Genomic DNA, 56,174 nt, shown 5'->3' with positions numbered 1-56,174 from the left:
GAAGTGCGCCGCCTCGGGGCGCGGATCGAGGCGGTCCGCGATCCAGGAGGCACGGTCGCGCAGCCACCACAGGGCGAGGGCCAGGGTGGGCGCCCGGTAGGTTCCCAGAGGGACGCCGATACGCCGGCCGTCGCAGGTGCCGTACGCCGTGACATGGCACAGGAATTCGTCGTGCACGTTCCACTCCCCGTCGCTCCGCTCGCCTGCCCGCTGGGCCTCTCCTTCGCTGCGGCTCGTGACTTTCGGTGCGGTTCGTGTGCTGTACGTGTTCGTGGCTTCGCTCGATGTGAGGTCCTTCAACTGTTGAGTATGTTCACTGCCGAAACACTGTCACCACGACTTTCCGGCCAGTCTCCTGGCATATGCACACCACGGCGTGACCGAAAGCCGGCGGACCTGCGGCGGTCGGCATCACCCGCGGGGTAAATCGACCGGGTCCGTGCTCGGCTTCCTGGACAGGGTGCCGGCCGGGGCGGCGTGAGCCGTGCCGCGTCCGCGATGAGTTTTCCCGCTCCCGGTGGTCTCTTGGGTACGGGTCTCCTGAGTACGGGGACACGGGAGCGGAGGACGCGATGGGCACGACCGGGAAACTGGACGAGGAATTCACCGCGGTGCTGCGCAAGAGCCCGAGCGAAGGCGGCTGGACCTATCTGGTGTGGCCCGGGGCCGCCGAGTTCTTCGGCACCCGCGGACTGGTCAAGGTGCGCGGCACGATCGACGGGCACCCCTTCCGCAGCTCCTTCATGGCCCTGGGCGACGGCACCCACAAGCTGCCCGTCAAGGCCGAGCTGCGCAAGGCGATCGGTAAGGAGGCGGGTGAGAGGGTGACCGTACGGCTGGAGGAACGGCTCAGTACGTAGCCGCGTCCCGATACGTCACTGCGGCCCGCCCCGGATCACCGTGCGTCACCCTCCTCGGTGAGCGCCTCACGGCCTGACGACCGCGTCGATCCGAGCCAGCTCGTCGGCGTCGAAGTCCAGGTTGCGGACGGCCTCGACACTGTCCGCCAGTTGCTGCGGGCTGCTCGCACCGACCAGCGCGGAGGTGATCCGGCCACCGCGCAGCACCCAGGCCAGGGCCATCTGGGCCAGGGACTGGCCGCGGGACCCGGCGATGTCGTCGAGGGCCCGCAGCCGCCCGACGAGTTCCCCGGTGACCGCGTCGGAGTCGAGGAACGGGCTGTCGCTCGCGGCCCGCGAGTTCTCGGGGATGCCGTCGAGATAGCGGGCCGTCAGCAGGCCCTGCTCCAGCGGGGAGTAGGCGATGGAGCCGACCTGGAGCTCGTCCAGCGCGTCCAGGAGCCCGTCCTCGGGGCGCCGGTCGAGCATCGAGTAGCGCGGCTGGTGGATCAGGAGAGGCGTGCCCAGCTCGCCGAGGACGCGCGCCGCTTCGCGGGTCTGCTCCGGTGAGTAGTTGGAGACGCCGACGTAGAGCGCCTTGCCCTGCTGGACCGCCGAATGCAGGGCGCCCATCGTCTCCTCCAGGGGAGTCTCCGGGTCGGGGCGGTGCGAGTAGAAGATGTCGACGTGGTCCACGCCCAGGCGCACGAGGCTCTGGTCGAGCGAGGACAGCAGGTACTTGCGCGAACCCCACTCGCCGTACGGGCCGGGCCACATCAGGTACCCGGCCTTGGTGGAGATGAGGAGTTCGTCGCGGTACGGCGCGAAGTCCGCCTTGAGCGCCTCGCCCAGGGCGGACTCGGCGGCGCCGGGCGGCGGGCCGTAGTTGTTCGCCAGGTCGAAGTGGGTGACACCGAGGTCGAAGGCGCGGCGCAGAATGGCGCGCTGCGTCTCGACCGGGCGGTCCGGGCCGAAGTTGTGCCACAGACCGAGCGAGAGCGCGGGAAGCTTCAGGCCGCTGCGTCCGGTGCGCCGGTAGGGCATGTCCGCGTAGCGGTCGGGGTGTGCGGTGTACAACGCGACTCCAGAGGGGGTTGGGGAGCACCTGGAATTGGATCCACCCTTTCGCAAGCCGTGGGCAGCGGTCCAACAGAAGAATCGGATGGAATTCAGCGGATACGCTTCTCAATCATGGAACTGCGCCATCTCCGGCACTTCGTCGCGGTCGCCGAGGACCAGCATTTCACCCGGGCCGCCGAACGGCTCATGGTGTCCCAGTCCGGCCTCTCCGCCTCGATCCGGGCGCTGGAGCGGGAGCTGCAGACCCCGCTGTTCGTACGGACGACCCGCCGGGTCACCCTCACCGAGGCCGGGCGTGCGCTGCTGGGCGAGGCCGAGCGGATCCTGGCCCAGGTCCGGGCTGCCCATGAGGCGGTCGCCGCCGTACAGGGCGTGCTGCGCGGCACGCTCGCGCTGGGCACCGAGCAGTGCATCGCGGGCGTTCATGTGGCGAGGCTGCTCGCCGCGTTCCGGCGGCAGCACCCGGACGTGGAGATCCGGCTGCGGCAGGCCGGCTCGGGGGCACTGGCGGAGGAGGTGACGGCCGGCCGTCTCGACCTGGCCTTCGCGGTGCGTACCCGGGCGGACACGGAGCAGCTGCGCTCCGTATCGCTGACCAGCGAGCCGATGACCCTGCTGTGCCACCCCACCCACCGGCTCGCGAGAGCGGGTGCCGCCGTCACGCCGGACGACCTGGGCGGCGAGGTCTTCGTCGACTTCCACCCGGACTGGGGCCCGCGGCGCACCACGGACGCCGCCTTCGCCGCCGCGGGCGTCGGGCGCACCGTCGCGCTCGAGGTGAACGACGTGCACGGCCTGCTCGACCTGGTGGACGAGAACCTCGGTATCGCCGTCGTTCCGCGGCACTTCCGGCACAAGCGCACCTCGCTCGCCGCCGTCCCGCTCAAGGGCACCGGCGACTCTGTGTACGAGACGGTCGCCCTGCTGCCGCCTGCTCAGGCCACCAGTCCGGCGGCGCGGGCGCTGATGACGCTGCTCGAAACCCTGGAAACCCTGGAAACCCTGGAAACCCTCAGAACCCTCGAAACCTGAGGACCCGGGGGCGTGACGGACCGCCGTGCGCGATGGTGGACGTATGCATGCGAAGGACATCCTCATCGACGGGTACAACCGCATCCGGGAAGAAGTCCATGCCGCGGTGGAGGGCCTGACACCGGACGTGCTCAACGCCCGGCCCGCCGCCGACGCCAACTCCGTCTCATGGTTGGTCTGGCACCTCACCCGCGTCCAGGACGACCACATGGCGGACGCCTCCGGGCTCGACCAGGTCTGGCTGACGCAGGGCTGGGAGAAACGCTTCGGCCTCGACCTGCCCCGCAAGGCCACGGGCTACGGCCACAGCGGCGCCCAGGTCGCCAAGGTGCGGGTCGACTCCGGTGACCTGCTGACCGGCTACTACGACGCCGTCCACGAGCAGAGCCTGGAGTTCCTGCGCGGGCTGACCGCCAAGGACTTCGAGCGCATCGTGGACGAGCGCTGGGACCCGCCGGTCAGCCTGGGCGTACGGCTGGTCAGCGTCCTGTCCGACGATCTGCAGCACGTCGGACAGGCCGCCTACGTTCGGGGTCTGCTTCAGAGCGCGGCCGCGTAACCCGGCAGGACGACGTCCTCGATGAGGGCGCCCCGCTCGTCGAACGGGATGAACGCGCTCTTGAGGGCGTTCACCGTGACCGTGCGCAGGTCCTCGACGGTCCAGCCCGCCTCCTCGACCAGCAGCGACATCTCGCGGGTCATCGTCGTGCCCGACACCAGGCGGTTGTCGGTGTTGAGGGTGACGCGGAAGCCGAGGTCCTTCAGCGCGGTGATCGGGTGCTCGGCGATCGAGGTGGCGGCGCCGGTCTGCAGGTTGGAGGTCGGGCACATCTCCAAGGCGATGCGGCGGTCGCGGACCCAGCCGGCCAGACGGCCGAGCTTGCCGTCGACGATGTCGTCGGTGATGCGCACACCGTGCCCGATGCGCTGGGCGCCGCACACCTGGAGGGCCTGGTGGATGCTGGGCAGGCCGTGCGCCTCGCCCGCGTGGATGGTGAACGGGACGCTCTCGCGGCGCAGGTGCTCGAAGGCGGCGAGGTGGTCGGCGGGCGGGAAGCCGTCCTCGGCGCCCGCGATGTCGAAGCCGACGACACCCGCGTCACGGAAGGCCACCGCGAGGTCGGCGGTCTCCCGGGTCCGGTCGAACATCCGCATGCCGCACAGCAGGGTGCCCACCCGGACCGGGGTGCCCGCGGCCGCAGCCTTGGCCATGCCCGCCGCCAGGCCCTCCTGAACGGTCTCGACGACCTCGGGCAGTACCAGCCCGCCGTTCACCATCAGCTCGGGCGCGTACCGCACCTCGCCGTAGACGACACCGTCCGCGGCGAGGTCGAGGACGTACTCCTCGGCGGTGCGCAGGAGGCCCTCGCGGGACTGCATCACCGCGAGGGTGTGCTCGAAGGTGGCTATGTAGCGGACCAGGTCGCCGGAGTTCGCGGCCTCGAAGTACCAGGCGGCCAGCTCGTCCGGGTCGGTGGTGGGCAGGGTGTGGCCGACCGCCTCCGCGAGCTCCACGACGGTGGCGGGGCGCAGGCCGCCGTCGAGGTGGTCGTGCAGCACCGCCTTGGGCAGGCGGCGGAGGGTCTCGGTGTCGATGCGGTGCGCGGTCATGCGTGTCGTGTCTTTCCTCGGGTCGGGCCGGACGGCCCTCAGGCGGTGGCAGGCTGGAGCAGGTCCCAGCGGTTTCCGTACAGGTCCTGGAAGACGGCGACGGAGCCGTACGGCTCGTGCCGCGGTTCCTCCAGGAAGATCACGCCCGCGGCGAGCATCCGGGCGTGGTCGCGGGCGAAGTCGTCGGTGTGCAGGAAGAAGCCGACGCGTCCGCCGGTCTGGTCGCCGACGCGGCCGCGCTGGGCGTCGCCCTTGGCCCGGGCCAGCAGCAGCGCGGTCCCGTCCCCCTGCGGGCCCGGCCGCACGACGACCCAGCGGGAGCCGTCGGGACGCGGGGTGTCCTCGACGAGCCGGAATCCGAGGGCCTCGGTGTAGAAGCGGATCGCCTCGTCGTAGTCGTCGACGACGAGGGTGACCAGGGCGATACGACTCATCGGGTCCTCTCCGGGGGTGGGATTGACGGGAGAGGTTATACGTAAAACTCAACCGACGCCAGTCAGCACCTTCCGGCCTGTGCGGCCCGGCGGCGATGACGGCGGCGCGGCGCGGAGAAGCGGCGGGCGCGTGCGGTCCGGGGCGGGCGTACACACCCCGGACCGGGGGCCGCGAAGACGCTTAGACCTTGCGCCGGCGTCTACGCAGGCCCCCCGGTCCGGTCCGGGTGTGTACGTCGGCCCCCGGCCCGGGTTGTGTACACCCAACCGAAGTGCCCCACTCCCCGGCATAGTTGCGGTAGGGGCCGGCCTTGGTGGCGACGAGCAGGTCGCCAGGGCAGCGGGCCGTGCGGCGCTGCCCGCCAGCCGCATCGCTCGGAAGCCGATGTGGTGGACGGGCGGGTCGCCGATTCTTCCAGGTGCCCGAGCAGTCCGCGGGGAACTCCCTGGAGGTCACCGGCGGAGTCTGGTCCACGGCCGGTGCGCCGCCGTACCGACTGTGCGAACCGCCGTACGCCCCTCAGCAGTAGAGGTTGCCGCCCGGTGTCGTCCCGAGGATCCGGGTGAACCGCTGGTAGGCGTCGACGCGGCTCTGCACCTGGGCCGGGTTCTTGCCGTCGCACTCGAGGGAGCCGTTGATGCTCCGGATCGTCTGGCCGAAGCCGGCTCCGTTGACCATCGCGTTGTGCGGGGTCATGGTGCCCGGTCCGGTCTGGGTGTTCCAGTACCACAGTGCCGTCTTCCAGGCCACGGCCGCGTCGTTCTGCACCAGCCAGGGGTTGCCCAGGAGATCGATGCCGAGCGCGTCGCCCGCGGCCTTGTAGTTGAAGTTCCAGCTGAGCTGGATGGGGCCGCGCCCGTAGTAGGCCGCCTGGCCGGCCGGGCAGCCGTAGGGCCTGCTCCAGTCGCAGTAGTGCGGGTGGTTGGCGGTGTTCTGCTCGACCACGTGCACGAGACCGCCGGTCTCGTGACTGACGTTGGCGAGGAAGGCCGCGGCCTCCTGCTTCCTCACCGTGTCGCTTCCGGTGTTCGCGAAGCCGGGGTACGCGCCGAGGGCGGCGGTGAGCCCGCTGTACGCGTAGAAGGAATTCCGGTTCGGGAACATCTGGTTGAACTGGGCCTCGCTCACCACGAAGGTGCCGGCCGGGGTCCCGGGCCGTTGTCGCAGGCGTAGGGCTCCCAGTACCAGGTGCTGATGGTCGGGTCGTAGCCCGGATTGTCGTGCTCGGCGATGTAGGCCTTGCCGTCGGTGTAGCGCACGATGTCTCCGGTGGTATACGACCGTCCGGCCACCCAGTTCGGGTAGCTCGAACACGTGGCGGCGGACGCCTGGGAGGCGGGCAGCAGGACCGGCACGGCGCTTGCCAGGACGAGTGCGGTGACCACGGCGGAGATGCGGCGTTTCGGCACAGGATCAACTCCTTTGCGGAGCACGGCCGCACCCGGACAAGGGCAGGGCGATGCCGGCCTTGTGCGCACGTCCCGGTCGGACCGGGCACGGCGTGGGCGCGGCCGTGGTGGGGGGTGTGGAGGCACACTCCCACCGCTTTGGTCTGTACCAGTCAAGGGTATAGACCAGTCAACTTCCCTCCTGCCACCGGAACTTAGGGGAGGGCACCACCGATTCGGCGCTCGCACTGCAGCCCGCGGACACCCCGGTGGCCCGCGGGGGCCCCATCGGGGAAGGTGGTGGGGTGACCGAGCAGCGCTTCGACGTGTGGGCGGCCGGCACGGCCTACGAGCGGTACATGGGCCGGTGGAGCCGGCTGATCGCGGACGGTTTCGTCACATGGCTCGGCTGCGGGAGAGGTCTGCGGTGGCTGGACGTCGGCTGCGGTTCGGGGGCCTTGACCAGCACGGTCGCCGACCGGTGCCGGCCGCTGACCCTGCTGGGGGTGGAGCGGTCCCCGGGGTTCGCGGCCACGGCTCGCGCTTCGGCTTCCGCGCCAGCGCACTTCGCCGTGGCGGACGCCCTGGCGCTGCCCGTGCGCGGCGCCGTCTTCGACGTGGCTGTCAGCGGACTGGTGCTGAACTTCCTGCCCGCGCCGGACGCCTCGGTGGCCGAGGCGGCACGCGCGGTACGGCCGGGCGGACTGGTCGCCGCGTATGTGTGGGACTACGGCGACGGCATGGGGTTCCTGCGCCGCTTCTGGGATGCCGCGATCACGGTGGACCCGTCGGCGGCCGCGTTCGACGAGGGACGCCGGTTCCCGCTGTGCCGGCCGGAGCCTTTGCGGGCGCTGTGGACCGGGGCGGGACTGGTCGACGTGGCCGTCGCCCCGGTCGAGGCACCGACCCGCTTCGCCGGGTTCGCCGACCTGTGGGAGCCGTTCCTGGCCGGTCAGGGTCCGGCCCCCGGCTATGTCGCCGCCCTGGCACCCGCGGCCCGGGCCCGGCTTCGGGAGGCGCTGCGTGAGGTCATACCCGAGCGTGCCGACGGAACGATCCTCCTTGAGGCCCGCGCGTGGGCGGTGCGGGGCCGCAGACCGGAGAACGGAAGTCGCTCAGCGATCGGAGAACGGAAGTCGCTCAGCGTGTGAGTGACCCGACACGCCGCTGGAGGAAGGCCCTCTCCGCCGGGCTCTCGGTGAGCGCGAGGGCTGCCTCGTACGCACGTACTGCCTCGGCGCCCCTCCCCAGGCGGCGCAGCAGATCGGCGCGGACCGCGTGGAAGACGTGGTAGCCGCCGAGGTCCAGCGTGTCGACGAGGTCGAGGGCCCGGCGAGGACCCTCGACCTCGGCCACGGCGACCGCCCGGTTCAGGGCCACGACCGGGCTCGGGGCGAGAGCCATGAGCTGGTCGTACAGCTGAATGATCTGCCCCCAGTCCGTGGCGTCCGCGGTGGGCGCGTCGCTGTGGACGGCCTGGATCGCGGCCTGGATCTGGTACGGCCCCGGCTGGTCGCGCCGCAGGCAGCGGCGGACGAGCCCCTGCCCCTCGGCGATCAGAGCCCGGTCCCACCGGCCACGGTCCTGCTCGGACAGCGGCACCAGCCCGCCGCTGCCGTCCTGCCGCGCCGGCCGGCGCGACTCGGCGAGGAGCATCAGCGCGAGCAGGCCGGTGACCTCGGGTTCGTCCGGCATGAGCTCGGCCAGGAGGCGGCCGAGACGCACGGCTTCGCCGCACAGGCCGGGAGAACCGGTGTACCCCTCGTTGAAGATGAGGTAGACCACGGCCAGCACGCCCCTCAGCCGGTCAGGGAGGTCCGCGTCGCGGGGCACGCGGTACGGGATCCGCGCATCGCGGATCTTGGCCTTGGCCCGGACGAGCCGCTGGGCCATCGTCGGTTCGGGCACCAGGAAGGCGCGGGCGATCTGTGCCGTCGTGAGGCCGCCGAGGAGCCGCAGGGTGAGAGCCACCCGCGCCTGCGTGGCGAGGGCGGGGTGGCAGCAGGTGAAGATCAGGCGGAGCCGGTCGTCGCGCACGGGGCCCTCCTCGGGCGGCGCGTCAGGGGTGTTCAGCAGCGCGGCCTCGGCATGGCGGGTGTCGCGCTTCGCCTCCCGGCGCAGCCGGTCGATCGACCGGTTGCGGGCGGTGGTGATGATCCAGCCTGCCGGGCTCGGCGGTACACCGGTCTCCGGCCAGCGTTCCAGGGCCGCGGTGAAGGCGTCCTGGACCGCTTCCTCGGCGAGGTCGATGTCACCGAGGAAGCGGACGAGAACGGCGACCGCGCGGCCGTACTCCCTGCGGAAGACGGCCTCGACGTCCGCGGATGTGGCGGGCATCAGTCCTCGGCCTGGTGCATGAAGGGGCGCACCTCGATCGGCAGGGTGGTCGCCAGCGCGGCCTTGCGGCCCCACTCAAGCGCCGCGTCCAGGTCGGGCGCCTTGACGATGCAGATGCCGCCGAGCATCTCCTTGCCCTCTGCGTACGGCCCGTCGGTGACCAGGACGTCCTCGTCACGGGGCCGCAGCACGGTCGAGGATTCCGGGCCGTGCAGTCCCCCGGCGAACACCCAGGCGTCCGCCTCCCGCAGCTCCTGGTGGAAGGCGTCGAGCTGCTTGCCGATCTCCGCGAGGACCTCGGGCGGGGGCGGCTCCCCCACCGGCTGCATCACGCTGAGCAGGTAGTACTTCATGACGGCCTCCTTGGCTTCGTGTCGTTCCCTCACCTCCTACACGAACGGCAGAGCCCCGGATCGACACCTCGCCCCACCGCAACGGAAGAATTCCTCCCATGACCACCACACTCCACCCCCTCGTCGCCCGCGCCCGGCGGCTCGCCGACGATCTGCTGGCCCCGCACGCCGGACGCGTCGACCAGGAGGGCGTGCCCGCGAGCCACATCAAGGCGGTGAAACGGTCGGGGCTGCTCGGCGTGAGCGCGCCGAAGGAGTACGGCGGAGCGGCCGCCCCGGCCGCGGTGGCGCGGGAGACCGCGGAGATCCTGGCCGGGGCGTGCTGCTCGACATGGTTCGTACAGACACAGCACCACACGCCGGTGATGACGCTGGCCAAGGGCGCGTCGCCGGTACGGGAACGCCTGCTGGGCCGGCTGGCGCGCGGCGAGCTGCTGTCGGGGGTGGCCTACGCGCACCTGCGCGCGTACCCGCGGACCCCCGTACGGGTGATCCGGGACCGGGGCGGGTGGCGGTTCGAGGGGACCGTGCCCTGGTACACGGGGTGGGGGCTCAACGACGTCATGCTGCTCGCGGGCGTGACCGATACGGACGAGGCGCTCTTCGCCTTCACCGAGGCACGGGAGCAGCCGGGGCTGCGGGCGTCGGAGCCGATACGTCTCGTGGCGCTCACCGCCTCACGCACGGTCTCACTGGAGCTGGACGGGCTGTGGCTGCCCGAGGAGTCGGTGACCCTGCGGCAGCCGTACGACCAGTGGGCCGCGGCCGACCGGCCGAAGACGGTGAACCCCTCACCGGCGGCCTTCGGCATCACGAGCGCCGCACTCGCCCTGCTGGACGAGGACACCGCGGGGCCCCTGCGCGCCCGCATGGAAAAGGTCCGCAGCCGGGCCTACGCCCTGGCCGACCACGCCGCGCCGCACGAACACCTGGCGGAACGGCTGGCCCTGCGTACACAGGCGTACGAGGTGATGCGGACGGCCACCACCGCTGCGGTGGTGGCCGGAGGCGGCCGTGCGACGGCCCTGACGAGCAAGCCCCAACGCCTGGCCCGCGAGGCGATGTTCCTCTTGGTCCAGGGCCAGACCGCAGAGTCACGCCGAGCACATCTCAACGCGCTGACGGGCAGCACCGCTCAGCTCTGAGCCTGGACCGAAAAGTACCTGCCCCAAGGACCACGACGGGTACCGGCGCCTACGACCTCAGCCGGGCTCTTCCGCACCGGGAAGGCCCCGTCCGGCCTCCCCGCCCTGACGTCGGTCGGACCCTACCCGTCCAGAATCTGTACATTTATACCCAGAGCAGACCGCTGTCGACCTGCGGACGGCCGTGCTGGTGCCCACCACATCGAGGGCGAGGGAACCGTGATCGATCTGAGCGCGCCGATCGTGATCACATTCATCGTCTATGTGCTTGCCATGATCGGCATGGGTCTCTGGGCATACCCCCGCATCCACACCTTCGCCGACTTCGCCTTGGGGAGCCGCAGGCTCCGCGCGCCGGTCGCCGCTCTGTCGGCAGGTGCCAGTGCCATGTCGGGCTGGCTGTTTCTGGCACTTCCGGGAGCGGTGTACGCGGCCGGCATCGGTGCCACCTGGCTCCCCATCGGCCTGGTGATAGGCACCTACCTCAGTTGGCTCCTGGTCGCACCCCGGCTCCGCACCTATACCGAGCGCGCCGGAAATGCCGTGAGCCTGTCGGCATACCTGGAGGAACGGTTCGAGGACCGCACCCGGTTGCTCAGGACCATATCGGCGGCGGTCACCCTTGTGTTCTTCACCCCCTACATCGCCAGCGGCCTGGTAGCGGGCGGGTTGCTGCTCGAGCAGATCTTCAACCTCAACTTCGAGCTCGGCGCGATGCTGACCGCCCTGGTGATCCTCGTCTACTCGTGCTTCGGTGGTTTCCTCGCCGTGAGCCTGACGCATTTGGGGCAGGCCACACTGATGTTCCTGGCGCTGGTCGTGCTCCCTGCGGTCGGTATATCGGCGCTCGGGGGTTTCGGGGCGCTGGGCGGCGCCCTCCGCGACAAGGCACCGACCCTCTTGGACATGGGGGCAGGGGCCAGCTTCGCCGACAGCCAGTGGTCGGCGGGCAGGGCGCTCAGCGCCGTCTCCATCATCTCGCTGCTCTCCTGGGGTCTCGGCTATTTCGGCCAGCCGCACATCCTCGCCCGCTTCATGAGCATTCGCAGCACCCGTGGCATTCCCGCGGCCCGGCGCATCCACACCGGCTGGGTGTTCGTCGCGCTCACGGGCGCCACGCTCGTGGGCCTCGTGGGCATCGCACGGCTCGACCAGCCACTCGACGACCCTGAGACCGTGTTCATCGCCCTGAGCCAGACCCTGCTCAATCCCTGGATCGCGGGGGTGATGCTGGTCGCCGTACTGGCCGCGATCCTGTCGACTGCGGACAGCCAGCTTCTGGTGTCGTCCGTCGCCCTCACGGAGGACTTCTACCGGGCGCTCCTCCGCCGCCGGGCGACGGACCAGACGCTGGTGTGGGTCGGCCGCGGCGCAGTGGTCGTGGTGACCTTGGTCGCCTATGCGATCGCGCTCAGAGGCGGCGCGGTGCTGAACATCGTCGCCTACGCCTGGGCGGGTTCCGCAGCCGCCTTCGGGCCTGTCGTCCTCCTCTCTTTGTACTGGCCGCGTATGACATGGGCGGGGGCCGTTGCCGGAATCGTCTCGGGCGCGACCACGGTGATTCTCTGGAAAAGGATCAATCCACTGCTCGGTCCGCTCGAGTCGGGCATCTACGAGATAGTCCCGGGCATGGTGGTCGCCACGCTCGCGGCGCTGGTGTTCGGCAAGTTCGTCGGCCGACCACCGGAAAGCGCCTTCTGGCGCATGCCCGGAGGCGGGGTGAGCCAGCTGATGCTCGAGCCGTTTCTCGCACACGCGCCGGTCGGCGTGGCCATCCTGGACACGGACCTGCGGTACGTCTGGGTGAACGACGTGCTGGGACGCTTGATCCCCCTCGATCGACGGCTGGGGCGGCAGGTGAGGGAGGTGCTGCCGACGCTGGAGGCGGAGCCGTTCGAGGAGAAGATGCGAACGGTCCTGAGGACCGGGGTTCCGGTGATGGACCACGAGTTCCGCGGCCCCAGTTACGCCGATCCCCACCGGGAACGTGCGTACTCGGCCTCCTTCTTCGGGATGAGGAACCGCCACGGCCAGCACGTGGGCGTCTGGTACATGGTGATCGATGTCACCGAGCGCTGGCGGGCCCAGGAACGACTGGCGCTGCTCAACGACGCTGCCGCCCGCATCGGCAGCACTCTGGACGTGACGCGGACGGCGCAGGAACTGGCCGACGGCGCCGTGCCGTCCCTCGCCGACTTCGTCGCCGTCGACCTGCTGGACTCGGTCATGACGGGCGAGGAACCGGCCCCCGGACCGGTCGACATCGGCCCCGTCATCCGTCGCGCGGCCCAGAAATCGGTACGTGAGGGCTCGCCGGAGGCGAGACTGGCCCTGGGGGAGGCGGTCCAGCGCGACCCCTCGTCGCCCGTCGCCCGGTGCCTGCTGGAAAGCCGGACCCTGGTGGAACCGATCCTGGACGCTTCCGCCAGTGCGTGGGTGGCCATGGACCCGTCGCTGGGCGCAGTCTTCCGCGAGTTCAAGTTCCGCTCGATCATGGTGGTGCCGGTGCGGGCCCGCGGCATCACCCTGGGCGCGGCGACGTTCGTCCGCTCCCGGCGTCTGGGTCCCTTCGAGGGGGATGACGTACGTCTCGCCGAGGAACTCGTGTCCCGTGCGGCCGTGTGTGTCGACAACGCCCGCCGCTTCACCCGCGAGCGCACCGCGGCCCGTTCGATGCAGCGCTTTCTGCTGCCGCAAGAGCTCATAGGCGGATCCGCTCTTGAGGTGGCGTCGTGGTACTTCCCGGCGGATGCGCCAAGCGGTGTGGGTGGTGACTGGTTCGATGTGATTCCGCTCTCCGGGGCCCGGGTCGCACTGGTCATCGGGGACGTGGTCGGACATGGAATCAACGCGGCGGCAACCATGGGGCGGCTGCGCACGGCAGTACGCACGCTCGCCAATCTGGACCTTCCTCCGGACGAATTGCTGGCCCACCTGGACGACCTGGTCATCGGCCTGATGGAGGGTCACGGGGGCGACGGGCCGGCGACGGCCGAGAAAGAGAGCGTGGGCGCCGCGTTCATGGGGGCCACCTGCGCGTACGCCGTTTATGACCCGGTCAGCAGGCACTGCACGCTGGCCCGGGCCGGTCACCTCCCGCCCGTGATCGTCGGCCCGGAGGGCGCCGCCGACTTTGTCGACCTGCCCGCCGGGCCGCCGCTCGGCCTCGGGTCCCTGCCCTTCGAGTCCGTCGAACTGGAACTGGCCGAGGGCAGTCTGATCGGGCTCTACACCGACGGCCTCATCGAGACCTGCGATCGGGACATCGACGTCGGGCTCTCCCGGCTGAGGACTGCCCTCGCGGTGCCCGGGCCGACGCTGGAGGAGACGGGCGACAAGGTGGTCGACGTTCTGCTCTCCGGTGCGCCGCCCGACGACGCAGCCCTGCTTCTCGCCCGGACCCGAGTCCTCGGCTCGGACCGGGTCGCCCACTGGGCCCTGCCCTCCGACCCGGCCGCCGTCGCGAATGTGCGTAGCCTCGCCGGCCGGCAGCTGTGCGAGTGGGGCATGGACGACCTGGTGTTCACCACGGAGCTGATCGTCAGCGAACTGGTCACCAACGCCATCCGCCATGCGACGGGACCGATCAGTCTGCGCCTGATCTGGGACCGCGCTCTGATCTGTGAGGTTTCCGACGCCAGCAGCACCTCGCCGCGCCTGCGCCACGCCCGGACCACGGACGAGGGAGGGCGGGGCCTGCTGATCGTCGCGCAGCTCGCCCGACGATGGGGCACGCGCTACACGAAGACCGGCAAGATTCTCTGGACGGAACAGGCAGTCCCTGACGGGCCGGCGGTGTGAGCCCGCGTTCCGTCGCGAGTCCGACCGGCGCGTGGATCGCCGACACCACCCCGGTGCCGTGCGGGATGTCCCGCCCACCGTCAAACCGGTCGGGAGCAGGTGGCTCTGCGGACGACGGTTACTGCGTGCCGCTCCCGGTCAGTCGCCGTCGTGCGTCGGAACCACGACGAGGAAGGCGTCCGACTTCAGGTCCATGACGACCGTCGCGGGCTCACCCTCGGCGCGGCACCTGGCCGCGTACTCCTCCGCCGGCCACGATCCGCGCGGAGCTCCCGCAGGAAACCGCTCCAACACCTTCGCGCCCATAGCGGCAGACACCTCCAGCATCGACGTACGACCCGTCGGGACAGCTCTCGTACGATCCGCCTGCCCTCGATCGGAGCGGACATGTGCGCGCTGCTCCGAACGGGCTCCCCGGCGGCCGTCCGCGTCGACCGTGCCGACCTCTACACATAAAGGCGAAATAAGCGCAAATTAAGCCTGCGCGGCGCTTACCGCACACCGCATCAGACGCGGTCAGGCCTGCAAGTCGAAGGAGACGAGTGATGGCCAACGTCTCGCCCACCAGAGGTGACATCACCAGTCACCCTGATGTCTCGGAAATGCGGGAACGCTACGCCCGCATGCTCGGCGCTCGCGATGTCGCGCTCGTGGACGGACCGGTGTTCCTGCTCGGTCTGTACTGCGCCGTCCTGGGGCTGCTGTGCATCGCTACGACGGCGAGGAGCGCCCCCAGGCCGTAGGAACGCCCCAGAAATGAAGGCCGGTCCGCCCACCGCGGACCGGCCCCCTGACGCCCGCTCAGCGGCCGGGCACGCAGCCAGGGTTCTGCGGCAGCGGACTACCGGTCTCCAGCAGGGACTTCAGGTTGGACAGCGACCCCGGCCAGCCGGACGAGACGTCGGCGTGCTCGCTCTCGTCGGCGAGATCCTCGTGGGTGACGGTGAGGCGGACGATGTGGGCGTGCGGCCGGATGTCGAAGTGACGCGGGAGTACTTGTCCCCCGCCCCTCGTCGTCGTTCGCCGTTGACCGTTGGTTGAAACCGGACGGACTGTCCCCGCGCGATGGGGGCATCCGGAGTAGTGCGGGGGTCCTGACGAAATGGGGCGGAGATGGAGATCGACGGCATCATCAGTGCCATCGTGATCGGCATTGTCATCGGTGTGCTGGGCAGGCTCGTCGTCCCGGGCCGTCAGCGCATCGGCATTCTGTGGACGATCGCCGTGGGCATCGTGGCCGCGCTGATCGGATCGGCGATCGCCGGCGCATTCGACGTGGCCGACACCAAAGGCCTCGACTGGGTCGAGTGGCTGATCCAGATCGGCCTCGCCGCGCTCGGCGTGGCCGCACTGGACCGGTCTAAGGCACGCCGCTGAGGGACGGTCGAGGACAGCACGGCGGACGAGGCCCCCCGCACGGAACGCCGTGCACGACGCCGAGCGGCGGGGGGCGTCGGCTCGCGGCTGCTGGAGCCCGCCGTGGCCGCGGCGGGTGCGGAGCGGCGGCGGTCGTTCGATCGCGCAGGCCGAACAGGGCTCCCCCGCCGACCTGTTCCTGGCGGCGCGGGGCTTTCGCCGGGTGCTGGGACTGACGTGCGCCAGGCTGCCGCTTGCCGGCGCCGACCCCGTGGTGATCAGCGAGCTGGTCGAACGCCCGCACCCCGGCTGCCGGTTGACGGAGTGGGACGGCACGGTGCCGGACGCGCCGGCCCAGTCGTACGCCGACTCGCGACGAGCCTGTGAGCCCCGCTCAGCCGGCGTCGGCCCGCATCGCCGCGAGGCCGTCGGGGCAGGCCGGGTACGCCGGTGTCCAGCCCAGTTCCCGCTCGGCCTTGGCCGAGGAGACCCGCAGCGACGCCGACATCACCGAGTGCGCGTACGGCATGGGCTTCATCAGCCACCGGGGTACGCTCATCGGCTTGGGCAGCCCGAACTCCTCGGCCACGCACAGGACATGGGCGCGGAATCCCAGCGGGACGCGGTCCGCGACGTTGTACGCCTGGCCGGGGCGGCCCCGTTCGACCGCGGCGACCACCGCGCGCGCCGCGTCGGTGAGTTCCACCCACGGCAGGACCCGGCCGTGGTCGCCGGGGAGGGGCAGTTGCCGCCTGCGCAGCAGGGGAAACAGGGCGTCGGTGCCGCCGGGTCCGTAGAAGAGGCCGAAGCGCAGCGCGATGCCCTCCAACCCCGGTGTACCGAAGGTGAGTTCCTCCTTGGTTCGCATGGCCGCGATGTGCGCCTCCAGTTCCGGGGAGCCGCTGTGCGGGCCGAAGGGGTCGTCCTCGGTGATCCAGTGGTCTCCGTGGTCTCCGTAGCCGTATCCGAAGACCATGGACTCGCTGACGAAGCGGCTGGCGCCGGTGGCCTGCGCGGCCTCGACGAGGTGGGCGGTGCCGCCGGTGCGCAGCGCGTTGGTCGGGTGCATGTCGCGGTGGCGCATGGGCGGCTTGCGCAGGGCTGTCGCGGCGTGGATCACCGCGTCGAAGTGGTGCCCGTCGACGGCGCGCAGCAGTGCGCCACGGTCCATGAGATCGGCCCGGACGCCGTTGTCCTGGCTGCGGCCGAGCCCGGTGACCTTGTGGCCCGCCTCGGTGAGGGCCCGGGTGACGTGCCGGCCGAGGACGCCGCTCGCGCCCGCGAGGAGGATGCTCTGGTTCTTCTGGATCGTCGTCATGACCATGCGACGGATCCGGCGGGCCCGGATGTGACATCCCCAAGAGGACGACCCGCGCCGACGGGCGCCTCACGGAACGTACACGTACGGTGTCGTGACGGTCAGCGGCTGGAAGCCGAGGCGTTCCAGGATGGCGCGGCTCTCGGGTACGGCGTCGACCTGGAGGTAGCGGTAGCCGCGTTCGACGGCGACCCGGGACCGGTGGGCGACGAGCGCGCGGTAGATGCCGCGGCCGCGCCATTCCTCGACGGTCCCGCCGCCCCACAGCCCGGCGAACCGGGTGCCGGGCACGAGTTCCATACGGGCCGCGCTCACCGCCACGTCCCCGGCCAGCGCGACCGCGGCGAGGACGGTGTCCGGGTCGGCCTTGAGATGGGCGAGCAGCTGGTTCCGCAGCCGCGCACTGCTGGTCCCGAACGCCTTCTCGTGCACGTCAGCCACGAGATCGACGCCCGCCGGGTCGTTGACGGCCAGGATGCGGATGCCCTCGGGCGGCTCGGCGTCCAGGTTCAGGTCGGCCACCTCGCCGATCATCAGCGTCTCCTCGGGCTCGGGCGTGAACCCGGCCTCCCTGAGCCGCTGGCCGAGGTCCACCGGCAGGTCGTGCCCGTACAGCTTCCACTCGAACTCGCGGGCCAGTCCGGAGAAGTACGCGATCTGCTCCGCGATCGCCTGGTCCGCGCCCGCCTCGTCGAGAACGGACCAGACGACGCCGTTCCAGCCGTGCTCGGAGACCTGGCGGACCACGCTCCCGGACCGCTCGACGCGGGCGCCGGGGCCGTCCGGCTGGGCGCCTTCGCGCATGTCACGATCGAACAGGGCGAGTATCGCGGCATGATCCATGTGCTCACTCCAGCATCACGCTCCGCCCGCGGCAAGGGCTTTGGCCGGTCATAACGTCCTCGTCATGCGCTTGTGATCCCGTGGGCGTCCGGCCGCACCGCCGGCAAGTCACCGGGCCGCCGAAGCGTGTCATGTGCCGGAGTCGAGGACCGGGGACTCCACGGCGCGGAGAGGGGCGCGGGAGCGCTTACTCCTTGGTGGCCGAGCGGGCACCGTGACGGCGTGTCCGGTACGCGCGTTTGGCCCGCACGCTGTCGTCGAGTTGCTCGGTCGTGTCGTAGTTGCGCCAGCCGGTGAGGCGTCCCTCCGAGTTGTACCTGGCTGACAGTCCGGGAGGATCCATGTGATCTCCGTGTTCCCGGACCAACTTCTGGGGCAGCATCACCACTGCTGTGACGCCGCGGGGGGATGACCTGCGGAGCTGGACGCGTATGCCGTGGCGGCCGGAGAGCCGGCCGACGACGAACATGCCCATGCGCCGCGCCACGGACACGTCGACGACCGGCGGGTTCAGGAGCTTCTCGTTGGCCTCCTCGAGGTCCTCTGCGATCATGCCGATGCCGCTGTCCTGGATTTCGACCTTCGCGCCGCCGCCGGACAGCAGCTGGCTCGTGACGAGGACCTCGGTGTCCGGCGAGGAGAACGCGGTCGCGTTCTCCAGCAGCTCCGCGATGAGGTGAACGATGTCGTTCACTGCTTGGCCGTCGACGTCCGCGGTCACCAGTCCGCGTAGCTGCACACGCTGGTACTGCTCGACCTCACTGGCGGCGGCCCGGAGGACATCCACCAGCCGGACCGGGGCGCTCCAGCGGCGGCCCGCCTCCTCGCCCGCGAGGACGAGCAGGTTCTCCCCATTGCGGCGCATGCAGGTGGCCAGATGGTCGAGCTTGAAGAGGCTGGCGAGCAGGTCGGGGTCCTGCTCGCCGTTCTCCAGATGGTCGATCAGCTCCAGCTGCCGTTCCACGAGGTTCTGGCTGCGCCGGGAGAGGTTGACGAACGTCGCGTTGATGCGGCCTCTCAGCTGCGCTTGCTCGAACGCCAGCCGTACGGCCTCGCGATAGACCTCGTTGAACGCGTGGGCGACACCGCCGATCTCGTCGGTCGAATCGATGCTCGAGGGCTCGACCTCGATGGCCTCCAGTTGGGCGTCGCTGGAGCCACCCCGCAGCAGCCGGACCACCTCTGGCAGACGGCGTTCCGTGATATCGAGCGCGGACGCGCGCAGCGTGTGCAGGGGGACGACCATCGACTGCACCACGACGCGTATCACACCGAATGCGAGCAGGAGGATCAACAGCACGACGAGCGAGGCGATGAACACTGAGCGCTCGGCCTCTTGCCGCTCGCGCGAGCTCTCGTCTTCGACCGATCCGACGAGCCGCTTCTCGACCAGACGCATCAGCTCGAGCTTGCTCGTCATGGTGTCGAACCACTCGCCTGCGTCGAGGCGGGGGCGGCTGGTGCCCTGCCGGGTGAGCGCCTGCTTCTGGAGCGTTTCAGCCCTGTCGACGTCCCTTCCGGTAACGGTGTGCTCGTAGAACTGACGCTGGGCCAGCGGCGCACGGGACCGGAAGTCGCCGATCAAGGCCTGTTGCTGCCGGCCGGCGAGGGTCAGGCTCTGGGCCTCGCTCGCAGCGAGGTGTCCCTCGGCCAGCGCCCCGCCGAGCAGCGCGCGTTGCCGGGAGGCCTGCTCCGTGGCCTGCGCGAAGGTCTGGAGGGCACGGGCCCTCACGGCAAGGGTCTGGTGGGCAATGTCCGGCGTGAGAAGGCCAAGTGCGTCGGTGAGCTCGGCGATCAGCGCCGTGTATGCGTTGACCACGGTCAGGAAGCGCGTTTTCGAGTGGTCTACCGTGTCGCGCAGTGACGTCACCGTCCCGCCCAGGTCGTCGAGCGCCGCGAGCCGGGTGGCCAGGACGGGGTTCGTCCCGCGGTGGACATGGGCGGCCTCGGCACGGACTCGGGCGAGCGCAGCGTCGACCTGGGAGCGCTGTGTGTCCAGCCGGCTCGTGTCGCCCGTGCGCCCGGCCGCAACGTGGAGCGCGGTGAGGTCGCGTTCGTCCTCCAGCTCCTCCAACAGTCCCGTGCTCTTGTCGACGAGACGGACGAGCTGACGGACGTTGTCGATGTCCTGCGCGTTCTGCACGGCCGAACCGATCCCCAGACCGCCGAGCACCAGTGCCGTGACGAGCGGGATGAGCACCACAGCCAGCAGCCGGGTCCGCAGACTCCAGTTACTCGGTGCGATGGCCTTCTGGTCGCTGCCCGGGCGCGGCCGAGACCCGCCACCCGCACGCACGGGGCCCGGATCGGAACTGCCCCGCTCGCTACTGCCGTTGTCGGAACCCCTGTCTCTCGCCGGAGGTGTCCGCACCGGTTCCGTGCCGCGGCGATCCACGACGGGTTGTGTCTGCACTTGCCCTTGCCCTTGCCCTCGCCCTCGCAGCTTCTCCCCGCCGTTGGAGGTGCGCGATTCACGGGCTCGTGCGCGCATCGCGGACGCTCCTCTCATCGCGCGAGTGCGCTTGTCGTGACGTCGCTGGACGAGGCCAGGGCCCCGTCCCTCCCCCGGCAGGTGCCTGGGGCAGCCGACTACGCGTCGGTCTCGGGGCTGTTCGGGATCGCAAACACTTCGTCGGAGGCGGTCGCTGCGCCGATCCGCTCGTCACCGGTGCCCGGCCGTCCCTGGTCTGTGCCCCTCGGCGGGTGGAGCCTGGCGTCGCCGCCGAAGTGGCCGGCGATCTCGGGCGGCCATCGGCGAGGCGCTCGGCGACGGCCGTGCCGTGAGCCACCCCCGTGCCGGCCCACCGGCCGGACACCACTCTCATGACGCCGCCCCTGCGCCCGGCCGCTCGCTACCCCGCCCGCTTGCCGCGGTGACGGTCGCAAGGGCAGACAGGATGAGCACGGTCGACGCCGCGCCGGGGTCCTCGTGACCGATGGTGCGGGCACCGAGATAGCTCGCCCGGCCCTTCCGGGCCTGCATGCCGGCGGTCTGCTTCAGGCCCCGCACGCCGGCGTCGAACGCCGCGCGGGTAGCGTTGCTCAGGTCGCCGCCGGTGTCGATGACGGCCTGGTAGGAGGCCACGGCCGGGCCGAGGGCGTCGATCATGGTTTTGTCGCCCTCCAGAGCGGCGCCGATCCGCTGGATGCCTGCGAGGGCAGCCGCCAACGCCGCCCCGAGTTGCGCCGCAGACACGTCGGGAGCCTCGCCCAGGGTCCCCGCGGCCTGCCGGAACCCGGTGCCGTACAGCGGTCCCGAGGCGCCGCCGGTCTTGCTGATCAGTGCCCGGCCGACGGTGGCGAGCACCGCACCGGGGGTAGACGGGTTGGTTTCGTCCAGCATCGCCACCGCCGCCCGCATGCCACGGCGCATGTTGATGCCGTGGTCGGCGTCGCCGATAGCGGAATCGAGGCGGGTCAGATGATCGGCGTTGTCGACCACCAATCGGGCCGCCTCATGGATCCAGGCCCGGAACGTGCTCGCGTCCATCGTCGTGATTCTCCCTCGTAGGGTCCGTCGCGGTGTCCGAGCCCGCTCAGCGTCCCCAGCGCAGCGCGGGGGTCTCGACAGGGGCATCCCACAAATAGGTGAGCTGCGGCGTGAGCCGGCACACCGTGATCGTGCAACCGGCCATCTCCAGGCTGGTGATGTAGTTGCCGACGAGGTTGCGGGTGATCCACACGCCATGGCCGGCGAGCCACTCGGCAACCGCGGCATACACCACGTACAGCTCAAGAAGCGGGGTGCCACCCAGGCCGTTGACCATCACGAGCACTTCGCCCGAGAGCGGCATGTCGGCGTGGATGGCGTCCAACGCGACACCGACGATCTCCTTGGCGGAGACGAGCCTGCCGCGGGCGCGACCGGGCTCGCCGTGGATGCCGACGCCCAGCTCGATCTCGTCCTCGCCCAGCTCGAACCCGGGTTTGCCCGACGCGGGCACCGTGCACGGCGTGAGCGCCACCCCGAACGAACGGGACCGATCGTTGACCTCCCGGCCCAAAGCCGCAGCCGAGGCCAGGTCCGCGCCGAGCTCGGCAGCCGCACCGACGATCTTCTCCACGAAGACGGTCGCCCCGGTACCCCGTCGGCCGGCCGTCCACGTACTGTTCTCCACGGCGACATCGTCATTGACCACGATGCCCTCCACCCGCACACCGTCGTCAGCGGCCAAGTCGGCGGCCATCTGGAAGTTCAGCACGTCGCCGGTGTAGTTCTTCACGATGTGCAGCACCCCCGCCCCGCCGTCAACGGCCCGCGTGGCGGCGAGGACCTGGTCCGGCACGGGAGATGTGAACACCTCACCAGGACAGGCCGCATCCAGCATCCCGTACCCGACGAACCCGCCGTGCAGCGGCTCGTGCCCGGACCCGCCACCCGACACGAGACCGACCTTCCCAGCGGTCGGCCCGCCTGCGCGGATGATGTAGCGGTCGAAGGTGTTGACCGTCAGTGAGGGGTGCGCGGCGGCCACGCCGACGAGAGCATCGGCAAGCACCTCGTCGGGCGAGTTGATGAGCTTCTTCACGGTTCAGGCCCCTTCTCGGCTGGACAAGAAACACTCACTTTCTTTACGGGGCCGGTCCGACCGGACCCTCCCAGGCTCGGCTGATCGCGCCATGTGCGCGGCTCGGGTCAGGGCAGCGACGGCAGGCAGCACTTCTCGACGAGTCGCCAGACCTCTTCGGGGGTTTCGCAGGTCAGGGCGATGGCCGCCAGGGAGGCGCAGGTGTCATGGCGCAGGCGGCGGATGCGGGCGCGTACTTCGTCGAGGGCGGCGGGTGCCACGGAGAGGGTGTCGCAGCCGAGGCCGATGAGGAGGGGGGTGACGAGGGGGTGTGCGGCGGCGTCGCCGCAGACGGAGACGTGGCGGTGGTGGCGGTGGGCGGCGGCGACGACTTGGGCGATGGCGTTGAGGACGGCGGGGTGCGCGGCCATGGCGGGGGTGGCGGTGGGGTCGCGCCGGTCCAGGCCCAGTATCTGGCAGGTGAGGTCGTTGCTGCCGATGGAGAGGAAGGCGGCTTCGCGGGCGAGGTCGTCGGCTGCGGCGACGGCTTCGGGGAGTTCCACCATGATGCCCAGGGGCGGGGTCGGGACACTGGCTTCGTCGGCTGCGGCCTGGAGAAGGCTTCGGCAGGCGCGCAGTTCGTCGATGCCGGCGACCATGGGGATCATGATGCGCAGGTCGGTGTCGGCTCCGGCGCTGAGCAGGCTGCGGAACTGATCGGCGAAAGCGTCGGGTTGGGCGAGCATGAGGGGCAGGCCGCGGCCCAGCCGCTGGCCCTGGCGGACTTTGGCGAGGAACGGCGGGAGTTTGTCGTCGGCGAAGTCGAGGGTGCGGGCGGTGACGGTCTGTCCGGCGAGGGCGCGCAGCACCGGGACGAGGGTGGCCGCGTGCTGGTTGCGGGTGGGCCAGGCCGGGTGGTTGAGGAAGGGCAGCTCGGTGCGGAGCAGGCCGATGCCGTCGGCGTTGGCGGCCAGAGCCGCTCGGGCCTCGGCCGGGGTCGCCACGTTGGCCCGCAGCACCACGTGGTGGCGGTCCAGTGTCCGGGCGGGCAGGTGGCGCTCTTCGGCGAGGGCGAGGCGGCGGGTGCGGGCGGCGTCCATGGCGTGCAGGGCTCTCGCGCGTTCGTCGTCGTCGGGGTGGGCGACGGCGGTGGCCTGGTCGGTGTCGAGGAGGATTTCCTGCCCGTCCGGTAGGTCGAGCAGGGCGGGGTCGACGGCCAGGAGGAGGGGGATGCCCTGTGAGCGGGCGACGATCGCGGCGTGTGAGTTGGGGCCGCCTGTGACGGAGATGGCGGCGGTCACTGTCTGGCCGGGTTCCAGCAGGTCCGCCGCGCCGATCTCGTGGGCGACCAGGACGAGGGGCTGGTCGGGTGCGGGGCCGGTCTCGCCGTGCAGGTGAGCCAGGACGCGGCGGCCGACTTGCCGTACGTCGGCCGCGCGTTCGGCGAGGGTGGGGTCGTCCAGTGCGGCGATGGTCCGGGCGTAAGTGTCGATGGCCTGCCGGACGGCGACGGGTACCGGCTGTCCTTGGTCCGCTCGCTTGATCGCCTGTTCGCGCAGATCATGGTCCTGCGCCATGTAGCCGTTGACCTCCATGATGTCGGCCTCTTCGTCCTTGCCCCGTTCACGCAGCGAGGTGGACAGGTCGAGCAGGCGGGCTGCGACGGTGTCGAAGGCGTCGGTGATCTGCTGTGCGGCGTCGCCACTGGTGCGGTGGGGCAGCACCGTTCTGGTGGGCGGACGGTCGGTGCGGTGGAGGAACCCCAGGGCTATGCCGGGTGCGCCGGTGTGCCCGGCGTAGGTGTGGCGGTCGGTCATCGGGCCACCACCGTTCTGGCGAGGGCCCGGAAGATCAGGGCGGTGGAGGTGGCTCCCGGGTCCTGGTGGCCGATGCTGCGGGCGCCTAGGTAGGAAGCGCGTCCCTTGCGTGCCTGCATGGGGGTGGTCGCGCGCATGCCCTCCTCGGCAGCGTCGGCGGCGGCCAGGGCCGCGGCGGCGAAGTCGGCTCCGGCGCCGACGTGCTGCTGGAAGGCGGCCAGCGCGGGGGCGTAGGCGTCGATCATGGTCTTGTCGCCGGGTGCTGCCGCGCCGAGCTTCTGGATGCTTTCCAGGCCGGCGGCGAGTGCGGTGGCGAACTGCTGCGTGTCGGCGGCGGGTGCGTCAAGGGCCATGCCCATGGCACGGAAGGCGCCGCCGTAGAGGGGGCCGGAGGCGCCCCCGACGCTGGAGATGAGGGTGGTGCCCGTTTTGACCAGCACGGCCCCGACGGTGTCCGGCTTGTAGTCGGCCAGGGCCGTGGTGACGGCGGAGAAGCCGCGTTTCATGTTGATGCCGTGGTCGGCGTCGCCGATGGCCGAGTCGAGCTGGGTGAGGTGGTCCTTGTGCTTGTCGACGGCGGCGGCGATGGCCTGCACCCACGTGCGGGCGAGGTCGGTGTCCACGGAGTCTCCGTTCATGGTCGGTGCGTGGCGGGTTGACGGTTGGGCGAGCCGGGGGCGGGGGCGGATGCGGGAGGGGCGGTCAGGTGAGCTGGATCCGGAAGGATCCCGCCCGGCCCTCGCGTATGGCGCGGCCCCGCCCCCGGCTCGGTTCAGGCGCCCCAGCGCAGGGCTGGGGTGTTCACAGGTGCGTCCCACAGGGACAGCATGTCGGCATCGGCCTTGCACACGGTGAGGGAAACACCAGCCATGTCCAGGCTGGTGACGTAGTTTCCGACGAGGTTGCGGGCGATGACGACGCCCTTGTCCGCGAGTACGGCGGCGACCTCGTTGAATACCACGTACAGCTCGATGAGCGGTGTGCCGCCCAGGCCGTTGACCATGACGATGGTCTCGTCCCCCGCGGTGAGCGGCTGGTCGGCGAGGATCGCATCCAGGGCGGTGGCCACGATCTCCTTGGCCGGACAGAGCTTTTCCCTGCTGCGTCCGGGTTCGCCGTGGATGCCGACGCCGACTTCCATTTCGTCCTCGGGCAGGTCGAAGCCAGGCTTGCCGGAGGCGGGGGTGGTACAGGGGGTGAGCGCCACAGCGAAGGACCGGGAGGCGGCGTTGACCCGCTTACCCATCTCCGCCACCGTGGCGAGGTCGGCACCCTTCTCGGCGAGAGCGCCGGCGATCTTCTCGACGAAGACGGTGGCTCCGGTTCCCCGGCGCCCGGCGGTCCAGGTGGAGTCCTGGACGGCGACATCGTCGTCGACCAGCACGGTCTCCACCGTGATGCCTTCCTCGGTGGCCAGTTCGGCGGCCATCTGGAAGTTGAGGACGTCACCGGTGTAGTTCTTCACGATGAACAGCACGCCCGCACCGCCGTCGACGGCCTGGGCTGCGGCAAGCATCTGGCCTGGTACGGGCGAGGTGAACACCTCTCCGGGACAGGCCGCGTCGAGCATGCCCGGGCCCACGAAACCGCCGTGCAGTGGCTCGTGTCCGGAACCACCGCCGGAGACGAGGGCCACCTTGCCCGGTCTGGCGTCGCCGCCCCGGGTGATCACCTTGTTCTCCGCGTCGACCTTCAGATCCCGGTGGGCGGCGGCGACACCAGCCAGGGCATCGCCCAGGACGGCCTCGGGGGCGTTGATGAGCTTCTTCATGACAGGGCTCCTTCGGCAGTGGCGGGCTCGGCCACCTGGTTCGCGGCCGCGGTTGCGGCGGCTGCCCTGCGGTGGGCGTTGAGGGCGGTGTAGAGGACGCCTGCGGCGAGGGCGCCGATCACCTCGGCGGCCAGGTAGACGGGCAGTTGGTTCCAGTGGACCGTGCCGTCGAAGAGCTCGCCGGTGATCATCGGGCCGAGCGTCCTGGCCGGGTTGATGGACGCCGCGGTGGCGGGCGCCACCGGAATGATGATCGCGAACACGCCGAGGCCGATGGCCAGGCCCGCGAAGCCGCCGGCCGCGCGCCGGTCGATGGCCCCGAAGACGACGAACGCGAGGATGAACGTGCCGATGGCTTCGGCGAAGAAGGCCTGGCCGGCGCCGACACCGGTGCCGTAGGCGGCGATACCGAGGCCGACGTCGACCGCCTTCTTCCCCAGCACGCCGACGATCGCAAGCGCTCCCAGCACCGCCCCGGCCACCTGGGCCGTGATGTAGCCGGGGACGTCCCGCCAGGGCATCTTCTTCGTGGCGGCCAGCGCCAGGGTGATGGCCGGGTTGATCTGGCAGCCGGAGATATGGCCGATCGCGTAGACCATGGCGATGACGGCGGTGGCGAAGGCCAGCGAGATCATTCCCAGCTGCGCCATGGTGAAGGGGGCGTCGCCGCCGACGATGAGCGTTGCGGGGACCGAACCGACGCCGATGAACACCAGCACCGCGGTGCCCAGCATCTCGGCGAGAAGCTTCTGTGGGTAGGTGTTTTCTTCCATTGATGGCGCCCAGTGCCGAAGGGCAGCTTGGGCGTCTCACCTCCTCCGCGTGGAGCGGGCTATGAAGGGAGGTGGCCGCCAGGTGGTCAGGGGTCGGGCACCTGGCGGCCGGCTCAGGGGAACCGGATAACCAGCGAAATCCGGAAGTCGTTCACTATGAATGAACGTTGTTCCGGAAGTTAGGCCCGTGTTTCACGCCTGTCAAGAGGTTCGGCGACTATCGGGTACCACGGACATGGAGAAGGCCCCACGGCGATGCGCCGAGGGGCCTGGACGGAGGGGCAGGTGGCGGGACGCCGGGGCCCCGCCGCCGAGCTGCAGGTGGATGCGGAGTGTGCAGGTCAGGTGCCCGCGAGGCTGGTGGGTGCGGGGCGGGCGGTCAGGGGCCGGCGATGCGGGCGGCCCCCCGAGGGGCACCCAGGTCGCGGGAGAGGTTGCGGGCGGTCTCCCGGACCGCGACCGCGAGCTCCTGACGTGCCGATTCGGCCAGCAGACGCTCGACGGGGCCGACAATGCCGATGGCGCCCACCACCTCGCCGGAGCGATCGAAGACAGGCGATGCGATGCCCGCGTCCCCGATGGCGGACTCCTGGTCCTCGATCGCGTACCCCGTCCTGAGAATCTCCTTCAGCTGGCCGGCCAGCTCCTCCGGGTCGGTGATGCTGGCGCCGGTGAGCACGGCCCGGTCACCCGTGAGCAGCCGCTCCCGCTCGGGCGCCGGGGCGAAGGCCACCACGGCCTTGCCCAGGGCGCAGGTGCTCCACGGGATACTGGCGCCCACCTCGAGGATCTGCACGGCACCCTCCGGCCGGAAGGCGTGGTGCACCACCAGGATGTGGTCGCCGGTGAGCACGGCTACCCACACCGCTTCGTTCGCCCGGGTGGCGAGCTGGTCCGCCCAGGTCAGTGAGCGGGTCCGCAGCTCCTGGGTATCGAGGTAGGCGTTGCCCAGCTGCACCAGGTCCGGGCCGAGCTGGTACTTGGAGCTGTCCCGGTCCTGCACCACAAGCCCCTCGCGCTCCAGCGTGCGCAGCAGCGCATGAACGGTGGGCTTGGCCACGCCCAGGCGGTCGGCCAGCTCGGTCACACCCAGCCGGGGCCCGGTGGATGCGAGCTCCCGCAAGATCTGCACCGCCCGCTGCACCGCTTGCACCATCGAAAATTTCTCCTCGTTCAGGATTGATGAACAGCGTTCTGACATATAGCGTGGTTGTTCATGAGCAACCTTGTCGGCATCGTACTCGTGTCCCACAGCGCCGAGCTCGCCGCAGGCCTTCGCCTGCTGGTGGAGCAGATCGGCTCCGACACAGTCCCCCTCGCCACCGCCGGAGGAACCGACGACGGCCGGATCGGCACCAGCTACGACCTCGTCCTCGCCGCGATCCGGGACGCCGACCGCGGCGGCGGCGTTGTCGTCCTTCCCGACCTCGGCAGTTCAGTCCTCACCGCCCGCACTGTCCTGGAAGACCATCCCCACACCGACGTAACGATCGTCGACGCGCCCTTCGTCGAGGGAGCCGTCGCAGCCGTGGTCACCGCCGCATCCGGCGCCGACCTGAAGACCGTCGCCAACGCCGCCCAGGAGGCCCGCAATGTCCTCAAGTTCTGACGCCACCACCACGACCACGGCGAGTCACGAAATCGCCGTCGTCCTGCCCGCCAACCTGCACGCCCGTCCCGCAGGCCAACTCGCCCGCGCCGCAGCCGGATTCACCAGTGCCATACAGCTGGAGCACGGTGGCCGGACCATCAACCCGACTGGCGTCCTCGCCGTGATGGGGCTGGGCGCCACAGCCGGCAGCACCGTGACCGTCCGCGCCGAAGGCCCCGACGCGGAGCAGGCCGTCACGGCACTGACCGACATCCTCGCCACCGCCGAATAATCCGGCGCCCGGCCACCGCACCGAACGAGCCGCCGATTCCGCCATGAGAATCCGAGACGAGTGGAGGTGGCCGAGGATGACCACCCCGGCCATGCCCACGTCCGACACCGACGTGGACCCGCCCCCGCGGACCGAGCACATCTGCCCCCTGCCGCACATCCCCGAGGCCGTCTCCGCCGTGCGCCGCCGCGCGCGCACGGTCCTGGCCCACTGGGCCCTGCCCATGGAGACAGCCGACGACGCCCTCCTCGTGATCTCCGAACTGATCACCAACGCGATCGCCCACGCACTGCCCCCAGCGGTGCTGCGGCTGTCGATGCCCGTGGTCGGCGGCCGTCGCGGCCTCCGCATCGAGGTCACAGACGCTGGGCCCCTGGCCCGACCGCGCCCGACACCCGACAGCCCGCACCCCGCGGAACATGAGGAACACGGCCGCGGGACCGGCATCGTCGCCGCCCTCTCCATGCGGCACGGCGTATCCCGTCACCTCCACAGAATCACCCGATGGGCGGACCTCCCCGTGGCGTCCGACCAGAGGGTGACCCCACCCTCGACGACAGCCACCGACGTGATCGCAGAGGCCGCCCCGCTCAGATCAGTGAGACTCGTCCGTACTCAGCGAGACGGGACATCCGGGCTCTAGCCAGTCTCACGGCGATGCCGTATCCGACATCCGTCCGACATCGACCGGGAGATTCCGACACGGAAAGCGTGGCGGCGACCAGGGACAGCGAACTCGCCCTGTACGGATGCCGGATCCTCGCCCGCGCCAAGGAACAGCCGGCCTCCCGACGCGTCGTGTTGTCCGCCGCCGCGCAGAACGCCCAACAGCCCCGGTCGCCGGTTGCCCGCTCCCCCTGGCACCCGGTCCCGCAGGGCTACCCGCGCCGGCAGTTCCTGGTTCCGGGCGCTGCGGGTATGGGGGAGCGCAGTGGTGCGGATCGGCGGCCATCAGGTGAGGTCGGGGTTGCTGAGGTCGACGTGGTTGGCCGCCTGCAGCGTGTACATCTCGGCGTACAGTCCGCCGAGTTCCATCAGCTGCTACCCGAGTTCGAGCGTCGTGACCCCGAAGACGCGCTCCCGGGCATACGGCCGTACCGGTCCCGTGTACATCCGGGCCGTCTCGAAGGAGGGCATGAGCCCGGCCTCCTCCGCAAGGGCGATGCCCGACGTGTTCGTCTCGGGGACGTCAACAGCGATCTCGGTGCCGACCGCTTCGGCGGTCAGGGCGGCGAACAGGGCCCGCGCGTCGTCGGCGGTGTCCGCGAACAGCGGGCCGATGCGCAGTGAGTCGCGGCCGGGCCGGATCACCCCGTAGCCGGTCACACGGTCGCCGGTGCGGCGGACGACCGCGCGGTGCCCGGCGCCGGTCAGCCAGTGGGCCAGGAAACGGGGGCGGTCGGCCGGAAAGCAGGAGCTGTCGTACGCGGTCAGGTCCGGCATGTCGGCCGGCCGCACGGCGCGGACGCCCGCCGGAGACTCGGCGGCGGGGGCGGTTCCGGTGAAGCGGACGGTGCGGTGGGCGAATGCGAAGCCGGAACGGCGGTAGTTGTCCTGCTGGGCCACCACACCGTCGAGGCCGATGGTGCGGTTTTCGGCATGGGCAAGCGCGGTCTTCCACGTGGTGAGGCCGTGGCCGCGGCCGCGCAGGTCGGGCCGGACGAGGTAGCAGCCGAGGAAGGCGTAGTCGGATCCGTAGTTCACGACGGAGATCGCCGACACCGGCTCGCCGTCGATCCGGCCGAGGAAGAAGCCGTCGAGGTCCTGCGCGAAGAACGCGGGCCCGTCGGAGAGTCCCGGGTTCCATCCCTCGTCCCCGGCCCACCCGCTGATGACATGCCAGTCGTCCGGGCCGGCCTGAGTGACGACGAGGTCTTCGAGGGCCGGTGAGGTCATCGGCGCGCTCCATTCCATCGGGGTGTCGGCGACGCGGAGGTCGGCCGCGTCCACAGCATCCTTGCCGATCTTCCCGGGGCGCGTCACGGTGTGATCAAGCCGTTGACGGTCTCCGGTACGGACGGCACGGCACGGAGCCACGAGGCACTGAGGCACTGAGGCACTGACGACGCTACGGCACGGACGACGCATACGGCACCGGACGGACGGGCACGGGCCCCACCGGTCACTCCCCCGGTGGGGCCGCCTTCCCGTTTCCCTGCGGATGTCCGCGGGCAGCGCGTGCCGTCAGCGCACCGCCCGCGGCCGGGAGCGCCGGTACAGGGTGGCGCCGCCCAGGATCAGTGCCGCGCTCCCGATGAGGGCGGGCACGGTCTGCTCCGCTCCCGTGTGCGCGAGCGAGTCCGTGCTCAGGGCCGGGGGGTGCGGGGCGTGCTCCGGTGCCGGGTTGGCCCGGGTCGGTGCGGCCGGCCTCACGGGGCGGGTCCCGGGTGTGTTGGCGGACTCGTTGCCCACGGCTCCGCCGCCGACGCCCACCACACCCACGGCGTTGCCGCTGACGTTCACCGGGACGTGCACCGGAAGCTGCACCACGTTGCCGGAGATCACGCCCGGGGAATCCTGTACGCCGCCCTGTGCGGCCGCCCCGCCGGACGCCGTCCCGCTGTCGCTTCCGGCGTTCCCGTTGCCGTCGTTGCCTTCGCCGGCGTCGTTGCCTTCGTTGCCTCCGTTGACGCAACCGTTGCCCGCGACGGCGTTGAGGAGGCCCACCACGTTCACGGTGTTCCCGCACGCGTTGACCGGGGCGTGCACCGGAACCTGGACGGTGTTGCCGGAGATCAGCCCGGGCGAATCGGCCGCCGCACCATCAGCCCCAGAGCCACCATCAGCCGCAACAGCGGCGGACACCGGCGTGGTCGCAGCCATCGCGCCGGAGGCGGCGACAACAGCGAGCACACCGATTCGGGTAACCCGTCTCATAGGTTCCCTGCCTTCCAGACTTGGTCGCGGGCGCTCACCCGCACCGGGTAGAACGCAGGCGAACCATCCGAGTTATGGCTAATCCGCCTTTCACCCCATCGAGCGGCACGGTTTCGAACGGGCGGTTCGGCCGTCCTGCGCCCCGCTCTCCCGGAGGCGAGGCCCGCGGGGGCCGCCTATCGTGAGCTGGGGGCGCCGATCCCCGATCCGCGACGGGCGCTCCTGGAGGCATCGATGCTGGCCAAGCTGTCGCCGCGGCCCGCGGTCCGGCGCTGCGCGTTCGCCGGAGCGATCGGGCTGGCGCTGCTGGGCGCGGGGCTGCCGGCAACCGTCGCGGACGGCTCCGAACCGGATCTTTCCCGGTTCTACAGCCAGAAGGTCAGCTGGTCCGAGTGTGAGGGCATGGACATGCCAAAGGATCTCCAGTGCGGCAAGGTCACCGTCCCCCTCGACTACGCCCGGCCCCGCGCGGGCACCCTCGATCTGGCGCTCGCCCGTTACCGGGCGACGGCGAAGCCGAGAGGTTCGGTGCTGCTGAACTTCGGTGGCCCGGGCGGCGGGGGCGTCAGCCAACTGGCCGTCGGCGGCAAGGAGTTCATGGACCTCACAAACGACTACGACGTGGTGACCTTCGACCCCCGCGGCGTCGGCAGGTCCTCGCCGGTCAGCTGCGGCGAGGGCACCGACGAGGCCGGGGACCCGACGGACGACAACACGGACCTCGCGGACGACACGCGGGCCGTGCTGGACCGGTTGAAGGCGGCGGCCGACCGGTGCGCCGAGCATTCGGGGCCGGTGCTGCCCCACATAGGCACGGTCAACGCCTCGCGCGACCTCGACGTGATGCGCGAGGCACTCGGCGACGACAAGCTCAACTACCTCGGCTTCTCCTACGGAACCCGGCTCGGCGCGGTGTACGCGGCCCAGTTCCCGGACAAGGTGGGCCGGCTGGCGCTCGACGGCGTGGACACCCTGACCGAGCCGCTGTCCGAACAGGGCGTGGCGGGCGCCGCCGGCCAGCAGAGGGCGCTGGAGAGCTTCGTCAACTGGTGTGTGAAGGACGTCGCCTGTCCGTTCGGGCAGGACGCGCGCACGGCACGCGAACAGGTGGCTCAGCTCGTCGAATCGCTCGACGAGAACCCGTTGCCGACGGACCTCGGCCAGGATTTCACCGGCCAGGACCTGGTGGCCGCCATCAGTCAGGCGCTCTACAGCAGCGAGTTGTGGCCCTCACTGGAACGCGCGCTCGCCTCCCTGGTCGAGGACGGCGACCCGCAGCACATCGTCGCGTTCTCCATGGGCGGCGCCGGCCTGCAACCCACGGACGACGACGGCGACGGCAACGGCGGCGGCCTCGCCGACGAGGAGGACATCCCCCTGGACAACCTCCCGGCGGCCATGATGGCGATCAACTGCGCGGACGACCCCGACCGCCCCACCGCCGGCCGGATCACAAGGGATCTGGGCCGGCTGCGCGCCGAGTACGAACGGGCGTCACCGGTCTTCGGCCGGTACCGGCTCATCGAAGTGCTGATGTGCTACGGCCGGCCGAGGGGCACCGACTTCATCCGGGACGAGGTGAAGGACCTGTCCGGACCGAAGATGCTGCTGGTGGGCACCCGCGGCGATCCCGCGACACCGTACCGCTGGACCGTGGAGACGGCTGAGCGGCTCGGCGACGCGGCAGTGGTGCTCGACAACAAGGGTGAGGGCCACACCGGCTACGTGGCCTCCGAGTGCGTGCACCGGAAGGTGAACGCGTTCCTGCTCTACGGCTCCCTGCCGCCCGACGGCAGTTCCTGCGGTGCGGAGGACGACGACTGAGCCCCTGGGGCGCACCTCAGGGTTCCCCGCGCGCGAGCAGGTCCATGGCGGCCGCCGTCCGGCTGAATCCCTCGTCGCCGAGCAGAGCGCGGAGTTCGGCGTTGAAACGGTCGATCTCCGGCTGGGCGGCACGCAGGGCGGCGGCCCCCGCGTCGGTCAACTCCAGGACCACGGCCCGGTGTTCACGGGGATGTGCCTGCTTGGCCAGGAGACCGGCCGCGGTGAGCCGTCCGACCAGTGCGGTGACCGCGGATTCACGCAGCCCCAGGGTGCGGGCGAGCTGCTGCTGGGTGACGGCAGGCCGGTCCTGTACGGCGAACAGCGCGCCGAGCTGGGCCGTGGAGACCCCGGCCGCGGCCAGGCAGCGCCGGTCAGCCGTGGTGCGCAGCCGGTGCGCCGCCCGCTGGAGCAGGAAGTACAGGCGCTCGTCGGGGTCGGGCATGGCCCGATCTTGACAGAACCGACCGACCCACGCCAGCCTCACTTCACTAGTGAATTGAGGTGTGACATGACTGGGACTCCCGACCTGGCGCTCGCCCGCAAGGTCCTCGCCGCCCAGCCCTTCAGCACGCTGCTCGGCGCCCGGCTGTCGGCTTTCGGGGAGGGCGCGGCCATCCTCGAACTGGACATCCGCGACGAGCTGCTGCAGCAGTACGGCTACGTCCACGGCGGGGTGCTCGGCTATGCCGCTGACAACGCGCTGGCCTTCGCCGCGGGCTCCGTCACCGGCGCCCGCCTGACCACCGCCGGTTTCAGCATCGACTACCTGCGGCCGGCCAGGGGAGAGATCCTGCGTGCCGAAGGCCGCGTCGTCCGGGCCGGCCGTACCCGTGTCGTCTGCCGCTGCGACCTGATCACCGTCGACTCCGAGGGAACCGAGACCCTGTGTGCCGTGGCCCAGGGGTCGATCGCCGTGCCCGAGTCCGGAGGCGGCGCCTCGCACTCCGCGGCGTGAGCCGGTCTCCCGGCCGGCCTGCATCCTGATCGGGATTTCGAATGAATTGCCCTGCGTGTCCGACCGAATTACCCCAAGTGCCTGATCGGTGAATCGGTCCTATGGTGCTCTTATGGAGCACGCACTCAGTCCCGCGACCCTCACCGAGCTGCGCCGCCCGCGCCCCTACCCCGCGGTGTCCGTCCTGACACCGACCCATCGACGCGAGCCCGACAACACCCAGGATCCGGTCCGGCTGCGCAATGTGGTGGCCGAGGCCAAGAAGCAGCTTGAAGCCGATCCCGCGGTTCCCCGGGAGCGGCGCATCGACGTCTCCCGGCAACTCGACCAGGCCCTCGCCGAGGTCGACCTGGCACATGCGGAGGACGGCCTGGTCATCTTCGCGGCGCCAGGTGAGCACCAGGTGTGGTCCCTCGCCAGAACCGTGCCTGAACGTGTGGTGCTCTCGGACACCTTCCTGACGCGCAACCTGGTCTCCGCGCAGGCCGCCGAGCGGACGTTCTGGGTACTCTCGGTCTCCGCCGACCGCATCACCCTGTGGAACGGCGGCACGCAGCACGTCACCGAGGACCGCACCGGCGGCTTCCCGCTGACCAGGAACCGTGAGAACTTCGACGCCGAGCGCCAGGAGCAGATCGGCGATCTCCCCAGCACCTTCCGCGACGAGGACACCCGTCACTTCCTGCGCGACGCCGACACCGCGCTGAGCAAGATCCTGCGCGACGACCCCAGGCCGGTGTACGTGACCGGTGAGGCGGCGGCACTGTCCGCACTGGACGAGGTCGGCAGCGTCACCAGGGACGCGGTGCACGTGCCGCACGGCGGTCTCGCCCACAGGACGCCCGAGGCCGTGTGGCAGGCGGTCCGGCCGCTGGTCGTCGCCGAGGATCGCAAACACACCGACGCCGTGGCGCGGGAACTCGAATCGGCCCGCGGGCGCAAGTCGTTCGCGGCCGGTGTCGACGAAGTCTGGCAGAACGCGCGAGAGGGCCGCGTCCGGCTGCTGGCCGTGGAGGAGAACTACCGGGTGACGGTCCGCGACGACAGCGGCGATCATCTGGTCCCGGCCGCGAGCGGCGACCTCGACGCCCGCGAGGACATCGTGGACGAGATCGTCGAACAGTGCCTGGAGACCGGCGCCGACGTCCGCTTCGTGCCGGACGGCGTGCTGGGCGACGCGCACGGGATCGCAGGGGTGCTGCGGTACTGAGACGCGTCCTTCCCCCGCCGTCTACGCTACGCCGGAACAGTCGGCGGGGAGGGAGAGCACACGTGGGTGACCTGTTGGGCGTGGCCGTGCTGGGTGCGGGACACATGGGAGCCGACCACATACGCCGCCTCGATCAGGTGGTGAGCGGAGCCAGGGTCGCCGCCGTGGCCGATCCCGATGCCGCCCGGGCCGAGGACGCGGTGGCCGGGCTGGACGGGGTCGCGGTGCACACGGACGTGGAGGCAGCGCTCGACGCGCCCGGGGTCGAGGCGGTGCTGATCGCCTCACCCGGTCCCGCGCACGAGGAGGCGCTGCTCGCGACTTTCACGCGCGGGCTTCCGGTGCTGTGCGAGAAGCCCATGGTGCCCGGCTCCACGGGAGCGCTGCGCGTGATGGAGGCGGAGGTGCGGCTCGGACGGCGGCTGGCGCAGATCGGGTTCATGCGGCGCTACGACGCCGAGCACCGGCAGCTCAAGTCCCTGCTGGACAGCGGCCGGCTGGGGCGCCCACTGATGCTGCACTGCACACACCGCAACGTCTCCTCCCCGCAGGACTTCACCTCCGAGATGCTGATCAACAGCTCGGTCTCGCACGAGATCGACGCGGCCCGCTGGCTGCTCGGGCAGGAGCTGACCGCGGTCACCGTTCTGCGCCCGCACGCTTCCTCCGGTGCGCCCGAGGGACTCCTGGACCCGCAGTTCGTGCTCTTCGAGACCGAGGAGGGCGCACTGGTCGACGTGGAGGTCTTCGTCAACTGCGGCTTCGGCTACCAGGTGCGCTGCGAGGCGGTCTGCGAGGCGGGCAGCGCCCGGATCGGCGAGCAGCACTCGATGCTCGTCACCACCCGGGGAACGGCCCGCGAGGAGGTGCCCGAGGACTACCTCGTTCGGTTCGCGGACGCCTACGACCGCGAGGTGCAGGCTTGGGTCGACGCCGCCCGGCGGGGCCTGGTCACCGGCCCCTCCGCCTGGGACGGCTATGCGGCCTCCGTGGTCGCAGAAGCGGGGGTCCGGGCACTGGAGAGCGGCGCCCGCACGGCGGTCACCCTTGCCCCACGCCCGGAGCTGTACGGACCGGCCCACCTGTGCCATGCTCGCTAGAACACAGAGTCGTCGAACACACTGATGAGCGCCGGGTCGGCCACCCCATCGATCCATCAAGTCACGTACGCCGTCTACGACTTGACGCACCGACGACGTACACCGAGCACACGGCCCAACCGCTCCGTGAAGACTGTGGCATATGCCAGAAGCACCACCGTATCGTGTGTTGCCAAATCCCTTACAGGGCGTCGCGGGCTGTGCAACAGTCGTAACGGTCCTTCCGCCGGCCTTGGTCGTACCGTCCCCGCATCGGAGTGCGTCATGCCACCCCATCTCTCTGCGGACCTCCCCGCCGCCCAGCCGCCCGGGCGTGGCTCGGTCGACGCGCTCATCTCGCAGGCGCGCCGGCTCAAGGGCGACGTGGACGCCGTACGACGGGACGCGCAGAGCGAAAGTCCGGATCCGCAGGAGCGGTGGCAGCGCGCGCTGTGCGACCTGGCGCTGCACCAACTCAGCGACCTCGACGAACACTTGGCGCAGCTGCGGGACGGCCCGCCCCCCGTGCCCGCTCCGCCCGAGGCCGCAGCCGAGGCCGCGCCGCCCGCACCCCGAAGCGGCTCGCTGCTCAGCCGGGTCGGCAGCGCGGAGTGGAACCTGCTGACGGACGAGGCCAGTTGGTCCGGCGAGCTCTACCGGATCCTGGGCCGTGACCCCGGCGCTCCCCCGCTCACCCTCGACGAACTGCCGGCCCTGGTTCTCGACGAGGACCGGCCGAGGCTGACGGCGATGGTCACGGACTGTCTCGTCGACGCCAAACCCATCGACGGGGAGTTCCGCGTCGTACGACCGGACGGCGACGTGCGAACCGTGCACCTGATGGGCGAGCCCGTGCTCGACGCCGACGGCAGTACGGCCTCGATGTGGGCCGTACTGCGCGACGTCAGCGAACTGCGCCGCAGCCAGCGGGTGGTGAGCGAGACCCGTGACTCGCTGCAACGCCACCGGCAGCGCGCGCAGACCGAGCACCGGCTCGCGGTCGAGCTGCAGGAGGCCGTGCTGCCGCCGTGGCGCGGCTCCCTGCGGCTCCCGCACCAGGGTCCCGAGACCCTGGATCTGGCCGCCCGCTACCTGCCGTCGTCCACGAGCACGCTGATCGGTGGCGACTGGTACGACGCGCTCGAACTGTCCGACGGCGAGACGCTGCTGAGCGTCGGCGACCTCACCGGTCACGGCGTCGCCGTGACCTCCGGCATGGCGACGCTGCTCGGCGCCGTGCGCGGCATGGCGATGGCGGGCACCCAGCCCGGACAGCTGATGGCCTGGCTCAACCAGTTACTCGACGCCACCGTGCAGCCGGCCCTGGGCAGCGCCGTCTGCTGCCGCTACCGGCCCGGGACCCGCACGCTGGTGTGGGCGCAGGCCGGACACCCCGCCCCGCTGCTGTTCCGCGACGGGACGGGGCGCAGGCTGCACGCCCCGGCCGGCGTCCTGCTCGGCGCGACCTCGGGTGCCGTCTACGAGCAGACCGAGGAAGCCCTCGAGCAGGGCGACCTGCTGCTGCTGCACACCGACGGGCTGGTGTCCGGGCACAGCGGCACCGAGGCCGTGGACCGTCTCCTCGGCCTGGCCCCCCGCTTCGGCGAGGCGCGCACGGCACAGGACTGCGTGCGGATCGTCGTGGAGGAGTTCGGCGAGGCCGACCGTCAGGACGACGCGTGCGTGCTCGTCGCCAGGGTGGCCTCGTAAGACCACGATGTCCCGCAAGAGACGGACGAACCAGGGTGATCTCGCACGAGGCGAACACGCCGGCTATGCCTTTGCGCTGCTGCCGCCCTTCGGTTTCGGCAGCGCCAGCCTGATCTCCTCCCGCAGCTCGTTGATCCTCGGGTAGCTCGCGTACTCGGCGGTCAGCCGGTACATCTGGCGCAGCCGGTCCCAGGTGCGGTGGGAGGAGTTGGATCCCATCGACACGAGGGCCAACCGGGCGTACCGGTCCGCCTGTTCGGGATCGTCGGCGATGAAGCAGGCGGAGGCCATCGACAGGAAGTCGAAGATCTTCGACCGCTGCCGCCCGTCGATCCGCAGGGCCAGGGCCTTCTCCGCGTAGTGCTGGGCATGCACGGCCGCGCCCGGCTCGTGCTCCGCCAGCGTGCGGTAGGCCAGGGCCTGCATGCCGTACAGGTCCTCCTCCTTGAAGGTCTGCATCCAGCTCGGCGGGGGCACGTCGCCCCGGTCGGAGACGAAGAGGTCCTCCGCCCGCCCGAGGGTGCGGCGCATCGCCTGGCCCTTGCCCATGGAGGCCTGTGCCCAGGCCTCGATGGTGTGGAGCATCGCCCGGGTGCGCGGCAGCACCTCGTCGCCGGAACCGGAACGGGCGAGCTTCATCAGGTCGAGTGCGTCGTCGGGCCGGCCCAGGTGCACCATCTGGCGAGCCGCCCGGGAGAGCGCCTCCCCGGCGCGGGGCCGGTCGCCGCCCTCACGGGCCGCGTGGGCGGCGATGACGAAGTACTTCTGGGCCGTGGGTTCCAGGCCGACGTCGTGCGACATCCAGCCCGCGAGGACGGCGAGGTTGGCGGCGACGCCCCACAGGCGCCGCTGGAGGTGGTCGGGGTGGCGGTAGGCGAGCATGCCGCCCACTTCGTTGAGCTGGCCCACCACGGCCTTGCGCTGCAGCCCGCCGCCGCGGGCCGCGTCCCAGGCTCGGAACACCTCGACCGAGCGCTCCAGTTCCTCGATCTCCTGCGACCCGATGGGGGCTGCCTCGTAGCGGTCGAACCCAGCGGGGTCGGCGTGCAGGGGATCGTGGAACGCGGGAGCGTCGGCCTTCAGGGTGGGATCGGTGAGCAGCCAGTCGTGCATGGCGCTGCTGAGTGCGGATCCTGCGGTGAGCGCGACGCCCGCACCCACCAAGCCGCGTCGGTTGAGCATGAGGTCCATTCCCGTGAATTCGGTGAGGACCGCGGCAGTCCGTTCGGGCGCCCACGGCACACCGTCGGGATGTTCCGCATTCCCGCCGCCCTGCCGTTTCCCCGTACGCCCGTGCCGGACCAGACCGAGGTCCTCGATGGTCACGACACGGCCGAGACGCTCGGTGAACAGGGCCGCCAGCACCCGCGGCACCGGATCGCGCGGGATCTCTCCCATGTCGATCCAACGCCGCACCCGGGAGGTGTCGGTCGCCAGCTGGGGGTGGCCCATGGCCGCCGCCTGCTTGTTGACCAGCCTCGCGAGTTCGCCCTTGGACCAGCCGGCCAGGCCGAACAGGTCCGACAGGCGGGAGTTGGGTTGTCCGCTCACGTCAAGCCCCCAGGTTCTCAGCTGAGTTGACAGTAGCCCGGTGCAGGTTGCCGGGCGACTATTCGCCAGGGTTCGCCAGGGTGCGCCAGATGGTGTGCCACCGGGCAACAGGTGTCAGGTAGGAACGCGCCACCCCGCCCCGGTCGCCGAGGGACATTCCCCAGGGTGCACCCGGGCGACCGGGCCGGGCAGCGCACTGACGACGCAGGCACACGAAGGGATCTGTATCGCCCATGTACACAGCATCGTCCTCCGTGTCCGCCCCGCCCCGGCCGCTGCACCCCCGCCCGGGCGGCAGCGGCCCCTACCTCGACCCCGCGCGTCCGGCGACCGCCCCTCTGATCGGTGCGGGCCGGCCCCGGCGCCTGCCGGGGCTCGGCACCCAACCGCTCAGCGGGAGACTCGACTTGTCCGGCCCTCAGGGCGCCCAGCTGCGTACGGCGATCGCCTCGGTGCACCGGATCTGCCCGGAGTTCGCCCCGGTGCAGGTGCTGCGCCGCAGCGGACGCTCCGTGCTCCTGGTCGGGACGACGGGACGCAGCACGGCCGTCGCCAAGTGTTTACTGGACCACTCCTCCGTGTGGTCGGACCGGATCCGCCACGAAATAGCGGCATACCGCTCGTTCGTCCGGCACCGCCCGCCCGTGCGGGTGCCCCGGCTGATCGCGGCGGACCCGGACAACTGCACCCTCGTCATCGAGCGGATGCCGGGACGGGTGGCCGCCCTGCACCGGCACCCGGCCGAGTCTCCGCCGCGCGCGGACATCAGAGCGGCACTCGGCGCGATCTGCCGGCTGAACACCTGGCGGCCGCAGGCGGGCACCTTCGGCGCCCCGCTGGACTACGCCGCCCGGATCTCCCGCTACCACGAGCTGGGCCTGCTCACCGACCGGGACATGGGTGACCTGCAGAAGCTGCTGCACGGCATCGCGCAAGCGGCGGGCCGGCAGGGCATGGGCCAGTTCTGCCACGGCGACGCACTGCTCTCGAACATCCTGCTCTCACCGGCCGGTCCAGTGCTGGTGGACTGGGAGCACGCGGGCTGGTACCTGCCGGGCTACGACCTGGCGACGCTGTGGTCGGTGCTCGGGGACGCACCGGTGGCACGCCGTCAGATCAGCCAGATCGCGCAGTCGGCGGGCCCTGCCTCGCGTGACGCGTTCCTGGTGAACCTGATGCTCGTCCTGACCCGTGAGATCCGCACGTACGAGACGGCCGTGCAACGTTCGATGCACGACGCGACCCCGGCGGCACCGGGGATGGCCCACCCGGGTGCTGCGCCGTCCGGCGAGGAGCAGCGGCTGCTGCTGCGGCGGCTGCACGACGACTGCCAGCTGGCCCGCCGGGCCGTACGCGCGGCGGTCGGCACTCGCTGAAAGGGGGCGACGGTCCGCGGTGCACCCGTGAAAGCGGCGCACCGCGGACCTTCGTGTGTCCGGACGACCTGACTTCCGGCCGTGGCGCGTCGTTCGGCCATTGGTGTGAGCCACTGGCGCCCCGCAGGCCCGGAAGCCGCCGCCACGAAATTCCTCCGCCCCCGGGATGACAAGGGAAACCCCCTGCGTCTGGGCATGATTGACGGATCGTCGGCAAGCCGATAGCACTGACCACGCCCGGCCCCGCACGCCCCGCCACGCTCGACCGCCCTGGAGGCTGCATTGCGAGGATCCGCCCCCGACCCCACGCGCACCCCCGGCCACAGACGCACCCGCAGAACCGCCGGTGCCCTCGCTTCGGCGGCCCTGCTGCTGCCGCTGCTCGGCGCGGCCCCGCCCGACGCCCGGGCCTCGGCCGAAGAGCTGCAGTCGGCGTTCGCGACCGCGGCCGCCGAGTACCACGTCCCGCAGAGCGTGCTCCTCGGCGTCTCCTACCTCCAGTCCCGCTGGGACGCGCACTCCGGCGCGCCGAGCGTCACCGGCGGCTACGGCCCGATGCACCTCACCGACGCCCGCACCGCGCTCGCCCGGGCCCCCCACCACAGCGAGGCCACGGAGGATGCCCGCGGCGACAGCGCCCGCGCGCCCCTCCACCCAGGCGTCCAGGTCCCGGAGAGCTCCGAACTGCCCGCCCGTCTCAGGACCTTGCCGAAGGCGGCCGGGCTGACCGGGCTGAGCCCCGGAAAGCTGCGCACCGACCCCGCCGCCAACGTGGCCGGCGGAGCCGCCCTCCTGGCCGCGGCCCAGAAGGACCTGGGCGAACCGCTCAGCGAGGACCCGGCGGACTGGTACGGCGCGGTGGCCCGTTTCTCGGGCGCGGACGACACCGCGACGGCGGCCGCGTACGCCAATGACGTGTACGACGTGCTCCGCACCGGTGAGGAGCGCACCACGGACGCGGGCCAGCAGGTCACCCTGGCAGCCCGGCCGGAGCTGGCCCCCGACACCGCGCAGCTGAAGCGGACGGGTCTGCGGAGGGGGAACGCCAACGGCACGGAGTGCCCCGCATCGGTGTCGTGCGAGTGGATCCCGGCACCGTACGAGGAGTTCGGGGAGCGCGACTACGGCAACCACGACCTGGGTGACCGCCCGGCGTCGCAGAGCATCCGGTACATCGTCATCCATGACACGGAGGGCGCCTGGGACGGGGTCATCGACCTCGTGCAGGACCCCGCCTACGTGTCGTGGAACTACACACTGCGTTCCACGGACGGCCACATCGCCCAGCATGTGAAGGCCGAGGACGTGGCCTGGCACGCGGGCAACTGGTACGTCAACGCCAAGTCGATCGGCCTGGAGCACGAGGGCTTCCTGGCGAATCCGGACGCCTGGTACACCGAGGCGATGTACCGGTCGTCGGCGCGGCTGGTGAAGTACCTCGCCGCGAAGTACGCCATTCCGCTGGACCGCCAGCACATCCTCGGGCATGACACCGTGCCGGGCCCGACCACCGCGACGGTGCCCGGCATGCACACCGACCCCGGCCCGTACTGGGACTGGCGCCACTACTTCGAGCTGCTGGACCACCCGATCAGGGCGACCGCGGGCAAGAAGGGCGGGCTGGTGACGATCCGCCCCGACTACGCCTCCAACCAGCCGGAGTACACGGGCTGCGTCACCCGGGGCGAGCCGTGCGTGGCACACGGGTCGAGCGCGGTCCGGCTGTACTCAGGACCCGGCGAGACCTACCCGCTGATCAAGGACATCGGCCTGGGCAGCGCACCGACGACCGGGGTGAACGACCTCTCCTCGCGGGTCTCCACCGGCCAGCAGTACGCGGTGGCCGGCCGCGACGGTGACTGGACGGCGATCTGGTACCTCGGGCAGAAGGCCTGGTTCAGGAACCCGGCGAAGGAGCCGGCGGCGGTGAGCGCGGCCGGCCTGGTCGTGACACCCAAGGAGGGTCTGACCAGTGTCCCGGTATACGGACGGGCCTACCCGGAGGCGTCGGCCTACCCGGCGGGAGTGCCCGCGCAGACGGTGTCCCCGCTGCCGTACCAGCTGCTCGATGGCCAGCAGTACGTGCTCGGCGACGCGCTTCCCGGGGAGTACTACTACGCGGTCACCTTCGCCACGGACTCGCACCAGGTCGTGGTGGGCCAGGACCTGTACTACGAGATCCAGTTCGGCCACCGGGTGGCGTTCGTACGGGCCGCGGACGTGCGGGTGGTGCCGTCGGCCGGGTAGGTGCCTCAGCCCTGCTGGAACAGTTCCGCCGGGAGCGGCTTCAGCAGGGCGTACAGGTCGTCGGTGATGGGGCGGTCCCAGGCGGCGATGGTCACCAGGACGTTGTCGCTCCGGTCGAACTGCACGCAGGAGATCCGGCCCTCGGAGAGCTTGAGGCGGCGCACGATCAGGAGGTTGTCGCCCTGCATCACCGGCACGTCCTCGGTGCCGACGACGGTGACCTCCTCGTCGTTCTCCAGGGCCAGCAGCAGCTGGGCCACCTCGAAGGGGACCTCTTCCCCGGCGACCTCGCGGGCCGGGGAGCCCTCCGGCAGATTGCCGATGATCATCGCGGGACCGCGGCCGCCGAACAGGTCGTAGCGCAGGAACACACCCTGGCAGCTGCCGTCGGGAGCGGGCAGCAGCCCGGCGCCCAGATTCCCGGGCCAGTCGCCCGGGTCCATGGCCAGTACGTCGAAGTCGGGCCCGGCGGGAGTGGCGCTGCGGCGGCGGAGGAACGACATGCGGCCATGGTACGTGGTGCCGTTCCGCGATGTGCGGGAGGTCACGGGCCGTGGGGATGCGCTCGCGGGTCGGGCCGGATGGTGGGTGGCGTCTTGGTCGGGGGGCGGATGGTGGGTGGCTGGTCGCGCCCGCGCGGCGGGGCCGTATGTCGGACACAGCCCCGCGCCCCTGGGTGTGCCGGGGTCCCGCGCCCGCCGTCAGTGCTCCAGTGCTGCCCCCAGGCCCGTGCGGTCCGTGCCGAGCTTGCGGCAGACCGCGGAGAGCAGGTGGACGACGGTCTGCTCGTCGGTGGCCAGTTCCACGGCGATCTCCGCCGGGGTGCGGCCGCGCGCGGCGCGGACGGCGGCCGTGCGTTCGCGGACGGTGAGCGTGTCGGTCTCGGTGCCGTTCAGGCGGCGGGGGCGCAGACCCGCGGCGGCGAGTTCGGTGCGGGCCGTGTCCGCGAGGCCGTCGGCGCCGCACTGCACCGCCGTGTCGAGTCCCCGGTAGAGGTGCTCGGCGGCTTCCCTGGAGCGGCCGGCATGGCGCAGCTCGGTACCGAGCGCGACCAGGGCGCAGGCGAGCTCGTAGGCGGAGGGCGAGCACTCCAGCTGGGCGACGGACTCCACGAGGAACTTCAGGCGGGCCGAGCCCGAGGACACCTCGGCGGCGATCCGCAGGGCCTGGCCGACGGCGGACGGGGTGCCGAACTGGCGGGCGCGGGCGACCGCTTCGAGCGCGGTGGCGAGGGCACGTTCGGGCATGTCGTGGGCCTCGGCGCGGGCGAGGTGGAGCTGCCAGGGGCACCAGGCCGGGTTGCGGACGCCGCGCGGGTCCAGGCGGCGGCCGGCGGCGGCGAGCTCCTCGGCCGCCTCCTTGGTGCGGCCGCGGGCCAGCAGGAGTTCGCCGTGCACGGTCTGGGCGTCGGGGAAGACGACGGCGGCCGGGTAGGGCGCGCAGAAGGAGTAGGCGTCGCCGGCCTGCACGGCCTCGGTGAGGCGGCCGCGGGCGAGCAGCACCTCGATGAGGATGCCGACGGCGTACCAGTGGGCGGGCGTACCGGGGCCGACGCGTTCGGCAAGGCGCAGGCCGGCGCGGACGAAGTCCTCTGCCTCGGCGAGCCGGCCGCGGCGGTAGCGGACGTAGGCGAGGAGGGTGTAGGCGAAGGAGAGGTGGGCGCCGCGCCAGCCCTGCCGTTCGAAGTCGGCGATGCCGGCGGCGAACAGCTCCTCGGTGCGGCAGGGACGGTCGCAGTACAGGAAGGAGAGGGCGACCAGGACGGGCACTTCGAAGCCGCGGTCGGGTTCGGCCCAGCCGAGGCCGCCGGCGAGGGCGCGTTCGGCGTGATGGAGGGCGACGGGGGCGGGTTCGCCGCGCAGTACGGCGTCCCAGGTGCGCAGGCCGATGATGTACCGCTCGGTGAGGTCGCGGCCCGCCACACGGTCGGCGAGCCTGGTGAGGCGGCGGGAGCGCGAGGGGTGGTCGGGTTCGTCGGCGCGGAAGGCGTCCCACATGAACTGTTCGGCGACCATGCGCAGTCTGACGCGGGCGTCGTCGGTCACGCGGATCTCGCGGGCGAGGGTGTCGGAGGCCTCGGCGAGGCGGTCGCTGTGGGCGAGGACCTGGGAGAGCCGGTAGACGATGTGGTGGCGCAGCCGGGGGGCGGCGATGGGCTCGTCGAGGGCGGCGCGCAGATGGTTGACCGTGGTGGCCGGTTCGGTGAGCAGCGAGGCCGATCCCAGTTCGTACAGGACGGCGGCCCGGTCCTCGAAGGGCGGGGGTTCGCGCAGGGCGCGGGCGAGATAGCTGCGGGCCGCGTCGGGGGCGCCGGCCCTGAGGGTCTCGACGGCGGCGGCGCGCAGTTGCTGCACGACCCACGCGTCGCCTTCGGGGTGGGTTTCGAGGAGGTGGCGGGCGGCGGCCGCGGCGCCTTGGCCGTCGTTGATGACGCACCAGGCGGCCTGGCCGTGCAGGGCGACGCGGAATCCGGCCGGGATGGCCCGGTAGACGGCGGTGGCGATCAGCGGGTGGACGAACTCCAGGGTCGCGGCGCCGGTCAGGATACGGACGCCGCGCAGGGCGTCGGCCGCGTCGGCGGCCTCCTCGTGGCCGAGGCCGGCGACGGCGGCGGCGAGCGCCGGACGGATTTCGGTGCCAAGGACCGCGCACGCCCAGGCGAAGCGCACGGTGGAGGTACCGAGGCGTTCGAGCCGGTCGACGAGACCGCTGCCCTTGACGGCGGCGGCGAGGTCGCGCAGCAGGTGCGCCCCGGCTCCGGTGGGAGTGAGGCCGCGGTCGCGGACCTTGGCCGTCAGCTCGACCGCCTCGAAGGGGTTGCCGGCGGTGACGGCCCAGCACTCGCGGCAGAAGGCGTCGTCGGCGTGCGCGCCGAGCGACTCCCGTACGAGGCGGGCGACGGCGGCGGCGCTGAGCGGCTCCAGGTCGAGGGGACGTCCGCCCGCGCGGCCGGGGAGTCGCCTGAACGACTCGGCGTGCTGGGGGAGTTCGTCGGGCCGGTAGGCGACGGCGACCAGGAGCGGGAGCTGTTCGGCGCGGGCTGCGAACGCGGCCAGCCAGCCCAGTGATTCGGGATCGGCCCAGTGGGCGTCGTCGAGGACGAGGACCATCGGGGCCCTCCGCACGGCGAGGTGGGTGAGTACCCAGTCGAGGCCGTCGCGCAGGCCCTGCGGGTCGGGCGGGGCGCCGTCGGTCGGGGCGCACAGGCCGAGGGCGGGGCCGACGATGTCGTACCAACTGCCCAGCGAGTTGCGCAGATCGGTCTCCGATGCGCCGGCGAGCTGGGGCTGGAGGAGCTGGCGGGCGACGTGGAAGGCGACGCGCTGTTCCTGGTCGCCGCCGCGGGCGGAGAGCACGGTGCAGCCCCGGTCGGTTGCCCGGCGGCGGACCTCGGCCAGCAGGGTCGTCTTGCCTATGCCGGCGCGTCCGGCGAAGGCGAGCAGCGCGCCGCGCGGGCGGCCGCGCGGTTCGGCGCCGTCCGTGCGCAGACCGGTGAGCTCCACCAACGCCTCGTCGACGGCCGCGAGTTCGCTCTCGCGCTCCAGGAGCGTCTTTCTGCTGAGTGCGTTGCGCTGCGCCATTCCGTACCCCCTGTCACGGCCACGCATCCGCGCGGGGAGCGGACACACACCGTGACCTATGAGTACCTCAGCGTACGCTTCGCGGGTGCGCTCCGTCCCGCTCTTGCCGACCGAGGGCGTCCCGGGCGGCGTTGCGGTGCCTTTCGTGATGGCGTGCGACGCGGACCCGGTTGCCGCAGGACGGCCCGCACCACTCCTGGCGCGGGTGCTGCGCGGCGTACTGCCGCACATGGACCACCCGCGGCGGTGCCCCGCGCCGGCGGGCGGCGTCGAGGGCCCGGTCCAGGGCGCGCGGGCTGTCGTCCGAACCGTCGACCGCGACGATGACCGGCTGGGTACTCAAGGGGTTCCTCGCCTCCGAGGTACGACTCCCCTCCCGTGGCCGCCCTCACTCGGGCTCACCGGCCACGGAGGGGTGCTCGAAGTCGCGTGTCCGGATCAACGGGCGGAACGCCCTCCGGACCAGCCCGACGGATCACCTCCTCCGGCGGCGGTTCAGGTCAGGTCGAACTCGCCTTCGCGCGCGCCGGACACGAACGCGCCCCACTCCGCGGGCGTGAAGATCAGAGAAGGGCTTTCCGGGCGGCCGCTGTTGCGCATCGCGATGAATCCCTCGACAAAGGCGATCTGGACATCCCCCAGGCCACGGCTGCTCGAGTGCCAGTCGGCGTTGCTGAGGTCCAGCTCCGGCTTGTCCCAGCCCGTGAGCGGCTGCTGCTGGATGGTGCTCTCGGCCACGTCCGTGCTCCTCCCGATTCGCGTCGTCCGCGGGCAAGCCTAGCGATCGGTTCCTGACGCCGACAGGGCACGTGAGGGGGACCTTTCAGGAGTCGGGGAGATGCGACCCCACGAGCCACATGGAGAAGAACTGGGATCCGCCGCCGTAGGCGTGCCCGAGCACCCTGCGCGCCCCCGCCACCTGGTGTTCCCCGGCCTGACCGCGCACCTGGAGGGCCGCCTCCGCGAAGCGGATCATGCCCGAGGCGCCGATGGGGTTGGCGGACAGGACGCCGCCCGACATGTTGACGGGCAGGTCGCCGTCCAGCTCCGTCACCCCGGACTCCGTGAGTTTCCAGCCCTCGCCCTCGTCGGCGAAGCCGAGGTTCTCCAGCCACATGGGTTCGTACCAGGAGAACGGCACATACATCTCCACGGCGTCGATGTCCCTGCGCGGGTCGGCGATCCCGGCCTGCCGGTACACGTCGGCCGCGCAGTCCTTGCCGGCCTGCGGCGACACGAAGTCCTTGCCGGCGAAGAGGGTGGGCTCGCTGCGCATCGCGCCGCCGAGCATCCATGCCGGGGGCCGGGGTGCGCGGGCGGCTCCGGCAAGGTCCGTGAGGATCATCGCGCAGGCGCCGTCCGAGGACGGGCAGGTCTCCGAGTAGCGGATCGGGTCCCAGAGCATGGGGGACGCCTGGACCTTCTCCAGGGTGATGTCCTGCTCGTGCAGGTGCGCGTACGGGTTCTTCAGCGCGTTACGCCGGTCCTTGTACGCGACCAGCGATCCTACCGTGTCGGGCGCGCCACTGCGCCGCATGTAGGCCCGCACGTGCGGGGCGAAGAATCCGCCCGCCCCGGCCAGCAGGGGCTGCTGGAAGGGGATCGGCAGGGACAGTCCCCACATGGCGTTGGACTCGGACTGTTTCTCGAAGGCGAGCGTCAGTACGGTGCCGTGGACCCGCGATGCGACCAGCCCCGCGGCGACCAGCGCGGTGGATCCGCCGACGGAGCCCGCGGTGTGCACCCGCAGCATGGGCTTGCCCACCGCGCCGAGGGCGTCGGCGAGGTACAGCTCCGGCATCATGACGCCCTCGAAGAAGTCGGGTGCCTTGCCGATGACGACGGCCTCGATGTCGGCCCAGGTCAGCTCGGCGTCGTCGAGGGCGCGCCGGGCCGCCTCGCGCACGAGCCCGGCGATCGACACGTCCCGGCGCGCCGCCACGTGCTTGGTCTGGCCGATTCCCACGACGGCCACGGGCTCCTTGCTCATCGCGGATCCCCTTCGAGTACGGCGATCAGGTTCTGTTGCAGGCAGGGGCCGGAGGTCGCGTGGGCGAGGGCCCGGTCGGACTCGCCCCGGTGGATGCCGGCGGCCGCCTCGCCGATGCGGATCAGGCCGGCGGCCATGACCGGGTTCGCGGCGAGCGCCCCGCCGGACGGGTTGACGCGCACGGAGTCGTCGAGCCTGAGCGCCCTGCGCAGGACGACCTCCTGCGAAGTGAAGGGTGCGTGCAGCTCGGCGGTGTCCACGGGCCGGTCGAAGGCGCCGGCCTTCTCCGCTGCCAGCCGGGCGGACGGCGAGTCGGTCAGGTCACGGACGCCCAGGCCGTGCGCCTCGATGCGGTGGTCGATGCCGCGGAGCCAGGCGGGCCGCTGGCTCAGCTCCCGGGCCCGCTCCCCTGCCGCCAGGATCACGGCGGCGGCCCCGTCGCCGATGGGCGGGCAGTCGCCGGTGCGCAGCGGTCGCACCGCGTACTCCCCCTGCGGCACCGGCGCCCTCAGCTGGGCGTGCCAGTTGCTGGCGGCGGCCGCCCGGTTCCGGGTAGCGACGGCGGCCAGCGCGGGCTCGTCGGTGGCGCCCGCGTCGATGAGCGCCTGCGCCTGGAGGGCGGCCAGGGCTATGGAGTCGGGCCACAGGGGGGCCGTGTAGTAGGGGTCGAGCTGCCTGGTCAGCACGTCGCGTAGTGATCCGGGCGAGGACTTGCCGTAGGAGTACACCAGCGCGGTGTCCGCGTCCCCGGTGAGCAGCTTGGTCCACGCCTCGTACAGCGCCCACGCGCCGTCCATCTCGACGTGCGACTCGGAGATCGGCGGCCAGGCGCCCACCCCGTCGAGCGCCAGGGTGAAGGAGAAGGCGCGGCCGGCCGGATAGTCGCTGGAGCCGGAGCAGGTGAAGCCGATGTCCGCGGTCTTCAGGCCGCTTTGTTCGAGCACGTCGTGCAGGACGGGCATGAGCATCTCCACGTCGGAGAGCTCCTCACTCGTACGCCGGTGGCCGGTCTGTGCGAAGGCGGCCACGGCAATCTCACGCGTCACAACAGCTCCTTGTAGGTGTCGTACTCCGCGTCGGGTTCGCCGGTCGGCCGGTAGTGGTCGGGGTAGCGGGCGCCCTCCGTCCACACCGGCTCGACGCGCAGGCCCATGCGCACCTCGTCGTAGGGGATGCCCGCGATACGCCCGTGCAGCGCGAGGTCGGCGCCGTCGAGGGCGATGTGGGCGTAGACGTACGGCACCTCGATGTCGAGATTCGCCGTATGAGCAGCCTTGATGTTGACGATGCAGAACGTGGTGACCGTGCTGCGCGGACCCACCTCGACCCGTTCGAATGTGGCCACACCACATGTGGGACACGCACCCCTGGGCGGCACGTACACCTTGCGGCAGGACGGGCAGCGCTCGCCGACGGTCCGCCGTTCAGAGAGGGCCGCGACGTAGGCGGCCTGGGCGCGGCCGGGTGAGTAGGTGTAGTCGAGGCGGGCGGGGGCGACGACGCAGGTGATCATGTTCTCGAACTCGCCGGCGCGGGCCGCGGGTTCGGGCTCCACGGTCCGCTCCTCGGCACTGTCGTACGGCTCGAAGCAGGCGATGTCCGTGATGGCGCCGGAACGGTCCCCGGCCCAGCGGACGCGGACCCTCATGTCGGTGTGCACGGCGTCCGGGCCGGGGACGTCGAGGGCGTGCAGGAGGGCGGTGTCGGCGCCGTCGACGCGGACCAGGACCCAGGCGAAAGGCGTGTCGAGGGGCTGGCCGCGGCGGGGGTCGTGGTTCCAGGCCCAGGTGCTGACCGTACCGGTGGGGGCGACCTCGACCAGGTCGCGTATCTCCTCGGCGGTGACGGGATCGTACTCGACGGGCGGGACGAGCGTCCTGCCGTCGCGGGTCCGCACTCCGAGGACGACCCGTTCGCGCAGGCCCGTGAGGAACGCGCTCTGGACGGGACCGACGGAGCGGGTGAAGGGGAACTCGACGACGAGCGGGGCTTTGAGGGCTTCGGGCATCGCGGGCGGTCTCCTTCGCGGTCAGGCGCGCTTGTAGACGGGCGGCCGCTTCTCGGCGAAGGCGCGTGCGCCTTCCCTGGCGTCGGCGGTGTCGAAGACCGGCCAGCCGCGCTTAAGTTCTGCCGCCAGACCGTCGGTCTCCGTCATCTCGGCCGTCTCGTACACGGACGCCTTGACGGCTTCGACCGCGAGCGGGCCGCACGCGTTGATCCGTTCGGCGATCTCCAGGGCCTTGGCGAGCGCGGTGCCGTCCGCGACGACATGACCGATCAGCCCGATGTCCGCGGCCTCCCGGGCACTGTAGGGGCGGCCGGTGAGCAGCATCTCCAGCGCGTGAGTGCGGGGAATCTGGCGTTGCAGGCGGACCGTGGAGCCGCCGATCGGGAACAGTCCGCGTTTCGCCTCGAACAGTCCGAAGGTCGCGGACTCTCCGGCGACCCGGATGTCCGTGCCCTGCAGGATCTCCGTGCCGCCGGCGACGCAGTACCCCTCGACGGCGGCGATCAGCGGCTTACGGGGGCGGTGGTGGCGCAGTATCGCCTTCCAGTGCAGGTCCGGGTCGGACTTGAGCCGGTCGCGGTACTGCTCGCCTTCCATGCCCTTGCCCGCGAGGGCCTTGAGGTCCATGCCGGCGCAGAAGGCGCCGCCCGCGCCGGTCAGCACGATCGAGCGGACCGCGTCGTCCTCGTCGGCCTCGACCCAGCCGTCGTACAGGCCGACGAGCATCGCCGGCGAGAGTGCGTTCTTCGCTTCCGGCCTGTTGAGCGTGAGTACCAGAGTGGCGCCTTCGCGCTGCATGGTGAGGTGTTCCGTCCCGCCCATCGCCCATCTCCCCTCGGAAAGAACGAGAACAGGTTGCAGGAGCCGACGAGGCACTTCAAGAGTTTTCTGACAGCTAGTCAGATTTCTTCGACGCGGACCCTTCACAGTTGCCGGGCCCTTTGCTCTGATGACCGGCGGACCGACAACTGCCAGGCACGCGAACGAGAAATGGAACCGGGTCAGGAGGAGCGGTGGAGTACAACCTTGCCGACCTGTTCGAGTCGGTCGTCGACGTGGTGCCGGACCGCGAGGCGCTCGTGTACATCGACCACCCCGGCACGGGCGCGGAACGCCGCCTGACATACGCGGAGCTGGACGCGGCCGCCAACCGCATCGCCCACCACCTGATCGACAGCGGGATACGCCCCGGCGAGCACCTCGGACTGCACCTCTACAACGGTGTCGAGTACCTCCAGACCGCGCTGGGGTGTCTGAAGGCCCGGGTCGTGCCGGTCAACGTCAACTATCGGTACGTGGAAGAGGAACTGGTCCACCTCTACCGGGACGCCGATCTGGCCGTCCTGGTCTTCGACGCGGAGTTCACGGACCGGGTGGCGCCGGCCCTGGCGCAGACGGAGAAGCTGCGGCATCTGCTGCGGGTGGGGACCGCGGAGCCGGGGGCGCCCGACGTGCCCGCCACGGCCTTCACGGACGCCGAGGCCGCGGGATCCCCGGAGCGGGGATTCCCGCGGCGCTCCGGCGACGACCAGTTCATCATCTACACCGGCGGCACCACCGGGATGCCCAAGGGCGTGATGTGGCGCCAGGAGGACCTGTTCTTCTCGGGGCTCGGCGGCGGCGCGCCCACGGGCGAGCCCGTCAAGCGGCCGCAGGAACTCGCCGAGCGGGTCGCGGCCGGCGGCGAAGGCATCACCTTCTTCCCCGCTCCCCCACTGATGCACGGCACGTCGACGCTGACGGCGTTCATCGGCTTCAACTTCGGGCAACGGATCGTGCTGCACCGCAAGTTCGTGCCCGAGGAGGTGCTGCGGACCGTCGAGAAGGAGAGGGTCACCAGCATGTCCCTGGTGGGCGACGCGATGCTGCGGCCGCTGATCGACGCCCTGGACGGGCCCATGAAGGGCACGGACTGCTCGTCGATGTTCAGCGTCTCCTCGTCGGGAGCGGTCATGTCGGACACGGTGCGCCGCCAGTTCCGGGCACTCGTCCCTAACGCGATGCTGCTGAACAACTTCGGTTCCGCCGAGTCCGGCTTCAACGGCACGGCGACCGAGGACTCCGGCCCCGAGCGCGGCTTCCGCATCCGCGTCAACTCCCGTACGCAGGTGGTCGACCCGGCCACACACGAGCCGGTCGCCGTGGGCGAGGTGGGCCGGGTCGCCCAGTGCGGTCACGTACCGCTCGGCTACTACAACGATCCGAGGAGAACCGCCGGGACGTTCTTCGAACAGGACGGCGAGCGCTGGGTGCTGCTCGGCGACATGGCCACCGTCGACGAGGAGGGCGTCGTCACCGTTCTCGGCCGCGGCTCCCAGTGCATCAACACGGGCGGCGAGAAGGTGTACCCGGAGGAGGTCGAGCAGGCGCTCAAGACCCATCCGGACGTGTACGACGCGCTCGTCGCCGGGGTCCCCGACGCGAAGTGGGGCCACCATGTGGCGGCCGTGGTGGAGCTCCGGCGGGGCGCCGCGCGACCGTCGCTGGAGGACATCCGGACGCACTGCCGGTCCCACCTCGCGGGCTACAAGATCCCTCGCCAGCTGGTGGTGGCGGAATCCATCCGGCGCTCCCCCAGCGGCAAGGCCGACTACCGGTGGGCCCGGGAGGTGGCGGTCGCGGCGGACCGGTGACGCCGGGACGACAGGGCCTAGGGTGAACCTCCGGCTCGCTCGTTTGAACCGAAGGGGACGTGCGACCGTACTAATGGTGGCGGCCCTGGTGACCCGGGCTGGGTTCGCCGTGCCAGCACCGGGTTCGCACGGAAGGACCATCGGGTGTCGCGCTACACGCCCTCTCGTCAACTGCCGGACGCCGACGGCGAGGTGGTTCCCGACGTCGGTCCCGAAGTGCGCGAGGAGACTTCCGACGACGGAGGCATCACGCCCGAGACGAGCGTCGACGATGTGCCCGAGACGACCGACGACGACGCACCCGTCGTGAACGAGAACGAGACAACCACCGACGACGCGACCGACGTACCCAAGGAAACCGCCGGTGACACGGCCGGCGCACCCAAGGAAACCGCCGGTGACACGGCCGGCGCACCCAAGGAAACCGCCGGTGACACGGCCGACGCACCCAAGGAAACCGCCGTCGACACGGCCGACGCACCCAAGGAAACCGCCGTCGACACGGCCGACGCACCCAAGGAAACCGCCGGTGACACGGCCGGCGCACCCGATCCAACCGCCGAGGTCGGCGGCGACCCCCGTCGCGCCGTGGCCCGGCCCGGCTGGTTCGGCTGGCGGGCCGAGTACCCGCGTGTCGCCCGTGGCGTGACCGTCGGCGTCAGCGTCCTGTCCGCCGCCCTCGTCTACTTCGCGCTGCTCCTGCCCAACCGCCTCGAGCGGCTCAACCTTGAGGCGTTCCTCCGCATCCCCGCCGAGGGAATCCTGCTCGCGGGCCTGCTGCTCACCCTGCCGTCGAGGCCACGGCGGATCATGGCGGTGGTCTCGGGAGTGCTCCTCGGGCTGGTCACCGTTCTGAAGTTCGTCGACATGGGCTTCTACCAGGTCCTGGCCCGGCCCTTCGATCTCGTCCTGGACTGGATCCTGCTCGACGACGCGACGGACTTCCTCCGGGAGTCGTTCGGCCGCACCGGCGAGGTCCTCGCCGTGGTCGGGGTGATCGTCCTGCTCGTCGCCGTGCTCGTGCTGACCGCGCTCGCGACGGTGCGGCTGACGAACGTGATGGTCCGGCACCGTGCCGTCGCCGCACGCACGACGCTGATCCTCGGCACCGCGTGGATCACCTGCGTCACTCTGGGCGTGGAGATCACCGGCGTCCCCGTCGCCACCAAGGGCAACGCCGAGTTCCTCGGCAATCGGGTGGAGCAGGTGCGCGCCGGCCTCAGGGACGGCCGCATCTTCGAGAAGCAGGCCTCCGTGGACGCCTTCGCCGACACACCGCCCGACCAGCTGCTGACGGGTCTGCGCGGCAAGGACGTCCTGTTCACGTTCATCGAGAGCTACGGCCGTACGGCGATCGACGACCCGGCGATGGCTTCGCAGGTCGACGCGGTTCTCAAGGAGGGCACGAGCTCCCTGGAGGCGGCCGGGTTCGAGTCGCGCAGCGCCTGGCTCAGGTCGCCGGTGACGGGCGCCGGCAGCTGGCTCGCCCACTCCACCTTCCTGTCCGGGCTGTGGATCAAGAACCAGCAGCGCTACCGGAGTCTCACCACCAGCGACCGGGCCACCCTCACGAGCTATTTCGGGAAGACCGGCGCCTGGCGCACGGTCGGCATCGTGCCGGGAGTGCGCCGGGCCTGGCCGGAGGGCAGGTTCTTCGGCCTCGATCACATCTACGACTCCGAGCACCTCGGCTACCAGGGCCCGTATTTCAGCTGGACGCCCGTACCCGACCAGTTCAGCCTGGAGGCGTTCGAACGTCTGGAGCACGGCAGGAAGGACCGCGAGCCGATCATGGCGGAGATCATCCTGGCCTCCAGCCACAACCCGTGGTCCCCCATCGCGCACATGATCGACTGGGAGGACCTGGGCGACGGCTCGGTCTTCCACCAGATCAAGAAGGAGGGCAAGGACCCCAAGGAGGTCTGGAAGAACCCGGAGAGCGTCCGCACCGAGTACCGGCGTGCCATCGAGTACTCCCTGCACAGCCTGACCGAATGGGTCGAGCGCTACGGCGACGAGAACACGGTCCTGGTCTTCCTCGGCGACCACCAGCCGGTCCCGACCGTCACGGCCGGCAGCACCAGCAGGGACGTACCGGTCACGATCGTCGCCCACGACAAGAAGGTCCTGGACAGGATCTCCGACTGGGGCTGGACGGACGGCCTCAAGCCTGCCGGGAACGCACCGGAATGGGGCATGGACAAGTTCCGCGACCGCTTCATGACGGCGTACGCGAAGTGACGTGCCGCTGGTGATTCCGTCAGGAATGGTTCGATCACGGCCCGGAGCCCGGCCCGGTCGTACGGCGGGTCTCCGCCCGGGCCGCCCGGCGGCGGCCCGGGCGGACCGAGCGGGATCGGCGCGGGTACGTCCTCCGGAACCGCGTCGGCCCAGTCGCCGTGCCCGTGACCGCGCAGGTCGGGCGCGCGCACCCGGCGCGGGCGCCTGGCGAGGTGCCGGACCGGTCGGCGCCGTCGGCCCCATGCGGGGCAGGTGGCCGCCGGGCATCCCGCGTCGTGCCTACTCTGCCGACGGCAGAGGCACCCCGCTCCCCGCGAAGAACGCGGCGGTGCGGTGGGCGAACCACCGCGGGTCGTCCAGCCAGGGGTAGTGGCCGGCACCCGGCTGGACCACGAACTCGGCGTCCGGGAACGTGTCGGCCGCGTGGCGGGCGAGTCCGGGGCGCGGGCCGCCGTCGAGCTCCCCCGCGAGGACGAGGACGGGCGAGGTGACCTTGGAGAGGGCCGCTCGGGTGGCGGGCGGGTCGTAGGCCCCCTCGGAGCCGTACACGCCGGCCGCCTCGTCGTTGCACTCCTCGTCGGCGCGGGCGTCGTGCCGCCGGG

49 protein-coding genes and 4 pseudogenes (2 of these 53 cut by a window edge) are annotated in these 56,174 nt (G+C 71.2%); 21 read left to right on the top strand and 32 right to left on the bottom strand.

The window, feature by feature from the left end:
• Positions 1 to 177, bottom strand: partial view of a hypothetical protein gene (locus tag ACZ562_RS26450; protein ID WP_471183733.1) — the beginning only. The gene continues 234 nt to the left of window position 1, outside the view; only the first 177 of its 411 coding nucleotides appear in the window; its start codon is at positions 175 to 177; its stop codon lies off the left edge, out of view.
• A gap of 395 nt (positions 178 to 572) precedes the next feature.
• Between ACZ562_RS26450 and ACZ562_RS26445 the strand changes: the two genes are divergently transcribed.
• Positions 573 to 860, top strand: a complete 288-nt coding sequence (locus ACZ562_RS26445; RefSeq protein ID WP_471183731.1) for a DUF1905 domain-containing protein — start codon at positions 573 to 575, stop codon at positions 858 to 860.
• A gap of 66 nt (positions 861 to 926) precedes the next feature.
• Here ACZ562_RS26445 and ACZ562_RS26440 read toward each other — a convergent pair whose 3' ends face one another.
• Entirely contained in the window at positions 927 to 1,916 is a 990-nt protein-coding gene (locus ACZ562_RS26440) for an aldo/keto reductase (RefSeq protein WP_471183728.1), read from the bottom strand.
• Positions 1,917 to 2,030: 114 nt separating this feature from the next.
• On the opposite strand from ACZ562_RS26440, the gene ACZ562_RS26435 reads away from it, so the two are divergent.
• Both ACZ562_RS26435 and ACZ562_RS26430 read left to right on the top strand, forming a co-directional pair.
• Complete coding sequence (locus tag ACZ562_RS26435; RefSeq protein ID WP_471183726.1) at positions 2,031 to 2,951, top strand: LysR family transcriptional regulator; 921 nt, start codon at positions 2,031 to 2,033, stop codon at positions 2,949 to 2,951.
• Positions 2,952 to 2,994: 43 nt separating this feature from the next.
• Positions 2,995 to 3,510 (top strand): mycothiol transferase, encoded by a 516-nt coding sequence (locus ACZ562_RS26430; protein ID WP_471183723.1) that lies wholly within the window; start codon positions 2,995 to 2,997, stop codon positions 3,508 to 3,510.
• Here the strand turns inward: ACZ562_RS26430 and ACZ562_RS26425 are convergent.
• The 3 genes and pseudogenes from ACZ562_RS26425 to ACZ562_RS26415 all read right to left on the bottom strand — a co-directional run bounded on the left by ACZ562_RS26425 (position 3,492) and on the right by ACZ562_RS26415 (position 6,406).
• Positions 3,492 to 4,562, bottom strand: a complete 1,071-nt coding sequence (locus ACZ562_RS26425) for an adenosine deaminase (protein ID WP_471183721.1) — start codon at positions 4,560 to 4,562, stop codon at positions 3,492 to 3,494. The two genes, ACZ562_RS26430 and ACZ562_RS26425, sit on opposite strands and share 19 nt — an antisense overlap.
• A gap of 38 nt (positions 4,563 to 4,600) precedes the next feature.
• Positions 4,601 to 4,996, bottom strand: coding sequence for a VOC family protein (locus tag ACZ562_RS26420; protein WP_471183719.1), 396 nt, complete (start codon positions 4,994 to 4,996; stop codon positions 4,601 to 4,603).
• Between the two features lie 520 nt (positions 4,997 to 5,516).
• Positions 5,517 to 6,406: pseudogene (locus tag ACZ562_RS26415) on the bottom strand (glycoside hydrolase family 19 protein).
• Between the two features lie 284 nt (positions 6,407 to 6,690).
• On the opposite strand from ACZ562_RS26415, the gene ACZ562_RS26410 reads away from it, so the two are divergent.
• Positions 6,691 to 7,536: a class I SAM-dependent methyltransferase gene (locus ACZ562_RS26410; RefSeq protein ID WP_471183716.1), complete on the top strand. Its 846-nt coding sequence runs from the start codon at positions 6,691 to 6,693 to the stop codon at positions 7,534 to 7,536.
• Here ACZ562_RS26410 and ACZ562_RS26405 read toward each other — a convergent pair.
• A complete protein-coding gene (locus ACZ562_RS26405; protein ID WP_471183713.1) occupies positions 7,526 to 8,722 on the bottom strand; it encodes an RNA polymerase sigma factor in 1,197 nt (398 codons plus the stop codon). The genes ACZ562_RS26410 and ACZ562_RS26405 overlap by 11 nt on opposite strands.
• Complete coding sequence (locus ACZ562_RS26400; RefSeq protein WP_471183710.1) at positions 8,722 to 9,075, bottom strand: YciI family protein; 354 nt, start codon at positions 9,073 to 9,075, stop codon at positions 8,722 to 8,724. Before ACZ562_RS26400 ends, ACZ562_RS26405 begins: the two co-directional genes overlap by 1 nt.
• A 98-nt stretch (positions 9,076 to 9,173) precedes the next feature.
• Between ACZ562_RS26400 and ACZ562_RS26395 the strand changes: the two genes are divergently transcribed.
• The 3 genes and pseudogenes from ACZ562_RS26395 to ACZ562_RS26385 all read left to right on the top strand — a co-directional run.
• Positions 9,174 to 10,220, top strand: coding sequence for an acyl-CoA dehydrogenase family protein (locus ACZ562_RS26395; protein ID WP_471183707.1), 1,047 nt, complete (start codon positions 9,174 to 9,176; stop codon positions 10,218 to 10,220).
• Between the two features lie 219 nt (positions 10,221 to 10,439).
• On the top strand, positions 10,440 to 14,021 hold the full coding sequence (putP, locus tag ACZ562_RS26390; protein ID WP_471183704.1) for a sodium/proline symporter PutP: 3,582 nt from the start codon (positions 10,440 to 10,442) through the stop codon (positions 14,019 to 14,021).
• A 32-nt stretch (positions 14,022 to 14,053) separates the two neighbouring features.
• Positions 14,054 to 14,146, top strand: a pseudogene (locus ACZ562_RS26385) (IS982 family transposase); the annotation flags it as partial.
• A gap of 13 nt (positions 14,147 to 14,159) precedes the next feature.
• On the opposite strand, the gene ACZ562_RS26380 reads toward ACZ562_RS26385, so the two are convergent.
• Entirely contained in the window at positions 14,160 to 14,348 is a 189-nt protein-coding gene (locus ACZ562_RS26380; protein WP_471183702.1) for a hypothetical protein, read from the bottom strand.
• Between the two features lie 218 nt (positions 14,349 to 14,566).
• Here ACZ562_RS26380 and ACZ562_RS26375 point away from each other — a divergent pair.
• Together ACZ562_RS26375 and ACZ562_RS26370 are read left to right on the top strand one after the other, a co-directional pair.
• A pseudogene (locus tag ACZ562_RS26375) lies at positions 14,567 to 14,752 on the top strand (hypothetical protein); the annotation flags it as partial.
• Positions 14,753 to 15,134: 382 nt separating this feature from the next.
• On the top strand, positions 15,135 to 15,398 hold the full coding sequence (locus ACZ562_RS26370; protein ID WP_471183699.1) for a GlsB/YeaQ/YmgE family stress response membrane protein: 264 nt from the start codon (positions 15,135 to 15,137) through the stop codon (positions 15,396 to 15,398).
• A gap of 373 nt (positions 15,399 to 15,771) precedes the next feature.
• Here ACZ562_RS26370 and ACZ562_RS26365 read toward each other — a convergent pair whose 3' ends face one another.
• The 10 genes from ACZ562_RS26365 to ACZ562_RS26320 all read right to left on the bottom strand — a co-directional run bounded on the left by ACZ562_RS26365 (position 15,772) and on the right by ACZ562_RS26320 (position 27,563).
• Positions 15,772 to 16,695 carry an NAD-dependent epimerase/dehydratase family protein gene (locus tag ACZ562_RS26365; RefSeq protein ID WP_471183914.1) on the bottom strand — a complete coding sequence of 308 codons (924 nt, stop codon included), beginning with the start codon at positions 16,693 to 16,695 and terminating at the stop codon, positions 15,772 to 15,774.
• 69 nt (positions 16,696 to 16,764) lie between these two features.
• Complete coding sequence (locus ACZ562_RS26360) at positions 16,765 to 17,538, bottom strand: GNAT family N-acetyltransferase (RefSeq protein ID WP_471183696.1); 774 nt, start codon at positions 17,536 to 17,538, stop codon at positions 16,765 to 16,767.
• A gap of 187 nt (positions 17,539 to 17,725) precedes the next feature.
• Positions 17,726 to 19,741 (bottom strand): sensor histidine kinase, encoded by a 2,016-nt coding sequence (locus ACZ562_RS26355; RefSeq protein WP_471183693.1) that lies wholly within the window; start codon positions 19,739 to 19,741, stop codon positions 17,726 to 17,728.
• 618 nt (positions 19,742 to 20,359) lie between these two features.
• A complete protein-coding gene (dhaL, locus tag ACZ562_RS26350) occupies positions 20,360 to 21,028 on the bottom strand; it encodes a dihydroxyacetone kinase subunit DhaL (RefSeq protein ID WP_471183690.1) in 669 nt (222 codons plus the stop codon).
• A 46-nt stretch (positions 21,029 to 21,074) separates the two neighbouring features.
• Positions 21,075 to 22,067, bottom strand: a complete 993-nt coding sequence (gene dhaK, locus ACZ562_RS26345) for a dihydroxyacetone kinase subunit DhaK (RefSeq protein WP_471183688.1) — start codon at positions 22,065 to 22,067, stop codon at positions 21,075 to 21,077.
• Positions 22,068 to 22,174: 107 nt separating this feature from the next.
• The gene (locus ACZ562_RS26340) at positions 22,175 to 23,863 is read right to left on the bottom strand and encodes a phosphoenolpyruvate--protein phosphotransferase (protein WP_471183685.1); all 1,689 of its coding nucleotides are present in this window, start codon (positions 23,861 to 23,863) and stop codon (positions 22,175 to 22,177) included.
• A complete protein-coding gene (gene dhaL, locus ACZ562_RS26335; protein ID WP_471183683.1) occupies positions 23,860 to 24,501 on the bottom strand; it encodes a dihydroxyacetone kinase subunit DhaL in 642 nt (213 codons plus the stop codon). Before dhaL (ACZ562_RS26335) ends, ACZ562_RS26340 begins: the two co-directional genes overlap by 4 nt.
• 134 nt (positions 24,502 to 24,635) lie before the next feature.
• Positions 24,636 to 25,634, bottom strand: a complete 999-nt coding sequence (dhaK, locus tag ACZ562_RS26330) for a dihydroxyacetone kinase subunit DhaK (protein ID WP_471183681.1) — start codon at positions 25,632 to 25,634, stop codon at positions 24,636 to 24,638.
• Positions 25,631 to 26,407 carry an MIP/aquaporin family protein gene (locus ACZ562_RS26325; RefSeq protein WP_471183678.1) on the bottom strand — a complete coding sequence of 259 codons (777 nt, stop codon included), beginning with the start codon at positions 26,405 to 26,407 and terminating at the stop codon, positions 25,631 to 25,633. The genes dhaK (ACZ562_RS26330) and ACZ562_RS26325 overlap by 4 nt, the downstream gene beginning before the upstream one ends.
• Before the next feature lie 379 nt (positions 26,408 to 26,786).
• The gene (locus tag ACZ562_RS26320; RefSeq protein ID WP_471183676.1) at positions 26,787 to 27,563 is read right to left on the bottom strand and encodes an IclR family transcriptional regulator; all 777 of its coding nucleotides are present in this window, start codon (positions 27,561 to 27,563) and stop codon (positions 26,787 to 26,789) included.
• Between the two features lie 60 nt (positions 27,564 to 27,623).
• Between ACZ562_RS26320 and dhaM the strand changes: the two genes are divergently transcribed.
• The 3 genes from dhaM (at position 27,624) to ACZ562_RS26305 (ending at position 28,933) form a co-directional block, all read left to right on the top strand.
• The gene (gene dhaM, locus ACZ562_RS26315; protein WP_471183674.1) at positions 27,624 to 28,016 is read left to right on the top strand and encodes a dihydroxyacetone kinase phosphoryl donor subunit DhaM; all 393 of its coding nucleotides are present in this window, start codon (positions 27,624 to 27,626) and stop codon (positions 28,014 to 28,016) included.
• Positions 28,000 to 28,290, top strand: a complete 291-nt coding sequence (locus ACZ562_RS26310; RefSeq protein ID WP_471183671.1) for an HPr family phosphocarrier protein — start codon at positions 28,000 to 28,002, stop codon at positions 28,288 to 28,290. Before dhaM ends, ACZ562_RS26310 begins: the two co-directional genes overlap by 17 nt.
• Positions 28,291 to 28,366: 76 nt before the next feature.
• Positions 28,367 to 28,933 (top strand): ATP-binding protein, encoded by a 567-nt coding sequence (locus ACZ562_RS26305; protein WP_471183669.1) that lies wholly within the window; start codon positions 28,367 to 28,369, stop codon positions 28,931 to 28,933.
• Between the two features lie 398 nt (positions 28,934 to 29,331).
• Here ACZ562_RS26305 and ACZ562_RS26300 read toward each other — a convergent pair whose 3' ends face one another.
• Both ACZ562_RS26300 and ACZ562_RS26295 read right to left on the bottom strand, forming a co-directional pair.
• Positions 29,332 to 30,186 carry a GNAT family N-acetyltransferase gene (locus tag ACZ562_RS26300; protein WP_471183912.1) on the bottom strand — a complete coding sequence of 285 codons (855 nt, stop codon included), beginning with the start codon at positions 30,184 to 30,186 and terminating at the stop codon, positions 29,332 to 29,334.
• 288 nt (positions 30,187 to 30,474) lie between these two features.
• A complete protein-coding gene (locus ACZ562_RS26295; RefSeq protein ID WP_471183667.1) occupies positions 30,475 to 31,167 on the bottom strand; it encodes a chaplin family protein in 693 nt (230 codons plus the stop codon).
• 234 nt (positions 31,168 to 31,401) lie between these two features.
• On the opposite strand from ACZ562_RS26295, the gene ACZ562_RS26290 reads away from it, so the two are divergent.
• Positions 31,402 to 32,991, top strand: a complete 1,590-nt coding sequence (locus ACZ562_RS26290) for an alpha/beta hydrolase (RefSeq protein WP_471183664.1) — start codon at positions 31,402 to 31,404, stop codon at positions 32,989 to 32,991.
• A 16-nt stretch (positions 32,992 to 33,007) separates the two neighbouring features.
• On the opposite strand, the gene ACZ562_RS26285 is transcribed toward ACZ562_RS26290, so the two are convergent.
• Positions 33,008 to 33,433 carry a MarR family winged helix-turn-helix transcriptional regulator gene (locus ACZ562_RS26285; protein WP_471183661.1) on the bottom strand — a complete coding sequence of 142 codons (426 nt, stop codon included), beginning with the start codon at positions 33,431 to 33,433 and terminating at the stop codon, positions 33,008 to 33,010.
• Between the two features lie 66 nt (positions 33,434 to 33,499).
• On the opposite strand from ACZ562_RS26285, the gene ACZ562_RS26280 reads away from it, so the two are divergent.
• The 4 genes from ACZ562_RS26280 (at position 33,500) to ACZ562_RS26265 (ending at position 37,945) form a co-directional block, all read left to right on the top strand.
• Complete coding sequence (locus ACZ562_RS26280; RefSeq protein ID WP_471183659.1) at positions 33,500 to 33,946, top strand: PaaI family thioesterase; 447 nt, start codon at positions 33,500 to 33,502, stop codon at positions 33,944 to 33,946.
• Between the two features lie 112 nt (positions 33,947 to 34,058).
• Positions 34,059 to 35,156 (top strand): baeRF3 domain-containing protein, encoded by a 1,098-nt coding sequence (locus tag ACZ562_RS26275; RefSeq protein ID WP_471183656.1) that lies wholly within the window; start codon positions 34,059 to 34,061, stop codon positions 35,154 to 35,156.
• Positions 35,157 to 35,218: 62 nt separating this feature from the next.
• Entirely contained in the window at positions 35,219 to 36,256 is a 1,038-nt protein-coding gene (locus ACZ562_RS26270; RefSeq protein WP_471183654.1) for a Gfo/Idh/MocA family protein, read from the top strand.
• Positions 36,257 to 36,520: 264 nt separating this feature from the next.
• Positions 36,521 to 37,945, top strand: coding sequence for a PP2C family protein-serine/threonine phosphatase (locus ACZ562_RS26265; protein WP_471183651.1), 1,425 nt, complete (start codon positions 36,521 to 36,523; stop codon positions 37,943 to 37,945).
• A gap of 63 nt (positions 37,946 to 38,008) precedes the next feature.
• On the opposite strand, the gene ACZ562_RS26260 is transcribed toward ACZ562_RS26265, so the two are convergent.
• Positions 38,009 to 39,496, bottom strand: a complete 1,488-nt coding sequence (locus ACZ562_RS26260; RefSeq protein ID WP_471183649.1) for a DNA-binding protein NsdB — start codon at positions 39,494 to 39,496, stop codon at positions 38,009 to 38,011.
• A gap of 233 nt (positions 39,497 to 39,729) precedes the next feature.
• Here ACZ562_RS26260 and ACZ562_RS26255 point away from each other — a divergent pair, with 233 nt between their 5' ends.
• Positions 39,730 to 40,872, top strand: a complete 1,143-nt coding sequence (locus ACZ562_RS26255) for an aminoglycoside phosphotransferase family protein (protein WP_471183646.1) — start codon at positions 39,730 to 39,732, stop codon at positions 40,870 to 40,872.
• A 282-nt stretch (positions 40,873 to 41,154) separates the two neighbouring features.
• Entirely contained in the window at positions 41,155 to 43,119 is a 1,965-nt protein-coding gene (locus ACZ562_RS26250) for an N-acetylmuramoyl-L-alanine amidase (RefSeq protein ID WP_471183644.1), read from the top strand.
• Between the two features lie 5 nt (positions 43,120 to 43,124).
• Here the strand turns inward: ACZ562_RS26250 and ACZ562_RS26245 are convergent, their stop codons facing one another.
• The 9 genes and pseudogenes from ACZ562_RS26245 to ACZ562_RS26205 all read right to left on the bottom strand — a co-directional run bounded on the left by ACZ562_RS26245 (position 43,125) and on the right by ACZ562_RS26205 (position 51,520).
• Positions 43,125 to 43,622: a hypothetical protein gene (locus ACZ562_RS26245; RefSeq protein ID WP_471183641.1), complete on the bottom strand. Its 498-nt coding sequence runs from the start codon at positions 43,620 to 43,622 to the stop codon at positions 43,125 to 43,127.
• A 198-nt stretch (positions 43,623 to 43,820) separates the two neighbouring features.
• On the bottom strand, positions 43,821 to 46,700 hold the full coding sequence (locus ACZ562_RS26240; RefSeq protein WP_471183639.1) for an ATP-binding protein: 2,880 nt from the start codon (positions 46,698 to 46,700) through the stop codon (positions 43,821 to 43,823).
• A gap of 67 nt (positions 46,701 to 46,767) precedes the next feature.
• The gene (locus ACZ562_RS26235; protein ID WP_471183909.1) at positions 46,768 to 46,929 is read right to left on the bottom strand and encodes a CGNR zinc finger domain-containing protein; all 162 of its coding nucleotides are present in this window, start codon (positions 46,927 to 46,929) and stop codon (positions 46,768 to 46,770) included.
• A pseudogene (locus tag ACZ562_RS26230) lies at positions 46,912 to 47,043 on the bottom strand (universal stress protein); the annotation flags it as partial. The pseudogene ACZ562_RS26230 and the gene ACZ562_RS26235, both read right to left, overlap by 18 nt.
• A 152-nt stretch (positions 47,044 to 47,195) precedes the next feature.
• Positions 47,196 to 47,438 (bottom strand): DUF397 domain-containing protein, encoded by a 243-nt coding sequence (locus tag ACZ562_RS26225; protein ID WP_399105184.1) that lies wholly within the window; start codon positions 47,436 to 47,438, stop codon positions 47,196 to 47,198.
• Positions 47,439 to 47,523: 85 nt separating this feature from the next.
• Positions 47,524 to 48,690 (bottom strand): thiolase domain-containing protein, encoded by a 1,167-nt coding sequence (locus ACZ562_RS26220; RefSeq protein WP_471183636.1) that lies wholly within the window; start codon positions 48,688 to 48,690, stop codon positions 47,524 to 47,526.
• Positions 48,687 to 49,736 carry a thiolase domain-containing protein gene (locus ACZ562_RS26215; RefSeq protein ID WP_471183634.1) on the bottom strand — a complete coding sequence of 350 codons (1,050 nt, stop codon included), beginning with the start codon at positions 49,734 to 49,736 and terminating at the stop codon, positions 48,687 to 48,689. The genes ACZ562_RS26220 and ACZ562_RS26215 overlap by 4 nt, the downstream gene beginning before the upstream one ends.
• Positions 49,733 to 50,698: a Zn-ribbon domain-containing OB-fold protein gene (locus tag ACZ562_RS26210; RefSeq protein ID WP_471183631.1), complete on the bottom strand. Its 966-nt coding sequence runs from the start codon at positions 50,696 to 50,698 to the stop codon at positions 49,733 to 49,735. Before ACZ562_RS26210 ends, ACZ562_RS26215 begins: the two co-directional genes overlap by 4 nt.
• A gap of 21 nt (positions 50,699 to 50,719) precedes the next feature.
• Complete coding sequence (locus ACZ562_RS26205; RefSeq protein ID WP_471183629.1) at positions 50,720 to 51,520, bottom strand: crotonase/enoyl-CoA hydratase family protein; 801 nt, start codon at positions 51,518 to 51,520, stop codon at positions 50,720 to 50,722.
• A 191-nt stretch (positions 51,521 to 51,711) separates the two neighbouring features.
• Between ACZ562_RS26205 and ACZ562_RS26200 the strand changes: the two genes are divergently transcribed.
• Together ACZ562_RS26200 and ACZ562_RS26195 are read left to right on the top strand one after the other, a co-directional pair.
• Positions 51,712 to 53,331: an acyl-CoA synthetase gene (locus tag ACZ562_RS26200; protein WP_471183627.1), complete on the top strand. Its 1,620-nt coding sequence runs from the start codon at positions 51,712 to 51,714 to the stop codon at positions 53,329 to 53,331.
• A 144-nt stretch (positions 53,332 to 53,475) separates the two neighbouring features.
• Positions 53,476 to 55,572, top strand: a complete 2,097-nt coding sequence (locus ACZ562_RS26195) for an alkaline phosphatase family protein (protein ID WP_471183624.1) — start codon at positions 53,476 to 53,478, stop codon at positions 55,570 to 55,572.
• A gap of 279 nt (positions 55,573 to 55,851) precedes the next feature.
• On the opposite strand, the gene ACZ562_RS26190 is transcribed toward ACZ562_RS26195, so the two are convergent.
• Positions 55,852 to 56,174: the 3' portion of an alpha/beta fold hydrolase gene (locus tag ACZ562_RS26190; protein ID WP_471183621.1), read on the bottom strand. The gene runs 541 nt beyond the window's last position; 323 of the gene's 864 nt are visible here — the last part of the coding sequence; its start codon lies beyond the right edge, outside the window; its stop codon occupies positions 55,852 to 55,854.

The sequence above is a fragment of the Streptomyces sp. NPDC040410 genome, assembly GCF_055595715.1.
The sequence above is the reverse complement of the archived record's forward strand: the minus strand, read 5'-3'. Positions and strand labels throughout refer to the sequence as shown.

Excerpts from the sequence above, each read along its gene's own strand:
- ACZ562_RS26210 (WP_471183631.1), bottom strand. The coding sequence starts at position 50,698 with ATGCCCGAAGCCCTCAAAGCCCCGCTCGTCGTCGAGTTCCCCTTCACC.
- ACZ562_RS26285 (WP_471183661.1), bottom strand. The coding sequence starts at position 33,433 with ATGCCCGACCCCGACGAGCGCCTGTACTTCCTGCTCCAGCGGGCGGCG.
- ACZ562_RS26360 (WP_471183696.1), bottom strand. The coding sequence starts at position 17,538 with ATGGATCATGCCGCGATACTCGCCCTGTTCGATCGTGACATGCGCGAA.
- ACZ562_RS26320 (WP_471183676.1), bottom strand. The coding sequence starts at position 27,563 with ATGGTGCAAGCGGTGCAGCGGGCGGTGCAGATCTTGCGGGAGCTCGCA.
- ACZ562_RS26405 (WP_471183713.1), bottom strand. The coding sequence starts at position 8,722 with ATGCCCGCCACATCCGCGGACGTCGAGGCCGTCTTCCGCAGGGAGTAC.
- ACZ562_RS26300 (WP_471183912.1), bottom strand. The coding sequence starts at position 30,186 with ATGACCTCACCGGCCCTCGAAGACCTCGTCGTCACTCAGGCCGGCCCG.
- ACZ562_RS26240 (WP_471183639.1), bottom strand. The coding sequence starts at position 46,700 with ATGGCGCAGCGCAACGCACTCAGCAGAAAGACGCTCCTGGAGCGCGAG.
- ACZ562_RS26430 (WP_471183723.1), top strand. The coding sequence starts at position 2,995 with ATGCATGCGAAGGACATCCTCATCGACGGGTACAACCGCATCCGGGAA.
- ACZ562_RS26370 (WP_471183699.1), top strand. The coding sequence starts at position 15,135 with ATGGAGATCGACGGCATCATCAGTGCCATCGTGATCGGCATTGTCATC.
- ACZ562_RS26340 (WP_471183685.1), bottom strand. The coding sequence starts at position 23,863 with ATGACCGACCGCCACACCTACGCCGGGCACACCGGCGCACCCGGCATA.
- ACZ562_RS26380 (WP_471183702.1), bottom strand. The coding sequence starts at position 14,348 with ATGCTGGAGGTGTCTGCCGCTATGGGCGCGAAGGTGTTGGAGCGGTTT.
- ACZ562_RS26305 (WP_471183669.1), top strand. The coding sequence starts at position 28,367 with ATGACCACCCCGGCCATGCCCACGTCCGACACCGACGTGGACCCGCCC.
- ACZ562_RS26280 (WP_471183659.1), top strand. The coding sequence starts at position 33,500 with ATGACTGGGACTCCCGACCTGGCGCTCGCCCGCAAGGTCCTCGCCGCC.
- ACZ562_RS26420 (WP_471183719.1), bottom strand. The coding sequence starts at position 4,996 with ATGAGTCGTATCGCCCTGGTCACCCTCGTCGTCGACGACTACGACGAG.
- ACZ562_RS26290 (WP_471183664.1), top strand. The coding sequence starts at position 31,402 with ATGCTGGCCAAGCTGTCGCCGCGGCCCGCGGTCCGGCGCTGCGCGTTC.
- ACZ562_RS26425 (WP_471183721.1), bottom strand. The coding sequence starts at position 4,562 with ATGACCGCGCACCGCATCGACACCGAGACCCTCCGCCGCCTGCCCAAG.
- dhaK (WP_471183681.1), bottom strand. The coding sequence starts at position 25,634 with ATGAAGAAGCTCATCAACGCCCCCGAGGCCGTCCTGGGCGATGCCCTG.
- ACZ562_RS26205 (WP_471183629.1), bottom strand. The coding sequence starts at position 51,520 with ATGGGCGGGACGGAACACCTCACCATGCAGCGCGAAGGCGCCACTCTG.
- ACZ562_RS26245 (WP_471183641.1), bottom strand. The coding sequence starts at position 43,622 with ATGTCGTTCCTCCGCCGCCGCAGCGCCACTCCCGCCGGGCCCGACTTC.
- ACZ562_RS26265 (WP_471183651.1), top strand. The coding sequence starts at position 36,521 with ATGCCACCCCATCTCTCTGCGGACCTCCCCGCCGCCCAGCCGCCCGGG.
- ACZ562_RS26395 (WP_471183707.1), top strand. The coding sequence starts at position 9,174 with ATGACCACCACACTCCACCCCCTCGTCGCCCGCGCCCGGCGGCTCGCC.
- ACZ562_RS26400 (WP_471183710.1), bottom strand. The coding sequence starts at position 9,075 with ATGAAGTACTACCTGCTCAGCGTGATGCAGCCGGTGGGGGAGCCGCCC.
- dhaM (WP_471183674.1), top strand. The coding sequence starts at position 27,624 with ATGAGCAACCTTGTCGGCATCGTACTCGTGTCCCACAGCGCCGAGCTC.
- dhaL (WP_471183683.1), bottom strand. The coding sequence starts at position 24,501 with ATGAACGGAGACTCCGTGGACACCGACCTCGCCCGCACGTGGGTGCAG.
- ACZ562_RS26435 (WP_471183726.1), top strand. The coding sequence starts at position 2,031 with ATGGAACTGCGCCATCTCCGGCACTTCGTCGCGGTCGCCGAGGACCAG.
- dhaL (WP_471183690.1), bottom strand. The coding sequence starts at position 21,028 with ATGGACGCGAGCACGTTCCGGGCCTGGATCCATGAGGCGGCCCGATTG.
- ACZ562_RS26255 (WP_471183646.1), top strand. The coding sequence starts at position 39,730 with ATGTACACAGCATCGTCCTCCGTGTCCGCCCCGCCCCGGCCGCTGCAC.
- ACZ562_RS26275 (WP_471183656.1), top strand. The coding sequence starts at position 34,059 with ATGGAGCACGCACTCAGTCCCGCGACCCTCACCGAGCTGCGCCGCCCG.
- ACZ562_RS26325 (WP_471183678.1), bottom strand. The coding sequence starts at position 26,407 with ATGGAAGAAAACACCTACCCACAGAAGCTTCTCGCCGAGATGCTGGGC.
- ACZ562_RS26365 (WP_471183914.1), bottom strand. The coding sequence starts at position 16,695 with ATGACGACGATCCAGAAGAACCAGAGCATCCTCCTCGCGGGCGCGAGC.
- ACZ562_RS26445 (WP_471183731.1), top strand. The coding sequence starts at position 573 with ATGGGCACGACCGGGAAACTGGACGAGGAATTCACCGCGGTGCTGCGC.
- ACZ562_RS26295 (WP_471183667.1), bottom strand. The coding sequence starts at position 31,167 with ATGAGACGGGTTACCCGAATCGGTGTGCTCGCTGTTGTCGCCGCCTCC.
- ACZ562_RS26310 (WP_471183671.1), top strand. The coding sequence starts at position 28,000 with ATGTCCTCAAGTTCTGACGCCACCACCACGACCACGGCGAGTCACGAA.
- ACZ562_RS26220 (WP_471183636.1), bottom strand. The coding sequence starts at position 48,690 with ATGAGCAAGGAGCCCGTGGCCGTCGTGGGAATCGGCCAGACCAAGCAC.